We start from the raw sequence: 57671 nt of genomic DNA on the forward strand, positions 1-57671 counted from the left end.
TCGATCCCGTGAACCGGGATCGGGCGCGGAGCCGTGTCCGGGGTGGGTCGGGCCGGTCAGAGGCCGAGGTCGGCCACGACGGCCTTGACGATCTCGCGCGCCTTGATCGTCTGCTTCTGGTTGCTGGTCACGACGACCGCGTCCCCGCCCTTCGACACGGCGTACACCGCGCCGGTGTCGGTGGACAGCGAGCCGCCCTCCCAGCCGGCGGGCTCGGCGGCGGGGTTGGAGTCGGCCACCGGCGCCGCCCGGTCGACCACGGCCTCCGCCGTCGCCGGGTCGCCGTGGAACACCCACACCGACAGCTGGACCTCGGTGGCGTTCGCGTAGAAGAAGCACGCCGGGTCGGGCCGGTCGGCGGAGAGCCTGACCTTGCGCACGAGCTGGCCGTTGGACTCCTGGACGACGGCGGACGCCAGGTAGGGGCACTCGCCGTCGACGGCGGGCTGCGGCACGGGCGGAGGGCCCGCGGGTCCGGTCGTCGTGGCCGCCGCCGCGCTGGACGGCGGCGCCGCGGGCGTGGTGGCCGCGGTCGGTTCCCGGTCGCCGCACGCGGTGAGCAGGCCGAGGACCAGCAGGGAGGGCAGGGCGGTGAGCAGCACTCGGTTCATAGGGCCGCCAGTCAACCAGAACCTTCGACATTGTTTCGACAGGGTGACCACCTAGGCACGTACGGTCATCCCCGTTAGGTTGTCCTTACCCTGCCGGCCGCCCCTGCTGTGAAGGACTGAGTTCGCATGAACGTTCTTGACCGCGGTCGCGACCACGCAATCGCCGTGTTCCGGATCGTCGTCGGCGTGTTGTTCATGTGCCACGGCGCGCAGAAGTTGTTCGGCGTGCTGGGGTCCAAGGGTGCTGTGTCGATCACCGATTGGCCCTCCGGGCCCGCCGGGCTGATCGAGTTCGTCGGTGGCGCGCTGATCGTCATCGGCCTCGGCACCCGCGTCGCCGCGCTGATCTCCTCCGGAGCGATGGCCTACGCGTACTTCGTGGTGCACCAGCCCGCCGGGCTCCTGCCCATCCAGAACAAGGGTGAGCTCGCCGCGGTGTACGCGTGGGTGTTCCTGCTGCTGGCGTTCACCGGTCCCGGCTCGTGGGCCTTGGACAAGGTGATCGCCTCACGTCGCAAGCAGGAGCACCAGCTGGTGAACGCGTAGTCGCGCACGCACTAGCAGAGGCAGCACGAAGGCCCGCACCCAGCGGCAATGGGTGCGGGCCTTCCACCTGTCGGTGTCGTGCGCGGAACCGTGAAACGTCGTGCGCGGAACCGTGAAACGCAAACGGCTCGCACTCGTGGTGACAGGAGTACGAGCCGGTGGAGCGTGGAGACGAGGGGAATCGAACCCCTAACCCCCGCCTTGCAAAGGCGGTGCTCTGCCAATTGAGCTACGTCCCCCTCGCGAGGGGCGGCAGACGGGGACCGCCCTCGCGGTGTCAGGCGGTGGGAGCGGTGGCCTCGCGCCACAGGTCCGCGTCGGCCTTCGCCGAGCGGTTGCGCTTGACGAAGAACAGGACCGCACCGGCGACTGCAACGAGTGCGATGATCTTCTTCACGGCGATTCCCCTCTGCGATGCCGTTGAACTTCCGGTGGGCCTAGGAGGACTCGAACCTCCGACCTCTTCGTTATCAGCGAAGCGCTCTAACCGTCTGAGCTATAGGCCCTTGGGGCAACGACGAGAACCTTACAACACGTCCCGCCGCGGCCCCAAATCGGGTCACTCCCTCTCGGAGAGGGTCACTTCCAGACCACCCGCGAGGTCGGCCGACACGTTGTAGACGAACGAACCGACGGTGGCGAGGGCGGTGAACAGGACGATGTTCACCGCGCCCACGATCGCCGCCACGCCGAACACGCGACCGGCGCTGATCAGCGGGTCACCGCTCGGCTCGTTGCCCTGGAGCAGGTCGTTGGCGGTGTTGTTGATCTTGTCCCACACGCCCATGCCGTTCAGCACGCCGTAGAGCACGCCGACCGCCACCAGCCACACGAAGAACAGCGCCACGCTGAGCACCAGGGCGAGCTTCAGCACCGACCACGGGTCGACCCGCTTGACCTGGAGGCTCGCCCGCCGCGGGCCGCGCCCCGGGCGGCGCGACGACGAGGACGCCCCGCTGGCCGCCGGCCTGCCGTTCTGCGCGCCGAGGTTCACCTGCGTGCGCGCCGAGCCGGACGCGGCCGAGCCGGGCACCACCGGCCGGGCCACCGCGACCGTGTCCGGGTCGTTCGCCGGGTACGCGGGCTGCGCCATCTGGGTGGTCTGCTCGGGCGGGGCGATCAGGTCGGCCGGGCCGACCTGCTGCGCCTCGCCGTACTGCTGGTCGCTCGCCCCCCGCGCCCACGGCGGGGGCGCGGCGGCGTGGTGGTCGTCCCCGACCTTGTCCGACCCCGACGTGTCGGCGCCGGCCTTGTCGGACCCGGTCCTCTCCGGCCCGCCCGCGCCGTCCGCCGCCGGCACGGCGGGGGTCTCGGACTTCTCGGACACCTCCGAGGGGGCGACCACCGGCTTCCCGGCGTCCTCCGCCGGTTTCGGCTCCGCGCCGGGCCGGGTGATCACCGCGGTCTTGTCCTCTGGCTTCTCGGGTGGAGTCACGAGCAGTCCTCAACCTCTCGTTCGCGCGCTAGTTGGCCGGCCCGGCCTGGTCGTCCTCGACCCCGGCACCGGGGTCGTCGGCCGAACCGCCGTCGACCGGGTCGACGATCGAACCGCCGTCGACGATCGGGCGACCGTCGGAAGCGGCGGTCGGCACGGGGTCGGCGACGGGAACCCCGTCACCAGTGGTGACGTCCACGGGCTCGTCGGCGTTGCGCGCCACCGCGATCAGGGTTGTCCCCTCGCCGAGGTTCATCAGCCGAACGCCCTTCGTCTGCCGTCCCGCCTTGCGCACCTCCTTGGCGCTGGTCCTGATGACGCCGCCCGAGGAGGTGATCGCGTAGAGCTCGTCGTCGACGTCGACGATGAGCGCGCCGACAAGCCTCCCACGCCTGCGGTCGTGCTGGATCGTCAACACACCCTTGCCCCCTCGCCCCTGCACCGGGTAGTCCTCGATCGGAGTGCGCTTGGCGTACCCGCCGTCGGTGGCCACCAAAACAAACAGACCCTCTTGGACGACACCCACCGAGAGCAGCTCGTCACCGGTGTTGAAGCGCATCCCCAGCACGCCCGAGGTGGCGCGGCCCATCGGGCGCAGCGCCTCGTCGCTGGCGTGGAACCGGATGGACTGGCCGTCGGCCGAGATCAGCTGGAGGTCGTCCTCCGCCGAGCACAGCACCGCGCCGACCAGCTCGTCGTCGTCGCGCAGGTTGATGCCGATCAGGCCGCCGGAGCGGTTGGAGTCGAAGTCGGACAGCTTCGACTTCTTGACCAGGCCCTTCTTGGTCGCGAGCACCAGGTACGGCGCGACCTCGTAGTTCTTGATCTGGATGACCTGGGCGATCTCCTCCTCCGGCTGGAACGCCAGGAGGTTGGCCACGTGCTGGCCGCGGGCGTTGCGGTTCGCCTCGGGCAGCTCGTACGCCTTGGCCCGGTACACGCGGCCCTTGTTGGTGAAGAACAGGATCCAGTCATGCGTGGAGCACACGAAGAAGTGCTGCACGATGTCGTCCTGCTTGAGCTGGGCGCCCTGGACGCCCTTGCCGCCGCGCTTCTGCGAGCGGTACAGGTCGGTCTTCGTGCGCTTCGCGTAACCCGTGCGGGTGATCGTGACGACGACGTCCTCGACCGCGATGAGGTCTTCCATCGACACGTCGCCGTCGAACGGCACGATCTTGGTGCGCCGGTCGTCGCCGTGCTTCTCGACGATCGCCAGCAGCTCCTCGCGCACGATCGCGCGCTGCCGCTGCGGGGTCGCCAGGATGTCCTGGAGGTCGGCGATCTCCACCTCGATCTCGGCCAGCTGGTCGATGATCTTCTGCCGCTCCAGGGCCGCCAGGCGGCGGAGCTGCATCTCCAGGATCGCGTTGGCCTGGAGCTCGTCGACGTCGAGCAGCTCCATCAGGCCGGTGCGCGCCAGGTCGGGCGTCTGCGACCGCCGGATCAGGGCGATCACCGCGTCGAGCTGGTCGAGCGCCTTGACCAGGCCGCGCAGCAGGTGGGCCCGCTCCTCGGCCTTGCGCAGCCGGAACCGCGTGCGCCGGACGATGACCTCGACCTGGTGCTTCACGTAGTGCCGGATCATCTGGTCCAGGCGCAGCGTGCGCGGGATGCCGTCGACCAGCGACAGCATGTTCACGCCGAAGGAGTACTGGAGCTGGGTGTGCTTGTAGAGGTTGTTCAGCACGACCTTGGCCACCGCGTCGCGCTTGAGCGTGATCACGATGCGCATGCCGATGCGGCGGTTCGACTCGTCGGCGATGTTCGCGATGCCGGTGAGCTTCTGGTCGCGGACCAGGGTGGCGATGTTCTCCACCAGGTTGTCCGGGTTGACCTGGTACGGCAGCTCGGTGACGACCAGGATCGTGCGGCCCTTGGCGTCCTCGTCGATCTCGACGACCGCGCGCATCTTCACCGAGCCGCGGCCGGTGCGGTAGGCGTCCTGGATGCCGGAGTTGCCGAGGATCAGGCCGTGGGTCGGGAAGTCCGGCCCCTTGATCCGCTCGATCATCGCCTCCAACGTCTCCTCGTCGGAGGCGTCGGGGTTGTCCAGCGCCCACACCACGCCGTCCGCGACCTCGCGGAGGTTGTGCGGCGGGATGTTGGTGGCCATGCCGACCGCGATGCCGGCGCTGCCGTTGATCAGCAGGTTGGGCACGCGCGACGGGAGGACCGTCGGCTCCTGGATGCGACCGTCGTAGTTGTCGCGGAAGTCGACGGTGTCTTCCTCGATGTCGGCCAGCATCTGCATGGCCAACGGGGTGAGCCGGCACTCGGTGTAGCGCATGGCGGCGGCCGGGTCGTTGCCCTGGGAGCCGAAGTTGCCCTGGCCGTCGATCAGCGGGTACCGCAGGGCCCACGGCTGGGCGAGGCGGACCAGCGCGTCGTAGATCGCCGAGTCGCCGTGCGGGTGGTAGTTGCCCATCACGTCGCCCACGACGCGGGCGCACTTGTTGTAGCTGCGGTCCGGGCGGAAGCCGGAGTCGAACATCGAGTACAGGACGCGCACGTGCACGGGCTTGAGGCCGTCGCGCACGTCGGGCAGCGCTCGTCCCACGATCACGCTCATCGCGTAGTCGATGTACGAGTTCTGCATCTCCTGCTGGATGTCGCGCAGCTCCGTGCGGTCCCCCCCGGTCGCCGGGGGCAGCGTCGTCTCGCTCACAGTTCTTCTTCCTTAAGGGCAAGCCAGCGGGTCGGGGCGGGGACGGTCAGACGTCGAGGAACCGCACACCCTTGGCGTTGCGGGTGATGAACGAGCGGCGGGCTTCCACGTCCTCGCCCATCAGCACGCTGAACAGCTCGTCGGCGGTCGCGGCGTCGTCCATGGTCACCTGGAGCAGCACCCGGTTGGCCGGGTCCATCGTCGTCTCCCACAGCTCGGAGGCGTTCATCTCGCCGAGCCCCTTGTAGCGCTGGATGTTGTCGTCCTTGCCGATCTTCCTGCCCGCGGCGAGGCCGGCCTGGACCAGGCCGTCGCGCTCGCGGTCGGAGTAGGCGTACTCCGGCTCCGCGCGCTGCCACTTGATCTTGTAGAGCGGCGGCTGCGCGAGGTACACGTGGCCGTGCTCGATCAGCGGGCGCATGAACCGGAACAGCAGGGTCAGCAGCAGGGTGCGGATGTGCTGGCCGTCGACGTCGGCGTCGGCCATCAGCACGATCTTGTGGTACCGCAGCTTGGAGAGGTCGAAGTCCTCGTGGATGCCGGTGCCGAACGCGGTGATCAGCGACTGGACCTCGTTGTTCTTCAGCACGCGGTCGATGCGCGCCTTCTCCACGTTGATGATCTTGCCGCGGATCGGCAGGATCGCCTGGAACATGGAGTCGCGGCCCTCCTTGGCCGAGCCGCCCGCGGAGTCGCCCTCCACGACGTAGATCTCGCACTCCTCCGGGTTGGTGGAGCGGCAGTCCTTGAGCTTGCCGGGCAGGCCGCCGATGTCCAGCGCGCCCTTGCGGCGCACCAGCTCGCGGGCCTTGCGGGCGGCGATGCGGGCCTGCGCCGACGAGACCGACTTGGTGACGATCGTCCGCGCCTCGTTCGGGTGGCGCTCGAACCAGTCGGCCAGGTGCTCGTTCGTCGACTTCTGCACGAACGACTTGGCCTCGCTGTTGCCCAGCTTGGTCTTCGTCTGGCCCTCGAACTGCGGCTCCTTGAGCTTGACCGAGATGATCGCGGCCAGGCCCTCGCGGATGTCGTCGCCGGTGAGGTTCGAGTCCTTCTCCTTGAGCAGCTTCTTGTCGCGCGCGTACTCGTTGACCACGCGGGTCAGCGCGGCGCGGAAGCCCTCCTCGTGCGTGCCGCCCTCGTGCGTGTTGATCGTGTTCGCGAAGGTGTAGACCGACGGCGTGTAGCCGGTGTTCCACTGCATCGCGACCTCGACCTCGAGGTCCTCGCCCTTCGCCTCGAACGAGACGACCTTCTGGTGCACGGCCTCGCGCGTGTGGTTGATGTGGCGGACGAAGTCCTCCAGACCACCCGGGTAGTGGAAGACGCGCTCCTTCACCGCGGCCACGTGGCCCTCGGCGTCGGCCTCGGCGTCGGCGTCCTGCACGCGCTCGTCGCGCAGGATGATCGTGAGGCCCTTGTTCAGGAAGGCCATCTCCTGGAGGCGGCGCGAGATCGTCTCGATGTTGTACTCGGTGGTCTCGAAGATCTCCGGGTCCGCCCAGAACGTGATCGTGGTGCCGGTGTCGTCGGTCGGCTCACCCTTGCGCAGCTCGTGGGCCGGCTTGGTGTTCTCGTAGCGCTGGTTCCACGTGAAACCCTGGCGCTTGACCTCGACGTCGACGGCGGTGGACAGCGCGTTCACCACCGAGATGCCGACGCCGTGCAGGCCGCCGGACACCGCGTAGGAGTCGCTGTCGAACTTGCCGCCCGCGTGCAGCTTGGTGAGGACGACCTCCAGCGTCGGCTTCTTCTCCACCGGGTGCATGTCGACCGGGATGCCGCGGCCGTCGTCGATGACCCGGACGCCGCCGTTGGCCAGCAGGGTCACGTCGACCACGGTCGCGTACCCGGCCATGGCCTCGTCGACGGAGTTGTCCACGACCTCCTGGATCAGGTGGTGGAGACCGCGCTCGCCGGTCGACCCGATGTACATGCCGGGCCGCTTGCGAACCGCCTCCAGACCTTCCAGGACGGTGATCGAGGACGCGCTGTACTCATTCTTGGCTGCCACGGGCCTGGTGTCTCCTCGGACTTCACGCGACTGGGACCGTCGCCGGGCGACGCTGGGTTGCGCTACCCCTCGATTCTACCGGCGAGGACCGACAGAAACCCACTTAGGACACCCCTGGTTTCCTCACAGGCGGCCCGAAGTGAAGGTGGATGGGTACGGACGGCGGTTGCCGGGCTGAAAATCGGCTGGTGAGCGCTCACCGCCCCACAGGATCGCCGCTGCGGCCCTGGCGGCATCACCCGTAGGTGTCACGCGGCCCGCGGCCTGGGACGTGCCTGGGGCCGAAGCGCCAGTTCGGCGCCGCCGGGCCCTGCACCCTCAGGCTCGTCACCACGCCGTTGCCCACGCCCGCCGCGATGCGCTTGATGAGCTCGCGCTGGAGCAGCCGCAGCTGCGTCGCCCACGCCGTCGAGTCGGCCTGCACGGTCAGCTCGCCGTTCTCGAACGAAACCGGCCGCGCGTGCTCGGCGACGTCCTCCCCCACCAGCTTCGGCCAGCGCGCGAACACCTGCCCGCCCGCCAGCCGCTCCACCCAGCCCCGGTCGGCGGCGATCCGCGCGGCCAGCCTGCCGAGGGGCTGCGGGTCGCGGTCGTCCGGGCCCGGCCCCGACCAGCGGCGCCGGCGCCGGCGGCCCGCGGCGGCGCCCGTGCCGGTGCCCTTGCGGACGCCGCGCACACCGCGCTCCTTGGCCGACGCGCGGGCGGCCTCCAGGGCGGCCCGCGCGAGGTCCGACCCCCGAAGTCCACCCCCTTGAGCGACTTCAGCTGTGGACATGTCCGGTTTCGTGGCCGAGTTATCCACACCATCCACAGGGTTGTCCCCAGATGTGGAGCGCGTCACACCCGATCGGTCCAGTTCACCGGACACGGCTCACCTCCCCGTGGCCGACCTCGAACCGCGCGCCCTCCAGCTCCTCGGGCACGTCCTCCGCGACCGCCGCGGTGATCACCACCTGCTCGGCCGCCGCCGCCACCTTCGCCAGCTGCCGGCGGCGGCCCCGGTCCAGCTCGGCGAACACGTCGTCGAGCACCAGCACCGGCTCGGCGCCCTCCGCGCGCAGCAGCTCGTACCCGCCGAGCCGCAGCGCCAGCGCGAACGACCACGACTCGCCGTGGCTCGCGTAGCCCTTCGCCGGCAGCTCGCCGAGGAACAGCTCCAGGTCGTCGCGGTGCGGGCCGACCAGGCACACGCCCCGGTCGACCTCCTGCGGCCGGACCCGGTTCAGCTCGGCGAGCAGCGCGTCCTCCAGCACCTCGCGGTCGTGCACGCCGGGGAACGCCTCCCCCAGGCTCGAGCGGTACACCACCCGCGCCGGCCGGGACTCCGGCGCGACCTCCGCGTACGCGGCGGCCACGTGCGGCGCGATGTCCGCGACCAGGTCCAGCCGGGCGGCCAGCAGCTCCGCGCCGTGCCGGGCCAGGTGCCCGTCCCACACGTCGAGCGTGCCGAGGTCGGCGTTGCGGCTCGCCCGCACCGTCTTCAGCAGCGCGCCCCGCTGCCTGAGCACGCGGTCGTAGTCGGCGCGCACCCCCGCGTACCGGGGCGCGCGGGTGGTGAGCAGCTCGTCGAGGAACCGCCGCCGCTCACCGGGGTCGCCGCGCACGAGCGCCAGGTCCTCCGGCGCGAACAGCACCGTCCGGAGGATGCCCAGCACGTCGCGCGGGCGCGGCACCGGGCCGCGGTTGACCCGCGCCCGGTTCGCCTTCCCCGGCGTGACCTCCAGCTCGACCAGCAGCTCGCGCCCCTCGTTGACCACCGCCGTCCGGACCACGGCGCGGGACGCGCCGTGCCGGACCAGCGGCGCGTCCGTGGCCACCCGGTGGGAACCCAGGGTGGCCACGTAGCCCAACGCCTCGACCAGGTTCGTCTTGCCCTGGCCGTTGCGCCCGACCAGCACGCTCACGCCCGGCTCGAACGCCAGGTCGGCGTGCTCCCACGACCTGAAGTCGGTGACCTGGAGGTGCCGGACGTACAACGCGTCAGCTCTGCGTGGAGCCGGCACCGGACGAGGGACCCGCGGTCACCACGGCGTGGCCGCCGAACTGGTTGCGCAGGGCCGCGACCGCGCGCATGGCGGGCGAGTCGTCCTGGCGCGACGCGAACCGGGCGAACAGGGCGGCGGAGATCACCGGCGCGGGCACCGCGTGCTTGATCGCCTCCTCCACCGTCCACCGGCCCTCGCCGGAGTCCTCGACGTGACCGCGCAGGTCGTCCAGCTCCGGGTCCGACTCCAGCGCCCGGACCAGCAGGTCGAGCAGCCACGAGCGGACGACCGTGCCGCGCTGCCACGCCTTGATCGTGGCCGGCACGTCCTGCACCAGCTCGGACGCCTCCAGCAGCTCGAAGCCCTCCGCGTACGCCTGCATCAGGCCGTACTCGATGCCGTTGTGCACCATCTTCGCGAAGTGGCCGGCGCCGACCGGGCCCGCGTGCGCGAAGCCCTCCTCGCGCGGCCCCTCCGGGCGCAGCGCGTCGAAGATCGGCATGGCGCGCTCGACGTGCTCGGGCTCGCCGCCGACCATCAGGCCGTAGCCGACCTCCAGGCCCCACACGCCGCCGGACACGCCGGCGTCGACGTACGCGATGCCCTTGGCGGCCAGCGCCTCGGCGTTCTCCGAGTCGTCGGTGAAGCGCGAGTTGCCGCCGTCGATCACCAGGTCACCCGGTTCGAGCAGGTCGCCGAGCTCGGCGATCGTCTGCCGGGTGATCTCACCGGCGGGCACCATCACCCACACCACGCGGGGTGCGTCGAGCCTGCCCACCATGTCGGCGAGCGACTCGGCGTCGGTCACCTCCGGGTTGCGGTCGTAGCCGACCACCTCGTGCCCCGCGCGGCGGATGCGCTCGCGCATGTTGAAGCCCATCTTGCCGAGGCCGACGAGTCCGAGCTGCACGGTCGTTCCTCTTCCCTAGCGTCTGTGGATGGCGTTGTGGATCAGCCGGGCAGGCGCACGGGCATCAGCAGGTACAGGTAGCCCGGCGCCACGTCCCCATCCTCGTTCACCGGCTTCAGGAGCGCGGGCCGACTGGGTGTGGTGAAGGACAAGTGGGCGCGCGGCGTGCGCACCGCCTGGAGGCCCTCCAGCAGGTAGGTCGGGTTGAACGCGATGGTGACCTCGTCGCCGGTGTAGTCGACCGGCAGCTCCTCCTCGGCGCTGCCCTCGTCGTCACCGCCCGCCGACAGGCGCAGGCCCGACTCCACGAACTCCAGCCTGACCTGGGTGCCCCGCTCGGCGACCAGGGACACGCGCTTGATCGCCTGCACCAGCGCGTCGACCTCGATGACCGCGGCGGCCGAGTGCTCGGTGGGCAGCAGCTGGCGGTACTTCGGGAAGTCGGCGTCGAGCAGGCGGGTGGTCGTGCGGCGGCCCGTGCCGGACAGGCCGAGCAGCCCGTCGTTGGCGGCCAGCGACAGCTCGATCCTCGCGCCGGACGCGCCGAGCGTCTTCGCCGAGTCGTTCAGGGTCTTGGCGGGCACCAGGACGGCGACCTCGCCGAGCCCGTCGTTCGGCTCCCACGCGAACTCGCGCATCGCGAGGCGGAAGCGGTCGGTGGCCACGAGGGTCAGCTTGCCCTCCCCGATCTCCAACCGCACGCCGGTCAGCATCGGGAGCGTGTCGTCCTTGCCCGCCGCGACCGCGACCTGGGCGACGGCCTCGCCGAAGACGTCGCCCGGCAGCTCGCCGGCGAGCTGCGGCATGGACGGCAGCTGCGGGTAGTCCTCGACCGGCATGGTCGGCAGGGAGAACCGGGCGCTGCCGCAGGAGATGGTCATGCGCGAACCGTCGACCGCGATCTCGACGGGGTGGTTCGGCAGCGCCTTGGTGATGTCGGCCAGCAGCCGGCCGGAGACCAGCGCCTTGCCGCCGTCCGCGATCGTGGCCGGGACGCCGCACTGGGCGGACACCTCGTAGTCGAAGCCGGAGACGGTGAGCGCCTCGCCCGAGCCGTCCTCCGCACCCGCGTCCAGCAGGACGCCGCCGAGCACCGGGACGGGCGGCCTGGACGGCAGGCTGCGGGCGACCCAGGCGACGGCGTCGGCCAGGCCGTCGCGCTCGACGCGGATCTTCATGAGGCGTCCTTCCTCAAGTCGGCATGACCGGCAACAGCACGTGTTGCGGTGGGGGTTGGGGGGCCGCGTCCCTCGCCGGATCGGTCCGACCCTCGGCGCGGAGGTTCCCCACCGTAGAGCGTCGGGGCGTCCTTCGTCATCTCGGGTCCGCCCCCGGGGCGGAGCCTCCGTCCCCGGGCTCGACCCCCGCCTGTTTTTTCTTTGTTCTTCTCTTCAAGGGAAGACAACAGCAACAGCAGTAAGGGCTGTGGATTGTGTGGACAACACCTGTTTCAGCAGCTCGCCGCCTGCGTGGGGGTGTGGACGGAGACGGGGTGGCACCCGGGGACAACTCGGCGCACCCGGGGAGAACTCCGGCGGTGCTCCGTTCGGTCCACAGGAAGGCCGAGTTGTCCCCGGGTTAATCCCCGGGTGTGGGTCGAGTTGTACCCGGGTGCTGCACAGGGTGATCGTGGTGCGGATCTCCCCCCACGGGGCGTTTTCGCAGGGCTGTGGACAACTCGTCGCCGCAGGTGCACCCGGGTGCGGGCCCGGCGGGCCGGTCGGGCGACCTGGGCGGATCGCCTTGAGGGCCTGGACAGGGGGTATTCCGCGCCCCTGATGGGGTGATGTGCCGCGGAACCGGTTCCACAGGGGTCCGCGCCCCGGGTGCGGGGCGTCCGCGGGCGTTCGGCGGGCGTCGCACCCGGGTGCCGCCGGCGCCCCGCCGCCCGGACCCGGCCGCCCCCGGGTGCGGGTCGGTCGCTCCCCGGGTGCGGCGGCGGCACCCGGGTGCGCGCGGGGCGGCGGGGAGGGCGGACCCCCGCGCCCGCCCGGGGCCCGAGTGGCCAACTCAGGGGTCCCGGGCGTTCGACTCTCGGGTCCCGGGCGTTGGACTCTCGGGGCCTGGAGGTTGGACTCTCGGGGCCTGGAGGTTGGACTCTCGGGGGGCGGGGGCGTGAGCGCATGGCTCGGGGGGCGTGAGCGCATGACTCGGGGGGTGCGGGTGCATGACTCGCGGGAGATGAGGAAACCCCCGTCGCGGTGGGGCGTGCGACGGGGGTTCGGGTGGGGCAAGCGTTTGCGGGGCTACGGGGTGCGGCGGGCGCGCTGCTTGATGCGCGACGTCAGCTCCTGCACCTGCTCGTAGACGCGGCGGCGCTCGGCCATCTCCTTGCGGATCTTCTTGTCCGCGTGCATGACCGTGGTGTGGTCCCGGCCGCCGAACGTCTGGCCGATCTTCGGCAGCGACAGGTCCGTCAGCTCGCGGCACAGGTACATGGAGATCTGCCGCGCCTGGGCCAGGACCTTGGTCTTGCCCGGCCCGCACAGGTCGTCTATGGACACGGAGAAGAACTCCGCGGTGACCGCCATGATCGTGGGCGCGGTGATCTCCGGGGCGTGCGAGTCCGGGATCAGGTCGCGCAGCACTATCTCGGCCAGCTGCACGTCGACCGGCTGCCGGTTGAGCGAGGCGAACGCGGTGACGCGGATGAGCGCGCCCTCCAGCTCGCGGATGTTCCGCTCGATCCGGGCCGCGATGAACTCCAGCACCTCGGCGGGCGCCGCCAACCGGTCCTGGGCCGCCTTCTTGCGGAGGATCGCGATGCGCGTCTCCAGCTCGGGCGGCTGGATGTCCGTGATCAGGCCCCACTCGAACCGGGTGCGCAGGCGGTCCTCCAGGGTCTCCAGCCGCTTGGGCGGCCGGTCGGAGGACACGACGATCTGCTTGTTCGAGTTGTGCAGCGTGTTGAACGTGTGGAAGAACTCCTCCTGCGTGCCTTCCTTGCCCTCCAGGAACTGGATGTCGTCGACGAGGAGCACGTCGATGTCCCGGTAGCGGCGCTGGAAGGCGACCTTGCGGTCGTCGCGCAGGGAGTTGATGAAGTCGTTGGTGAACTCCTCCGTCGACACGTACCGCACGCGCATCCCGGGGAACAGGCGCTGGGCGTAGTGCCCGACGGCGTGCAGCAGGTGCGTCTTGCCCAGACCGGACTCGCCCCAGATGAACAGGGGGTTGTACGCGCGGGCGGGCGCCTCGGCCACCGCGACGGCCGCGGCGTGGGCGAAGCGGTTGGACGCGCCGATGACGAAGGTGTCGAAGTTGTACTTCTCGTTCAGCCGGGTCTGCGAGGACGCCGGGTTCGCGGGCCGCGTGTACGGCACCCCGGTCGGCGCCGGCGCGTGCTGCCCGCCGCCGAACGTCGGCCAGATCTCGTTGACGGTGGCGAGCGCCTCGGCCTGCTCGTCGACCTCGTCCTCGCCGTCGCCGTCGGTCTCCGACTCGGAGCCGGGCGCACCGGGCAGGCCGGTGGTGAGCGGCGCGAGCGCCGCGGGTCCCCCGTTGAGCGGGACCATCGGCGCACCGGGGATCGGCACGTGGCCCAGGCCGGGCACGGCGGTCGGCACCGGGATCGGCGCTGTCACTGGATCGGGTGAATCAACCTTGACGGCCAGCGAGACGGCGCGGCCGAGGCGGCGGGACAGCGCGGCGGTGATGGGCTCGCGCAGCGCGCGCTCGATCGCTTCCTTGGCGAAGTCGCTCGGCGCGGCCAGCAGCGCGGTTCCGTCGAGCAGACCGATGGGACGCGTCACCCGCATCCACGCCCGTTGCTGGGGTGACAGGGTGCTGGCGGCCAACTCCTGCACCACCTGCTCCCACACTCGACCCAGATCGGTCTGGTGGTCGGACACCTCCGCGCTCCCCTCCCCTCGGTGTACTTCTCCGCGGCCAGTCCCCGGGGACTTCCACGACGTGGACACGGAGAATAGAGGCATCCACAGAGTTATCCACAACTGTGCACGAACGCGCGTCGGAGCGCAGTGGCTCCCCCCGTTGCTTTCCGAGCACCTGCGGTCTGCGTGGCGGCGGCGCACCGGCCCGCTCCTACCCGCGAAGGCAGCACGCTAACAAGGTGCGGGCGCTGCCACAAGGCGCGCTGGTGGGCAAGTCCTTTCCGCCCGCACCCGGGGAGCGCACCCGGGTGCCGGCCCCGCCCGCACCCCCGCGGAGAAGGCCCGCCGCACCCCTGCGGAGAGGGCCCGCCGGGACCCCGCCGAACACCCCGCCGGCACCCTGCCGGACACCTCGACGACGACCCCGATTTGAACAGCGCCCCCGGGGCTGCGTACCCTCGTAACCGTCTCCCGCTCGCGCGGAGTGCTCTTCGCGCGCCTACGAATCGGCAGGGGACGACCACAGACCTGCTTGGCAGTTAGCACCGGGAGTCCGACCGTGAGCAAGGGTAAGCGCACCTTCCAGCCCAACAACCGCCGCCGTGCCAAGACGCACGGTTTCCGGCTGCGCATGCGCACCCGCGCGGGTCGCGCCATCCTGGCCGCGCGCCGTGGCAAGGGCCGCAAGCAGCTGTCCGCCTGATCGCCGCAGCGCCGTGCTCCCCGCGGCCAACCGGCTGACCCGCAGCCAGGACTTCGGCCTGGTGGTCCGCCGAGGCCGCCGGGCGGGCCGGCCCCGGCTGGTCGTGCACGTCCTGACGGCGGACCAGGCCGGTGACACCTCGGCGCAGCCCACCTTGGACACCTCCAAGGTGGGCTTCGTCGTGAGCAAAGCAGTGGGCAACTCCGTCGTCCGGCACCGGGTGAGCCGCAAGCTCCGCCACCTGGTCCGCGACCGGCTCGCCTCGCTGCCCGCCGGAACTTCCCTCGTCGTGCGCGCGTTGGCACCGTCAGCCGATGCGAACAGCGCCGAGCTCGGCCACGACCTCGACGCGGCGCTGCGCAAGGTGCTGCGATGACGACCCACCAGGCGGCCTCCCAGGCGAGTCCCCTCGCCAAGGCCCTGCTGTTGCCGGTGCGCTTCTACCGGAAGTTCATCTCACCGGCGCTGCCACCGACCTGCCGCTTCCACCCCAGTTGCAGCACCTACGCGGTGGAGGCGCTGACCGTCCACGGTGCGCTGCGCGGTACCTGGTTGACCCTGCGTCGACTGGGCCGCTGCGGACCCTGGCACCCTGGTGGCCTGGACCCGGTCCCGCCCGCGCGGAACGCGGTCCCCGACCTTCCTGCCGAGGAGTAGCAAGTGCTCAACTTCATCTACTACCCGGTGTCCTTCATCCTGTGGTGTTGGCACTGGGTGTTCGGCCACGTCTTCGGCGAGTCGAGCGGGTTCGCGTGGGCACTGGCCGTGGTGTTCCTCGTCTTCACGCTCCGCGCGATCCTCTTCAAGCCGTTCGTCGGCCAGGTCCGCTCGATGCGCAAGATGCAGGAGTTCGCGCCGGAGCTCCAGAAGATCAAGAAGAAGTACGCGAACGACAAGCAGCGCCAGGCGCAGGAGATGCAGAAGCTCCAGTCCGAGCACGGGGTCAACCCGCTCGGCGGCTGCCTGCCGATGCTGGTGCAGATCCCGGTGTTCATCGGCCTGTTCCACGTGCTGCGCTCGTTCAGGCCCGGCTGGGGCGAGGTGTACTTCTTCGACGCCCAGGGCGTCGAGTCGTTCGTCAACGCCAAGCTGTTCGGCGCGAACCTGTCGACGTTCATCACGATGCCGGCCGACCAGCTGGAGCAGTTCGCCACCTCGCGCAACGCCGTGCTGCTGGTCTCGATCCCGCTGATGATCATCGCGTCGATCGCCACGCACTTCACCGCGCGGCACTCGGTGGCCCGCCAGACGCAGGCGGCGGCGGACAACCCGCAGACCGCGATCATGAACAAGCTGACGCTGTACTTGTTCCCGATCGGCGTGCTCGTCGGTGGCCTCTTCTTCCCGGTCGCGATCCTGCTCTACTGGCTGAGCAACAACGCGTGGACGCTGGGCCAGCAGTACGTCGTGTACCACCGCATCGACCGCGAGGAAGAGGCGAAGAAGGCGGAGGCGATCGAGCAGCGCCAGGCGCTCGCGCCGAAGCCGGGCGTGAAGCCGCGGCCGGGCGCCAAGCCGCAGCCCGGCGCGAAGCCGCAGGCCGGCGCGAAGCCGGCGGGCAAGGGCGTGCAGCCCCCCGCCCCCAAGCGCGTCAGCGCGAAGGCCGCCGGCATCAAGCCCGCGGGCGCCAAGCCGGCCGGCGCGCAGCCCGAGCCGAAGACCCAGGACGCGGCGGACGAGCCCACCACCGGGACCGCCAAGCCGTCCACCGAGATCCCCGGTCTGAGCCCAGACCGTTCCGCGGGCAAGAAGCAGGGTGGCGGCAAGAAGCGCCGCTGATCCTGGAGAGGAGACATCGTGTCGGAGACGTTGCAGGCGGCCGACGTGGACGCGCCGGAGGCCGAAGCGGCCCCGCCGGTGCGGTCGGGCAACTCGGAGGACCTGCTCGTCCAGGAGGGCGACATCGCGGGGGACTACCTGGAGCGGCTGCTCGACCTGCTCGACTACGACGGGGACATCGACCTCGACGTCGAGGCGGGCCGGGCGATCGTGAGCATCGACGGTGGTGACGACCTGGAGAAGCTGGTCGGTCCCCGGGGTACCGTCCTGGAATCGCTCCAGGAGCTGACCCGGCTCGCCGTGCAGCAGGAGACCGGCGTCCGCAGCCGGCTCATGCTGGACATCGCCGGGTGGCGCGCGGGCCGGCGGGCCGAGCTGGCCGAGCTGGGGCGGACGACGGCGGAGAAGGTGCTGTCGAGCGGTGAGAAGGTGCGGCTGCACCCGATGACCCCGTTCGAGCGCAAGGTCGTGCACGACGCCGTCGCCGCCGTGGCGGGCGTGCACAGCGAGAGCGAGGGCGAGGAGCCGCAGCGCCGCGTCGTGGTGCTGCCCAAGCCCTGAGGTTCGCAACACCGAACGGCCCCGGTCCCCTGTGGGACCGGGGCCGTTCGCGTTGACCACGGTCCTCTTCCCCTCGACCTGTTTCACGTGAAACGGTCGCCGCATGTCTGAGATCGTGCGGAACCTCCGCGTCGCCGCCTACGCCGTCATCATCGACGACGGACGACTGCTCCTGTCCCGCTGGCTCGGTCCGGACGGGCCGAGGTGGATCCTCCCCGGCGGCGGGCTCGACCACGGCGAGGACCCGTACGACGCCGTGGTGCGCGAGGTGTTCGAGGAGACCGGCTACCGGGCGGAGGTGGACCGGCTGCTCGGCATCCAGAACGCGCACGGGCCGATGGTGCGCGACGGCGTCGAGGTCGACTACCACCGCATCAGGATCATGTACGAGGCGCGCGTGGTCGGCGGCGAACTCACCTTCGAGGTGGGCGGTTCGACGGACCGGGCGGCGTGGTTCCCGCTCGACGAGGTGACCGGGCTCGACCGCGTCGAGTCGGTCGACTACGCGCTCGAACTCCTCCGCACCGCGCCCCGGGACGGCCGTGTCCCAAGTTTCACGTGAAACGCGGGCGGGGATTTGGCGTGTCGCCGGGGTGATCCGTCATAGTGGGCACCGGCACTTCTCGCGGGGCGCGCCGCCCCCTGACGAGACGCCCAACCCCATCACCCACACCGGTCGCATGTGTGGTTTCACGTGAAACGCCCCGGACGGAGACATGGTTCAAGAGGTGGAAGACCGCGCGAGGCTCGTGTTCGGTGAGCACTACGACAAGGCGGTCGCCTTCACCGCACTCCTCACCGAGCACGGCGTCGAACGCGGTCTCATCGGTCCGCGCGAGGTCGACCGCCTCTGGGAGCGCCACGTCCTCAACTCGGCCGTCGTCGCGGAACTGCTCCCCCAGGGGAGCCGGGTCGTGGACGTGGGCTCGGGCGCGGGACTGCCGGGACTCCCCCTGGCGATCGCGCGCCCGGACCTCGACCTGACGCTCCTGGAGCCGATGGCGCGCCGCGTGGCGTGGCTGACCGAGTGCGTCGACGCGCTCGGCCTGGACGTCACCGTGCTCCGCGGTCGTGCCGAGGAGAAGCCGGTGATCGACGCGCTGGGCGACAGCGACGTCGTGACGGCACGCGCCGTGGCCCCGCTCGACCGCCTCGCGCGGTGGTGCCTGCCGCTGCTCAGGCCGGGCGGGCTCCTGGTCGCCCTCAAGGGCGAGAGCGCCGCCGAAGAAGTGGAACGCGACGCCGAGGCGGTGCGCAGGGCCGGGGGCACCCGGGCCCGCGTCACCTCCTGCGGCGGCGATGTACTCGAAGTGCCGACGACCGTCGTGCTCCTGGAGCGCGACGAGCAGGCGAGCCGCCGTGACGGCGCGCGTCGCAGAAGGAAGGATCGGTGAAGTGAACCCCGACCCGCTGCAACCGGTGTTCCGCGAGGCCGCTGTTTCACGTGGAACAGGTCCCGAACGCGATCCGCGCCCCCGGCACGACTCGCCCCCTCGGCACCGCTCGCGCCCCGAGAACGACCTCCCTCCGAACAACGACCTCCGCCCTGCGCAGCACGGCGCAGGTCTGGCCAACACCGTGGACCCGGCAGGAGACAGCACCGTGTGGACCCCCATCGCGGAAGAAGCGGCACGCGCTACTCGCGTCCTCCACCCCGACACCCTCCAACTCCCCCGCCCGGACCGCCCCCGCGTCATGGTCGTCGCGAACCAGAAGGGCGGCGTCGGCAAGACGACGAGCACGGTGAACCTGGCCGCCGCCCTCGCGATCCACGGGCTCAAGGTCCTCGTCATCGACCTCGACCCCCAGGGCAACGCGAGCACCGCGCTGTCCGTCGAGCACCGCTCCGGCACCCCCTCCGTCTACGAGGTGCTGATCGGTGAGATGTCGGTCGCCGAGGCCGCCCAGGTGAGCACCGCCTCCCCCAACCTCTACTGCGTGCCCGCCACGATCGACCTCGCGGGCGCCGAGATCGAACTGGTCTCGATGGTGGCCCGGGAGTCCCGGCTCAAGGAGGCGCTGAGCCCGGAGGCGCTCGACTCGATCAGGCCGGACTACGTGTTCATCGACTGCCCGCCGTCGCTCGGCCTGCTGACCGTCAACGCGATGGTCGCCGCGCAGGAGGTGCTGATCCCGATCCAGTGCGAGTACTACGCCCTGGAGGGCCTCGGGCAGCTCCTCCGCAACATCGAGCTGGTGCAGGCGCACCTGAACCCGACGCTCAGCGTGTCCACCATCCTGCTCACCATGTACGACGGCCGCACGAAGCTGGCCGACCAGGTGACCAGCGAGGTGCGCGGCCACTTCGGCGACACGGTGCTCAAGACGGTCATCCCCCGCAGCGTGAAGGTCTCCGAGGCGCCGGGGTACGGGCAGACGGTGCTCGCCTACGATCCCGGCTCACGGGGCGCGATGAGCTACCTCGACGCGGCACGCGAGATCGCCGAGTTCGGCGCGAGGATGGGGTCGGTATGACGGAACAGCGCAAGGGCGGCCTCGGTCGCGGGCTCGCGGCCCTGATCCCGAGCGGTCCCCCGCCGGGTGCGCCGGCTCCCACGCCGATCCGCGCCGTCCCCAACGGCAGGGCCTCCTCCCCCGCGCCGGACCTCTCCCCCGCCGGGGACGTGGCGGGCGCGGTGTACCAGGAGCTGCCGGTCACCTCGATCCGCACCAACCCGAAGCAGCCGCGGCAGGTCTTCGACGAGGAGGCGCTCCGCGAGCTGGAGCACTCGATCCGCGAGTTCGGCCTCATGCAGCCGATCGTCGTGCGCGAGATCAGCGCCGGCGCGTACGAGCTCGTCATGGGCGAGCGGCGGTGGCGCGCGACCCAGCTCGCCGGGCTGAAGACGATCCCGGCGATCGTGCGGCACACCGCCGACGACGTGATGCTGCGCGACGCGCTGCTGGAGAACATCCACCGCGTCCAGCTGAACCCGCTGGAGGAGGCGGCGGCCTACCAGCAGCTGCTCCAGGAGTTCGGCGTCACGCACGAGGAGCTGGCCGACCGGATCGGCCGCAGCCGCCCGGTCGTCACCAACACGATCCGGCTGCTGAAGCTCCCCCTCCCCGTGCAGCGGCGGGTCGCGGCGGGCGTCCTGTCCGCCGGGCACGCCCGCGCGCTGCTCGGTCTGGAGGACGCGGGCGTGCAGGAGGACCTGGCGACCCGGATCGTCGCGGAGGGCATGTCGGTCCGCGCGACCGAGGAGGCGGTCACCCTCGCCAAGGGCGCCGAGCCCGCGAAGGCGAAGCAGGCGCGGCGCAAGCCGATGCAGGCGCCGGGCCTCCAGGAGTTGGCCGAGCGGCTGTCGGACAACTTCGACACCCGCGTGAAGGTCGAACTGGGGCAGCGGAAGGGCCGGATCGTCGTCGAGTTCGGCTCGGTCGACGACCTGGAACGCATCATCCAGCTCATGTCGCCGGAAACGACAAATCGGACACGAGTGGGCGACTAGGGATCACCCCAGGCACTTATGTCACGGTGACGATGACGGCCCGCGTCCAGAAGGACACGGGCCGTCACCTCGTAGGTAGGGCTTCTCAGCGGCTCATGGCTCGCTCGACCAGCCCCGCGTAGATCTCGCCGAGCGACTTCCCGGCCGCCTCCACCGCCATCGGCAGCAGCGAGGTCTCGGTCAGCCCCGGCGACACGTTCACTTCGAGGAAGTGGACCGAGCCGTCGGCCGCCACGACCGCGTCGGTCCGCGACACGTCGCGCAGACCCAGCAGCCGGTGCGCCGACACCGCCAGCTCCCCCACCGCCCGCGCCGCCTTCTCGTCCAGCCGCGCCGGCGCGTGGAAGTCGGTCAGCCCCGCCGTGTAGCGGGCGGTGTAGTCGTACACGCCGTTCTCCGGCACGATCTCCACCGGCGGCAGCGCGTACGCACCGTCCGGCCCGTCGACGACCGCCACGGCCACCTCGACGCCCTCCACGTACCGCTCGGCGAGCACGGTGTCCCCGTACGCCAGGCAGGCGACCATCGCGGTGGGCAGGTCGGCCGCGTCCCGGACCACCCGGGCACCCAGCGCCGAACCGCCCTGGTCGGGCTTGAGCATCAGCGGCAGCCCGAGCCGGTCGACCAGCGCGTCCAGCACCGGCTGCGCGCCCAGCTCCCGGAACGTCGCGTGCGGCAGCACGGCCCACTCCGGCGTGGTGAGCCCGGCGCGGGCCAGCTCGCCCTTCGCGGTCGGCTTGTCCCACGCCCGGCGGCACGCGCGCGAGTCCGTGCCGACGAACGGCACGCCGAGCATCTCCAGGAGGGTCTGCACGGACCCGTTCTCGCCCTCGCCGCCGTGCAGCGCCACCACGACGGCGTCCGGCCGGTGCTCCTTCAGCCGGGCGAGGAGCTGGGCGTCGGCGTCCCACTCCTCCACGACCAGGCCCGCCGAGCGCAGGGCGGCCGACAACCTGCGACCGGACCGCAGGGACACCTCCCGCTCGTGCGAAAGGCCACCGGACAGCACTGCGACCCAGCGGTCGGTCAACTCACTACTCCTGCTCAGGCGGTGCCGGACCTCACGGGCCGGCTCGGGTGGTGTCGGCCTCGGAAGGGGCCGGGGCTCAGGCGGTGTCGGGCGACGGGTTCTGCGGTCCCTGCACGGCGCGGCCCGGCCCGGTGGGGCCGAACGTCTCGTGCAGCTCCATCTCGTCCTTGATGACGTTCGCCAGCCGCCGCACGCCCTCGCGGATGCGGTCGGGCGTCGGGTAGCAGTACGAGATGCGCAGCTGGCGGCTGCCCAGGCCGTCGGCGTAGAAACCGGTGCCCGACGCGTACGCGACGCGCTGGGTGATGGCCCGGGGCAGCATCGCCTTGGTGTCGACGCCCTCGGGCACGGTGACCCACACGTAGAACCCGCCGTTGGGCTTGTTCCACGTGGAACCAAGCGGCATGTGCTGCTCCAGCGCCGAGACGGCGGCGTCGCGCCGCTCCCGGTACGCCTCGCGGTAGGTCTTGACCTGGCCCTTCCAGTCGTGCGTCGCCAGGTACCGCGACACGACCATCTGGTTGAGCGTGGGCGGGCACAGCGTGGCCGACTCGGCGGCCAGCACCAGCTTCTCCCGCACCGCGTGCGGCGCGAGCACCCAGCCGACCCGCAGGCCCGCGGCGAACGTCTTGGAGAACGAACCGAGGTACACCACGTTGTCCGGGTCGGTCGACCGCAGCGCCGGGTACGTCGTGCCGTCGAAGCCCAGCAGGCCGTACGGGTTGTCCTCGACCACGAGGATGCCGTGCCGCCGGCAGATCTCCAGCACCTCGGCGCGCCGGGCCACGGCGAGCGTCACGCCGGCGGGGTTGTGGAAGTTGGGGATCGTGTAGAGGAACTTGATCCGGCGGCCCGTGCGCTCGACGGACGCGATGGCCTCGCGCAGGTTCTCCGGCACCAGGCCGTCCGCGTCCATGCCCACGTGCACGACCTGCGCCTGGTAGGCCGAGAAGGACCCCAGGGCGCCGACGTAGGACGGGCCCTCGGCGAGCACCACGTCGCCCGGGTCGCAGAAGATCCGGGTCACCATGTCCAGGCCCATCTGCGAGCCGACGGTGACGACCACGTCGTCCGGGTGGGCGTTGATGCCCTCCAGCGCCATCACGTCGCAGATCTGCTCGCGCAGCTCCGGGATGCCCTGCGCGCTGCCGTACTGGAGCGCGACCAGGCCGTCCTGGGCGATGAGCCGGCCGACCTCGGCCGAGAGCGAGTCGAGCGGCAGTGCCGCGAGGTGCGGCATCCCCCCCGCCAGGGACACCACCTCGGGTCGGCTCGCCACCGCGAAGAGCGCCCGGATCTCGGATGCCGTCATGCCCGCCGTCCGCGCCGCGTACCGGCGCAGGTGGGGGTCGAGGCTTCGCGGGCCCTGCTTGGGGGGCTGTCCGGGTAGGTTCACGGGGAACTCCGTAGGTGGCTGTTACCGGCGGGTTGGTTCCCGCACGAGTGTAACCGCCGTCCCGTTCGGGGCATCCGGCTTCCGGGCCGGGGTCCACTCCGCCTATCCTCGTAGGGGTAACGTCCGGGGGCTTGGAGGTACGGGTGTCGCGTCGCGTGGTAGGCGTCACCTTGGACAACCTGGAGCACCTCTCCAAGCACAGCCGCACCTGCGTGTACTGGGAGCTGGCGCCGCACCTGAAGGAACAGGCCGAGGAGTTCGGCGACACCGAGTTCGAGAAGGAAGCCTGGGTCTCCAGCGTGCTGCTGGAGTGGGGTTCCTGCGGTCGGATCATCTACTGCGACGGCATCCCCGCTGGTTCCGTGTTCTACGCGCCGCCGGCCGCCGTGCCCCGCTCGCTCGCCTTCCCCACCTCCCCCGTCAGCGCCGACGCCGTGCTGATGACCGGCCTGGAGGTGCTGCCGGAGTTCCGCGGCGGCGGCCTCGGCCGGGTGCTGGTGCAGAACGTGGCGAAGGACCTCACCCGGCGCGGCGTGAAGGCCGTCGAGGCGTTCGGCGACAACCAGCCCGACAACGGCGACGACCGGCGCTGCGTGACGCCCGCCGACTTCCTGCTCCAGCTCGGCTTCAAGACCGTGCGCCCCCACCCCCGCTGGCCCCGGCTCCGGCTGGAGCTGCGCAGCGCGTCCTCCTGGCAGGAAGACGTGGAGGCGGCGCTGGAGCGGCTGCTCAGCTCGGTCACGGTGACGAACACGATGGCCGAACCGAGCTTCCGCCCCGCCTGATCCCGGCCCCGCTCCATCCCGGCCCAGCCCGGTCCGGGATGGTCCCCGTCCCACCTGATTCCCGCCCTGACCTGCGGTTCTCCCACCGCACGTTGACATGCAGGTAAATGCCTGCATATTGTTCCGCCCCGTGGACGAGGTGTTCAAGGCGCTGGCGGACCGGACCCGCCGCCACCTGCTCGACCGGTTGCACGCGGAGAACGGGCAGACGCTGGGCGAGCTGTGCGCACGGCTCGGCATGGCCAGGCAGTCGGTCACGCAGCACCTGGCCGTGCTGGAGGCCGCGAACCTCGTCACGACGGTCCGCCGCGGCCGGGAGAAGCTGCACTACCTCAACCCCGTGCCGCTGCACGAGGTGCAGGAGCGGTGGATCGACAAGTTCGAGCGGCCGCGCCTGCGGCTGCTCGCGGACGTGAAACGACGAGCGGAGGAACCGGTGAAGCCGGATTTCGTGTACGTCACCTACATCGAGAGCACCCCGGAACGGGTCTGGGAGGCACTCACGGACGCGGACCTGACCGCGACCTACTGGGGGCACCACAACGTCTCCGACTGGCGGGTGGGGTCCACCTGGGCGCACCGCCGCGCCGACGGCTCGGGCGTGGACGACGTCGTGGGCGTGGTCCTGGAGGCCGACCCGCCGCGCCGCCTGGTCGCGTCGTGGGTGGACCCGGCCGACGAGGAGTCCACCTCGACCGTGACGTTCCTGGTGCAGCCCTACCAGGACATCGTGCGGCTCACCGTGACGCACGCCGGGCTGGACGACACCGGGCGCGCCCAGGTCGCCCAGGGCTGGCCCGCGGTGCTGTCCAACCTGAAGTCCCTGCTGGAGACCGGCCGCGTGCTGTCCGGCATCCCGTGGGAGATGCCCGTCTAGGGCCTGCGGACAGCACGGGCCAAGATCAATAAGATGCGGTCCGTGGACACGGGGACGGAGATCCAGCGGGCCGTGCTCGCCGAGATCGAGGGCAGGCGGGACTTCGGGCGCATCAGGGCCGTGCTGGCGCACTGGCGGGAGCGGGGCATGGGGACCGACCTGCTGGTCGACGAGCTGACCGACCTGATGCTCGACCTGCGCGCCCAGAACCGCGGGGACGACGAGGACGCCGTCGCCGAGGTGCTGGACGCGCTGGTCGGCTGGTGAGGGGCTAGCGGGCCTGGCCGGTGGCGACCTCGTGCCGCATGAGGTCGTCCAGGGTGAACGTGCCGGTGGGCTGGTCGTCCTTGCCGAGCAGGTAGAGGCGCTTCACGGCCACCAGGACGCCCTCGGCGACGACGTCCCGGAACGACGGGTTCGCCAGTCGCTGCCGGTCCCCCGGGTTGGTCAGGTAGCCCACCTCGACGCGCACGGCCGTGCAGCGGGTCATCCGCAGCATGTCCCACGTCTTGGGGTGGGTGCCGCAGTCCTTCAGGCCCGTGCGGGCGACGATCTCGCGCTGGATGTAGCCCGCCAGCGCCTCGCCGACCGTGGACGACGTGCCGTTGCCCGTGCCGAAGTGGAAGCTGGCCACGCCCGAGGCCAGCGGGGAGCGGTTGGCGTCGCTGTGCAGCGACAGGATCAGGTCCGCGCCCGCCTCGTTGGCGAACCGGGCCCGCTCGCCCTCGTCCGGGTTGTTGTTCGGGCCCCGGGTGAGCAGGGCCTCCATGCCGGTGGCCGCCATCTTGCCCTCCAGCAGGCGGGCCAGGTCCAGCATCACGTCGGCCTCGGACACGCCGTCGACGACCACGCCCCGGTCGTCGCCGCCGTGCCCGGGGTCGATGATGATCCGCTTGCCGGACAGCCGCGGACCGGCCCGGCGCACGCGCTCCTGCTCGCGCAGGAACACCGGTCGCCCGCCCCGGACCTTCGGCTGGAGCTGGCGCAGCGCGCGCACCGTGTCGGGACCGCACATGCCGTCGACGATCAGGCCGTAGTCGCGCTGGAAGCTGCGCAGCGCCTGCTCGGTCTGCTGACCGAACTCGCCGTTGGCGCGGCCCGCGTCGTAGCCCAGCTCCAGCAGCCGCTCCTGGAGGGCGGACACGTCGTCGCCGGTCACCGGCTGCGCCATCAGGAACGCCAGCGGCCGGTCACCGAGGCGGTAGGTCGCGTCGCGCAGCGCGCGGTAGGTGGCGGGGCCGACCAGGCCGTCGGTGATGAGACCCCGCTGCTGCTGGAACGCTCGCACGGCGTGCTCGACCGGTAGGTCGAAGACCTGCGACGGCTGCGGGTCGGACAGCAGACCGAGTTTCGTCAGGGTCGCCCTGACCTCGGCGACGTCCGGACCGAAGTCCCCGCGGCGGAGTAGCAGCATGCACCCCTCGCTCACTTAGGCGCCGACACGCGTCGACGTTGAACTTGACGCCCCATTGTGCCTTGCTCACGCGGATGCCACTCGCAGGGCTACTGGCAGTGCGCGCGACTCCCCGTACGAGTGAGCCGTCCGTCTTCCGGGAAGACGGACGGCTCACCCTTACGGGTTGCACGTCAGAGCACGTCGGCGAGGTCGTTCAGCAGCGCGGCCTTCGGCTTGGCGCCCACGATCTGCTTCACCGGGCGACCGCCCTGGAACAGGATCATGGTCGGCACCGACATGATCTGGTAGTCGCGGGCGATCGACGGGTTGGCGTCGATGTCGAGCTTCGCGACGGTGATCTTCTCGGCGTGCTCGGCGGCGATCTCCTCCAGGACGGGGGCGACCATCTTGCACGGGCCGCACCAGGTCGCCCAGAAGTCGACCAGGACGGGCTTCTCGCTGGTCAGAACGTCGTCGGCGAACGTCTGGGCGGACGTGACCACGGTGGAGCCTGCCATTGCGTATCTCCTCTTGGGGGGTGGGGTCAGCTGGTGGTGACGGGCTCGCCGTAGCCGCCGCCCACGTGCTCGGCGGACACCTCGGCCTGGGCGACGCCGTGCTCGGCGAGCCAGCGCTCCGCGTCGATCGCGGCGGAGCAGCCCGACCCGGCGGCGGTGATGGCCTGGCGGTACGTGCGGTCGACGAGGTCACCCGCGGCGAACACGCCGTCGACGCCGGTGTGGCTGCTGCGGCCCTTGGTCAGCACGTAGCCCTCGCCGTCCAGCTCGACCTGGCCCTTGACCAGGGAGCTGCGCGGGTCGTGGCCGATCGCGACGAAGAAGCCGGTGAACGGGTGGGTGGTCTCCTCGCCGGTCCGCGTGTCGCGGGTCTTCACGCCCGACACCGAGCCCTCGCCCAGCACCTCGACGACCTCGGCGTTGAGCAGCCACTTGATCTTCTCGTTGGCGCGCGCCCGCTCCAGCATGATCTTCGAGGCGCGGAACTCCTCGCGGCGGTGGACGATCGTCACCGACCGGGCGAACTTGGTGAGGAAGGTGGCCTCCTCCATCGCCGAGTCGCCGCCGCCGATGACCGCGATGTCCTGGTCGCGGAAGAAGAAGCCGTCGCAGGTGGCGCAGGCCGACACGCCGCGGCCGAGCAGCTCCTGCTCACCGGGGACGTGCAGGTAGCGGGCCGCCGCGCCCATGGCGAGCACGACCGCGCGCGCCGCGTACCGCGTGCCGTTGGCGGTGACGTACTTCACCGGCCCGTCGAGCTCCAGCTCCTCGACGTCCTCGGCCCGCAGCTCGGCGCCGAAGCGCTTGGCCTGCTCGCGCATCTGCTCCATGAGGTCGGGGCCCATGATGCCGTCGCGGAAGCCGGGGTAGTTCTCGACCTCGGTGGTGGTCATCAGCGCGCCGCCGTACTGCGAACCCTCGAACACGAGCGGTTCGAGCTGCGCGCGCGCCGCGTAGACGCCCGCGGTGTACCCGGCGGGCCCCGATCCCACGACGATCAGGTTCCGAACGTCCGACACCACACGACCTCCGTTAGTCGTCCCGCCGGGGTTCCCGGCGGGCTCTTCGTCCAACGGATCGTAGGGCCAGGTAATTCCTGCCCGCCGGGGTGAGGTGGGCTACGGCTCGATCGTGCTGTTCGCCAGGACGCCGTCCGGGTTGTCCGGTCCGCACGTGCCGGGGTCGACCACGACGATCCGGTACGCGCCCGGCTTGCCGCCCGGCAGGATCGCCATCACGGCCGGTCGTTCGTCCAGCGTGATGGGGCTGACCCCGATCGGCTTGCCCGCCGTGATGTTCGCGCCCCGGAGGCAGCCGCTCAGCTTGTCCTGGTTCTCCAGCGGGCCGTAGTTCTGCGCCTTGAGCACGTCGCCGAAGACCGGGCCGAACTCCTGGCCCTTGACCGCGAGCGGTGCCGAGACCTGCGAGTTCGGCGTGTCGCCCGGCTGCGCCTGGTTGCCGCCGCCGTCGTCGGCGGAGTTGTCCCGGGGGACGGTCAGCACGGCGATGCCGACGGCCGCCGCGGCGGCCACGACGACGCCCGCGCCCCAGCCGAGGCGCTTGGCGCGCTTGGCCCTGGCGGCGGCGAGGTCGACCACGGGGGCGACGGGAGCGCTCTCGCGAGCGGTCGGGCGTGCCTCGGCGGCCAGGGCCGCGTCGATCCGGTCGGCCACCGCGCGCGGCATCGGGATGGGCGGCAGGTCGCGCAGGTCGGCCAGGGTGGCGTCCAGGGCGGCCAGGACCTCGCGCGCCTCGGGGTCGTTCTCGACCAGTGGCCGCAGCTCGGCCTCGGTCCGCGGGTCCAACGCGCCCGCGTGCAGGTCAGCCAGCAGGTCGACGGACCACGGCGGCCCGGAACGCCGCACATTGCCGCTCATCGTTCCTCCAACTGACGTCCCTGTTGCACCTGCACATCGCTCCCTGGGACGTTCGCATCTGCACCCCGGTTCCGGAGGTGACCCAGAACTTTGGCGAGCTTCGCGCGTCCGCGCGCGCACCGCGACTTCACGGTTCCCTCCGCGATGCCGAGCATCTGCGCGGTCTCCGCCACCGAGTAGCCCTCGACGTCGACCAGGAGGATCGGCGCGCGCTGCTCCTCGGGCAGCTCGTTCAGGGCCTCCTGCACGACCAGGCGGGTCTCCCGCTCGGCCATGGCGTCCCGCGGCGAGACCGGCTCGCCGGGGCCGGCCTCCGGCAGCGGCACGGTCGGCCTGGTCTGTCTCCGGCGCATCCGGTCCAGGCAGGCGTTCACGACTATTCGGTGCAGCCACGTCGTGACCTGCGACTCGGCCCGGAAGCTCGCCGCCGCGCGGAACGCGGAGATGAACGCCTCCTGGAGCGCGTCGGCCGCTTCCTCCGGGTCCCGGAGCGTGCGCAACGCCACCGCCCACATCCGGTCCCGGTGCCTGCGCACCAGCTCGGAGAAGGCATGCGGGTCACCCGCGGCGTGCGCCGCGATGAGGTCTGCGTCCGAGCTGGCTGCGGCGGTCACGCGCGGAGCTTATCGGTCCTGCCCGGTGCCGGTCCGATCACCCGTTCCGGGCACCGCGACGTCACCGGGGGTGTCGGCGGTCACCGCGAACGGGTCACCGCGGACGGGCGCGGACGGGTCACTGGGCGCGGGTGTAGACGAGCTCCGCGACCTCCGACCGGTTGTTCTTGCCGCTGCCCGCCAGCTTCGTCACCCACACCAGCAGGTGCTGGGTCGGCTCGTGGTCGTTGAGCTGGATCTGCGTCTGCCCCGCCGACAGCGTCGCGGTCGCGATGACCTTGGTCTCCTCCAGCGGCACGCCGTCGGCGCCCGCCACCCGGATCTCCACGACCGTGCCCTCGCTGGGCGAGGTGACCGTGACCGAGGCCAGCTTCACCGGTTCGGCGAACCCGGCCATCAGGCCGATGCCCGGCTTGAGCGCCGGGAACGGCTGGAAGTAGTTCTCCGTCTGCCACACCGTGGTCGGGTTGTTGTCCACGGCCCGGTTCGCCCGGTTGGCGTTGTCGGGCTGGTTCGTCACGTCGTAGACGCCGACCGACGCGGGCTGCACCGGACCGGCCGGCTGCGGCGCCGGCGGGGCGGGCTGGCCGCTCGCGCCCGGCGTGTTGGACTGGCCGATGACCACGGTCGGGCCGCCGGTGCCGGACGGCTCGTCGCTGAAGAAGCTCACGATCTGCACGCCCAGCCACGCGATCACCGCGAGCGTCGCCACGGCCAGCAGGGCCACGCTGATCATCAGCTTGCGGTTGTGCTCCTTGCCGCGCGCCGGCCGCTGCGTGGTCCACACCGCGCCGTCGTCCGCGGCGTCGTTCACCGGCTGGATCAGCGCGGTCTCCGCCTCGGAGCGCGAGATCTGGTCGAGCACCTGGAGGATCGCCGCGCTGGTCCGGATGCCGCCGACGCTGGTGTCCTCCAGGCTGCGCACGGCCACCGACGACAGCTCGTGCGGCACGTACGGGTGCAGCGCGCTCGGGGCGACCACGGCGCCGTCCGGCCCGGTGGGGGCCACGGGCACGTTCTCCGGGCCGCCCGGCAGCGCCCACCGGCCGGTGAGCAGCAGGTAGAGGACCGCGCCGAGGCCCTTGACGTCGTCGCGGGCGATGGCGTCCGGCCGGGGGCCGGGGAACGCGAGCCGCAACCGGCCGTCGGGGGTGACCCGGATGCGCTGCGGGTGGTCCGCGCCCAGCACCAGGCCGGCGTGGTGCGCGCCCTCGATCGCCGCGCCCAGCGGCTCCAGCAGCCGGGTCGCCGCGCCCGCGGCCAGCGGGCCCGCGGCGACCAGCTCCATCAGGTCGGTGCCCCGGGTCCACTCGGCCACGACCATGCCGAGGATGCCCTCGTCGAGCTTGATCCCCGCCCCGGGGGTCAACACGTCGATGACCCGGGCGACGCCGGGGTGGGTGAAGCTGGACGCGTGCATGGCGCGTTCCGCGGTCCGCTTCGCGCGGGCCGCCGCGGTGTGGTCCGCCGGGTTGCCCACCAGGATGGTCAGCGCCACGTCCCGGTTGAGCTGCCCGTCCCGGGCGCGCCACAGCTGCGCGTCGCACCGCCGGTCGGCGCCGGCCTGGGCCAGCAACCGGTAGCGGCCGTCGCCGATCACCCCGCCGGGCACCAGCGAGGTGTTCTGGATCGGGCCGCTGCTCACGGGGCCGAGGGTACGTGAACGGGGGGTGCCAGAGGGCTCATCGGCGACCCACCAAACGACTGATCTTGTCGATCGCCGGCTTCACCTCGGGCACCCGGAACAGGGCGAGCAGCAGGAAGCTGAGCGGGAGCCCGACGACGGTCTGGATCACGACCTCCACCCAGGCGTTCGCCACGCGGGAGTCGAATCCCAACATGCGGACGGCCAGCCAGGCGAGCCCGGTGGCCGCGCCGAACGCGATCGCGGACGCCACGACGGTCAGGCATATCGTCCACGCAGTGTAGCCGGTGCGCAGCCGGCCGAGGCGCACCCGCAGCCACACCTGCCCCACCAGCGCCCCGACCACGAAGCTCAGCGACATCGCGATCGACACGCCGACCGCGAGCTTGTCCGGCGGCGAGATCGCCAGGAACGCGTACAGCAGCCCGATCCGGACCACGACGATGACCGCCTGGATCAGCGTCGGCGTCCGGGCGTCCTTCATCGCGTAGAACACGCGCAGCTGGAGCAGCGTGATCGCGTACGGCACCAGGCCGAACGCCGACAGCGCCAGCGCCGTGCCGATCGCCTCGCCGCCCTCGTAGCCGGACGCGCCGTGCGCGAACACCGCGAGGCCGATCGACACGCCCGCCACGGTCAGCAGCGCGCTGAACGGCATGAGCAGGATCGACGACATGCGGTTGCCGAACGACAGGTCGCCGACCAGCGCGCCGGTGTCGTCCGCCGCCGCCGCGCGGCTCATCTTCGGCATCAGCGCGGTCAGCAGCGACACGCCCAGCACGCCGTACGGCACCTGCGCGATCAGCCACTGCATGTTGTAGGCGGTGATCGCGCCCGGGTCGTGCGTGGCGACGCGGGTCAGCACCACCATGCTGGCGAAGCCCAGGCCCACGTACAGCAGCACCCAGAACGCGAGGCCGCCGAACTCGGCGAGCCTGCGGTCCCAGCCCCACCGCCAGCGGAACCGGAACCCGGTGCGCTTCATCGCGGGCAGCAGCACGGCCGCCTGGAGCGCCACGCCGAGCATCGTGCCCAGGCCCAGGACCAGCAGCTTCGGCTCGCCCATCCGCACCGGGTCCAGCGAGACCTCGCCCGGCATCAGCCAGTACACGCCGAGCGTCGCGATCACCACGACGTTGTTCAGCACCGGCGCCCAGGTGGGCAGCCCGAACACGTTGCGGGTGTTCAGGATGGCGCCGAGCAGCGCGGACAGGCCGTAGAACACGATGCCCGGCAGCACCAGGTACGCGAACGCGGTGACCAGCTCCGGGTTGGCGTCGGTGTCCGAGCTGACGAACAGGGCGGTCAGCAGCGGCGCGCAGGCGATGGCCACGACCGTGCCCACGCCGAGCAGCACGGCCGCCATCGTGACCATCCACTGCGCGTACGACTCGCCGCGGTCCTCGTCCTCGGTCTCCGCCCTGACCAGCAGCGGGATCGCGACGCTGGTCAGCACGCCGCCGAGGAGCAGCTCGTTGATCATCGTCGGCAGCGTGGTGGCGACCTGGTAGGAGTCGTTCAGCACGTCGACGCCGACGATCGTGATCAGCAGCAGCTTCGAGAGCAGGCCCGACGCGCGGCTGACGACCGTGGCGATCGCCATCGACCCGCCCGCCCGCGCCAGCGAGGGCGCCGGCTGCGCGCCGCCCACCGCCGCGATCACCGCCGTCTCCTGGGCCGCCGTCTCCCGGGCCGCCGCTCCCGGCCCCCCTGCGTTGTGGACCACCGTCGTCCCGCCCGTGGTTGTTCGCCTCAACTCGTGCTCGACCTCTCCGGGGTTACCCCGCCGGCGTCGTCCGGGACACTCGCGGCGGCCTCGCGCGTGGCGCGCACCCGCCGGTAGATCCGCCGGGCGGACAGCAGCACCAGCGCCGCGCCCGCCAGCGCGGTGATGACCACCGTGATGGTCCCGTACGCGGACGACGACACCTCCAGCCGGGCCCGTTCGCCCAGCTCGACGCCGTCCGGCGTGGTGATCCTGATGTGCACCGGGAACCGGCCGGACCGCAGCACCTCGACCGGCACCTGCACCAGCAGGTCGCCGCGCGCGGGCAGCTCCTGGGCCGGCAGCGCCTTGGCCTGGAGGCTGGGCGTGTCCTCGATGACGACCCGCACCGTGATCCGCACGTCGAGCCGGTTCTTGATCGACACCAGCAGCGGGCTCTCGGCCGACCCGAGCAGGATCGGGCTGTTCGGCTCGGTCACCGTCACCTGGCCCAGCAGGGCGTCGACCTGCTCGCGGCCGAGGGCGAGCGCCGTCCGCGCGCCGCTCTCGTTGCCCCGCCACGCCCCCGACACCGCGTGCAGCAGGCCCAGCCGCAGCGGGTCCACCAGGTCGGCGGGGTCGGTCGACGCGGCGTCCGGCTGGCGCATCGCCGCGGCCAGCCGCCCCAGGTCCCGCCACGACTCGCCGACCGCCGCGGTGACCGCCGGCGGCACCTCGCTCGCGCCCGCCTCGACCGGGTAGCTCAGCGCCGCCGTCTGCTCCGGCGGGGTCGCCAGCAGCGAGCCGAGGCCCACCGCCGTCGCGTACCCGCTGCCGATCAGCGACTTCGTCGTCTCCAGCAGCGTGTTGACCTCGCCCGTCGGCGCGTTCCACCGGCGCGGCGGCGCGATGACCACGTTCTGGCCGGTGTCCTGGAACGCGGCGCGGAACGCCAGCGCGGCCAGCGCGTTCTGCACCGACACGGGCTTCGCCTCGGCCGGCGTGCTCACCCCCGCGGTGGGCCTGGCCGCCGCCGCGCCCCGGAGCGCGTCGGACACCATGCCGTCCACCCGCACGGCGGTCACCGGCTCGCCCCCGGCCTGCTCGAACCGCACCGGCCCGGCGCCCGGCGTGCCCGCCACCGCGGCCTGGTCCAGCACCAGCGACGTGGTCCCCGCGGCCCGCAGGTCGTCGAAGGTCTGCTGGTCCAGCACCCCGTCCTCGGGCCACACCAGGCCCGGCGTCGGCTGCACGTCCAGCACCTCGCGGACCACCTCCGCGCCGCCCAGCGCCAGCCCGCCCAGCTCGGTCAGCCGGGCGCGGGACAGCGCCACCAGGTCGGCGTCGGAGTCGGGCAGCGCGACCACGCACCGCCCGCCCGCCAGCAGGCGCAGCTGGGCCAGCCACAGCTCGGCCTCGCCCTCGCCCTTGCCGGCCCCCTGGCCGCGCACCTCGTAGCCCTGCGCCATCGCGGACACCGTGCGCAGCAGGTCCGGGTCCACCGCCAGGCACACGCCCGGCCCCAGCGGCCCCTCCAGCGCCGACCCGTACGCCTTGAGCAGGCCCCACAGCCGCCCGCCCATGGCCAGCGACCCGGCCAGCTCGTCGTCCGTGAGCACCGCCGGGGCCTGCGTGACCAGGCGCGGCCGGTCGGCCAGCGGCCACAGCAGCGTGATCTTCGCCGGGTTCGCGGGCGTGCCGCGCCCCTCGCCGCCGGGCACCGCCACCACCGGCAGCAGCGTGCTCAGCGCGGCCAGCCGGGCGCGCCCGCCGAAGTCGGGGACGCCGTTGATGTTCGCCAGGACCGGGTAGACGCCGGGTTCGTCGATGTCCAGCGACGTCGCCCCGTTGCCGCGCAGCGGGACGGTCAGCTCGAACGGCTTCGACTCGTTCTGCTCCAGCCGGTCCGCGATCCGCGTGAAGCCCGGCTGCACCACCTCGGCGTCGGTGGGCTCGCGCAACGCCTTGCGGACGTCTTCCTCGCTGGTCAGCGGGTCGCCGCGCTCCAGGCGCAGCTCGATGTCGTCGATCCGCCGGTCGCCGACGTTCACGACCTTGCCGGAGATCCGCACCGAGTCGGTCGACCCGGTGACGACGCGCGGGGACATGTCCTCCACGTCGAGGCGCAGCAGCACCTGGGCCTGCTGGCCGGGTTGGCTCGACAGCGCCCTGGTCGCCCACACCTGGGTCGCCGGCGCCGGGCGCACGGGCAGCCTGCCGCCGTCGGGGGCCGCGTGCGCGGCTGCTCCCGAGGTCACGACCAGGAAGCCCGCCGCCGCAAGCGCGGACAGCAGCCGTTTCACGCCGACTCCGCTCCGTCCGTCCGGTACCCGTTCGCGCGGTACCCGCTCGTCTCGTACTCGGAGAGCAGTTCGGCGGCGCGGCGCACCAGTCGGCGCTCGTCCGCGTAGGCGAGCCGCTCGTCCAGTTCGCCGAGGGGGACCCACGCCACCTCGGTGACCTCCACGTCTTCGTCCGAAAGCTCGCCGCCCAACGCCTCCAGGAGGAAGTGGTGGACGGTCTTGTGCACCCGCCGGTCCTCGGCCACGAACCAGTAGTCGATCGAGCCGAGCGGCCGGAGCACCCTGCTATGAATACCGGTCTCCTCCGCGACCTCGCGCACCGCGGTCTGCTCCGCGGTCTCACCGGCCTCGATGTGACCCTTCGGCAGGGACCACAGCAGCCGCCCCCGCCGGTCCAACCGCCCGATCACCGCGGCGGCGCGCTGCTCGAAGTCGAGCACCAGCCCGCCCGCCGACGTCTCGTCGACGGTTTTCAGCCGGCGACCGCGGCGCCGGTTCCGGCGCCTCGGCTTGGGACCGCCGGAGCGACCGGACGACTGGGGCATGCCCCTGATGGTAGTGGCGACCAGCCATTACGGGACGTGACCGTCCTGTAGCGACACGTGATCATCTTCACGGAGGGCGACCGGGGGGCGCTCGCACGCAGGCGTCCCCCCGCCCGGGGGTCCCCCTGATTTCCAGCCAACCAGGGAGTCGGGCGGCGCGGGGCGCGGGGCGGGCCGCCTGTGGACAACTCGTTCTGGACCGCGTCGCGCGACCAGTACCCTGGCTCCCCGTGTCCGGACCCAACGCCCCCGCCGTGCAGGACAATGCCGTGGTGGACCTGCTGAGCGGTGCCAGCTTCCCCGTGGCCGACGAGCTGGCCGCCCGCTTCCACGCGGCCGGCCACCGGCTCTACCTGGTCGGCGGCAGCGTGCGGGACGCCCTGCTCGACAGGCTCTCCGGGGACCTCGACTTCACCACCGACGCCCGGCCGCCGCAGGTCCTGGACCTGCTCAAGGGGTGGGCCGACGCGATCTGGGACACCGGCATCGCGTTCGGCACGCTGGGCGCGACCAAGCACGGGCGGACGGTGGAGATCACCACGTTCCGCGCGGAGGCCTACGACGGCGTGTCGCGCAACCCCGAGGTGACCTTCGGCGACTCCCTCGAAGGCGACCTGGTCCGCCGCGACTTCACCGCCAACGCGATGGCGTACGACCTGGTGAACCGCGAGCTGATCGACCCCACCGGCGGTCGCCGGGCGCTGCGCGACCGGGTGCTGGACACGCCCGCCACGCCGCAGGAGTCGTTCTCCGACGACCCGCTGCGGATGCTGCGCGCCGCCCGGTTCGCCTCGCAGCTCGGCTTCGCCGTCGCGCCCCGCGTCCGCGAGGCGATGACCGCCATGGCCGGCGAGCTGGCCCGCATCACGGCCGAGCGCGTGCAGGTGGAGCTGTCGAAGCTGCTGACCGGCGCGCACCCGCGCGTGGGCGTGGAGCTGGTGGTCGACACGAAGCTCGCCGACGTGGTGCTGCCCGAGCTGCCCGCGATGAAGCTGGAGATCGACGAGCACCACCAGCACAAGGACGTCTACACGCACTCGCTGACCGTCCTCGACCAGGCCGTCGACCTGGAGGACGGCCCGGAGCCGGACCTCGTGCTGCGGCTCGCCGCGCTGCTGCACGACATCGGCAAGCCGGGCACCCGCCGGTTCGAGGAGGGCGGCGGGGTGTCGTTCCACCACCACGAGGTGGTCGGCGCCAAGATGGTCCGCAAGCGTTTGCGCGCCCTGAAGTACCCGAAGGACGTCACCGAGGACGTCGCCCAGCTCGTGTACCTCCACCTGCGCTTCCACGGCTACGGCGGCGGCGAGTGGACCGACTCGGCGGTGCGCCGGTACGTGACGGACGCGGACCACCTCCTGTCGCGCCTGCACAAGCTCGTGCGCGCCGACTGCACCACCCGCAACAAGCGCAAGGCCAACGCGCTCCAGCGCACCTACGACGACCTGGAGCGCCGCATCGAGCGGATCGCCGCCGAGGAGGACCTGAAGCGGGTCCGGCCCGACCTCGACGGCAACGAGATCATGCGGCTGCTCGGCCTGCCGCCGGGCCCGCTGGTCGGCCGGGCCTGGAAGTTCCTCAAGGAGCTGCGCCTCGACCGCGGCCCCCTGGACCACGACGAGGCGGTCGCCGAGCTGCTCGCGTGGGCGCGTGCGGAGGGTGTGCGACCCCCCGGCGACTGAGGAATCTGCCACACCAAGTGACCAATTCCGGTCAAACGGGTTGGCCAGTGACAGCCCGTTGCGGGACCATGACTGTGTGCGCAGGACGCGCACTGGGGGTGGTTCGCATGAACGCTTGGGGGTTGTCCGAGGGGGGCACCCGGGCGCACGGCCTGGAATCGCTGACCGACCGACAACGGGCGGTGCTCCGCTGCCTGGCCAGGGGGTTGGCCGATCACGAGATCGCGAGGGTGCTGGCCATCAGCCAGCGCCAGGTGGGGGTGGTGGTGTCGGAGATCCTGGGAGCGCTGAACCTGCGGGACCGGATGGCGGCGGTGGTGTACGCCCACGAGACGGGCGTCATCAGGCTGCCGCTGCCGCGGTGACCTACCGGCGCCGCCCCGCGGCGGCACTCCTGGTCATCAGCAGGTAGCCGAGCAGTCCGAGCAGGTACGCCACCGTCGCGGCGACCACCAGGCCGGGTGACCGGCCGTCCAGGGGCACCACGGCCGCCGCGGCGGTGACGGCCGCCACCTGCGTGGCGTTGAACAGCGTGTCGTACAGGGCGAACACCCGGCCGCGCACCTCGTCGCCGATGTCGCCCTGCACGGCCGCGTCCACGCACAGCTTCACGACCTGCCCGGCGAACGTGAGCAGGAACGACGCGGCGAGGATCGTCGGCAGCAGCATCGGCAGGCCCAGCCCGAGCTGGGTGGCCGCGGCCAGCACGAGGGCGCCGCACACCGCGCCGCGCCGGCCGAGCACGTCCACGACCCGGTCGGTCACCAGGCCCGCGAGCAGGATGCCCGCGCCCCCGGCGACGGCCACCTCGCCGAGCCCCGCCAGGCCCGCCTTCAGCGGCCCGAAGTCCTCCAGCGAGTGGCGCATCAGCAGCAGCGTGAGCAGCAGCGACGCGCCGAACGCGGCCCGGTGCGCGAGCAGCGCCAGCAGCGCCGCCGCCACGGTGGGGGTGCGCCACGCGGCGCGCGCGCCGTCCAGCAGGCCCCGGGCGACGGCGGTGGCCGTGCGGCTCGGCTCGTCCACCTCGTCCGGCCCGAGCGCGCCGCGCGCGAACCGGGACGCCAGGAACGCGGCGGTCAGCGACCCGACGACGGCGACCGCCGTGGTGGACCCCGACCCGCCGTCACCGGCGCCGAACAGCTCCCGCAGCCCGACCGCGCAGCCCGCGCCGAGCACGGCCGTGAGCGAGCCCGCCGTGGTGGCGAACGCGTTGGCCTCGACCAGGTGGTCCCCCGGGACGACGTGCGGCAGCGACGCGGACAGCCCCGAGCCGACGAACCGGCTCACGCCCGTCACGACGAGGGCCGCGGCGTACAGCGGCACACCGGCCAGCCCCAGCCCGACCGCGCCGGCGGTGAGCAGGACGAACAGGCCGCGCGTGAGGTTCGCCACGACGAGCACGCGGCGGCGGTCCCACCGGTCGAGCAGGGCGCCCGCGAACGGCCCGACCACGGAGTACGGCAGGAGGAGCACGGCGAACCCGGCGGCCACCGCGAGCGGGTCGGCGTGGCGCTCCGGGTTGAACAGCACCGCGCCCGCCAGACCGGCCTGGAACAGGCCGTCGCCCCACTGGGCCGCCAGCCGGGAGGCCAGCAGCCTGCGGAAGTCCGCAGCGGCGAGGAGCTTCCGGGCACCGAGGTGGTGCTGTGCCGTGGTGGTCCCGGCGGTGGTCACGGGGACGAGCCTATGCCTCCCGCGGGGAGGACGACGAAGTGCGGACCCCCGACCGGGGCGGGTGGGTACCGGGAAGGCCGGACCCCTGGGGGCCCGGCCTTCCCGGGTGCCAGGCGCCCGGTCGCCTCACGGCGGCTTGCGCAGCGCGGCTCCAGCCGAACGGTATTCCGCGAAGGCGGTTTCTAGTGAGCCCGGGGGACACGAAGACGCCTGACGGTCCGTACAACGGCGGCGGTGCCCCGGATGTTCCCCTCCCGGTGTGATCCACGTCTTCTGGGATCATGCGGGGTGTGCGCCCTGATGCCGATGTCGAACCGGGTTCGCTGCTGGTCGCGGCACCGACCCTGGTCGACCCCAACTTCCGCCGGACCGTGGTCTACGTCATCGACCACCGCGGCGAGGGCTCCCTCGGGGTGGTCCTGAACAGGCCGAGCGAGGTGGCGGTGCACGACGTGCTGCCCGCGTGGGGTCCGCACGTGACCCGCCCGCAGGCGGTCTACATCGGCGGCCCGGTGGAGCAGAAGACCGCCCTGTGCCTGGCCACGATGCGCACCGGGGAGGACCTGACGTCACTCGAAGGTGTGGTCGGCGTGCACGGTCCGGTGGCGCTGGTCGACCTGGACGCCGACCCGGGCGCCCTGGTGCCGAGGGTGCGCGGGATGCGCGTGTTCGCCGGCTACTCGGGGTGGGGCGAGGGCCAGCTGGCGGGCGAGGTGGGGCGCGGCGACTGGATCGTGGTCAAGGGGCTGCCCGACGACGTGCTCACGCCGCCGGGCGTCGACCTGTGGGGGCGGGTGCTGCGCCGCCAGGGCGTGCCGACGGCGCTGCTGGCCACGTTCCCGTCGGACATCCGCCGCAACTGAGGGCCGCGCCGGTCGGGCGCGGGTGAGGCCGGTCGGTCGGGCGCGGGTGAGGCCGGTCGGTCGGGCGCGGGTGGGGACGCCGGTCAGGCGCGGGTGAGGACGCCGCAGCCGCCGCCGGCGCAGGCGCACCCGCCGCAGCCCGCCGGGGCCGGCTCGGGCATGGCCTCGGCCGCCCGGTGCCCCAGCACGCCGCCCGCGCCCGCCACCACGAGGCTGCCGACGAGCCCGAGGAGGCCGATGACCAGCGAGGCGGCCGGGTTGACCGCGCTCGCCGCGCCCGCGACCAGCGCGATCGCGCCCGCCGCCAGGTTGGGCACGCCCGCGATGCGGTTGGCCAGGGCGAACGCCTCGTCGTCGCGGAGCGTGGCCTTGGTGCGCACGCCGAAGAACCGGTTGCGGTGCAGCGCGCCGCGCACGCCCAGGAAGCCGACCGCTCCGAGGGCGACGCCGATCAGACCCAGTACCACAGGCAGCACGATGTTCACCCCGACGAGGGTAGGCGCGTCCTTCGACCCCGGTCGAACCAGCCCCGGGTGACGTCCGCTGCACCCGCGGGCGTCCCGCCGGTTCACCGCGCTTGCGCTGCGCTGATACCGTTGACGGCATGAGCACGGCCCGCCTGCTCCTTAGCTAGCCGCGCAGACCTCGTCAGGCCAGGTCGGCGCGGCAACCCCTCATGCCCCTCGGGCTGGGGGGTTTCGTCATGTCAGGGGCAGGTACCGATGGAGAGGGACATCCCGATGAGCACCGACGCGGCGGACGAGAAGCCCGCCTTCCGCTACACCGCCGAGCTGGCGGGCGAGATCGAGAAGCGGTGGCAGCAGCACTGGGAGGAGCGCGGCACCTTCCACGCGCCGAACCCGGTCGGCCCGCTCAAGGGCGACGTGCCCGCGGACAAGCTGTTCGTGCAGGACATGTTCCCGTACCCGTCGGGCTCCGGCCTGCACGTGGGGCACCCGCTGGGCTTCATCGGCACGGACGTCTACGCCCGGTACCACCGGATGAACGGCCGCAACGTCCTGCACACGATGGGCTTCGACGCGTTCGGCCTGCCCGCCGAGCAGTACGCCGTGCAGACCGGCCAGCACCCGCGCAAGACCACCGAGGACAACATCCAGACCTACCTGCGGCAGATCCGCAGGCTGGGCCTGGGCCACGACGAGCGCCGCCGGATCTCCACGATCGACCCGGGCTACTACAAGTGGACCCAGTGGATCTTCCTGCAGGTCTTCAACTCCTGGTACGACACGCGGGTCGCCAAGGCGCGCCCGATCGCCGACCTGGTCGCCGAGTTCGAGTCGGGCGAGCGCGCCACCCCCGACGAGCCGTGGGCGGCGATGACCGGCGCCGAGCGGGAGAAGCTGCTGGGGCAGTACCGCCTGGCCTACCTGTCCGAGGCGCCGGTGAACTGGTGCCCCGGCCTGGGCACCGTGCTGGCCAACGAGGAGGTCACCTCGGACGGCCGCAGCGAGCGCGGCAACTTCCCGGTGTTCCGCCGCTCCCTGCGCCAGTGGATGATGCGGATCACGGCCTACTCCGACCGCCTGGTCGACGACCTGGACCGGCTGGACTGGCCGGAGAAGGTCAAGTCGATGCAGCGCAACTGGATCGGCCGCTCGAACGGCGCGCGGGTCCGGTTCGCGGTGGGCGACACCGCCGACATCGAGGTGTTCACCACCCGCCCGGACACGCTGTTCGGCGCCACCTACGTGGTGCTGGCGCCCGAGCACCCGCTGGTCGACGTGATCACCGCGCCCGAGCGGGCGGACGACATCGCCGCCTACCGGCGCGAGGTGGCGCGCAAGTCCGACCTGGACCGGCAGGAGAACAAGGACAAGACCGGCGTCTTCACCGGCGCCCACGCGACCAACCCGGTCAACGGCGCGCAGGTCCCGGTCTACGTCGCCGACTACGTGCTGATGGGCTACGGCACCGGCGCGATCATGGCCGTGCCCGGCCAGGACCAGCGCGACTGGGACTTCGCGACGAAGTTCGACCTGCCGATCATCCGCACCGTGCAGCCGGCCGAGGGCTTCGACGGCGAGGCGTACACGGGCACCGGGCCGGCGATCAACTCCAGCCACGAGAGCAGCCTGAGCCTGGACGGGCTGGACGTCGCCGAGGCGAAGAAGAAGGTCATCGCCTGGCTGGAGGACAACGGCCGCGGCGAGGGCACCGTGCAGTTCAAGCTGCGCGACTGGCTGTTCTCCCGGCAGCGGTACTGGGGCGAGCCGTTCCCGATCGTCTACGACGAGGACGGCACGCCCGTCGCGGTGCCCGAGTCGATGCTGCCGATCGAGCTGCCCGAGGTGGACGACTACTCGCCGCGCACCTTCGACGCCGACGACGCGAACTCCGAGCCGTCGCCGCCGCTGTCGCGCGCCGAGGACTGGGTGACCGTCGAGCTGGACCTGGGCGACGGCCCGAAGAGGTACCGGCGCGAGACCAACACCATGCCCAACTGGGCCGGTTCGTGCTGGTACCAGCTGCGGTACGTGGACCCGACCGAGACCGAGCGGTTCGTCGACCCCGAGAACGAGCGCTACTGGCTGGGCCCGCGCACGGCCGAGCACGGCGCGACCGACCCGGGCGGCGTCGACCTGTACATCGGCGGCGTCGAGCACGCCGTGCTGCACCTGCTGTACTCGCGGTTCTGGCAGAAGGTGCTGTTCGACCTGGGCCACGTGACGGGCGACGAGCCGTACCGGCGGCTGTTCAACCAGGGCTACGTCGAGGCGTACGCCTACACCGACGCGCGGGGCACGTACGTGCCCGCCGAGCAGGTGGAGGAGCGCGACGGCAAGTACTTCTTCGAGGGCGAGGAGGTGCGGCGCGAGTACGGCAAGATGGGCAAGAGCCTGAAGAACGTCGTCACGCCCGACGAGATGTGCGCGAAGTACGGCGCGGACACGTTCCGGCTGTACGAGATGTCGATGGGCCCGATGGACGTGTCGCGGCCGTGGGCGACGAAGGACGTCGTCGGCGCGCAGCGGTTCCTGCAGCGGCTGTGGCGCAACCTGGTCGACGAGACCACCGGCGAGCTGCGGGTGACCTCGGAGGAGCCGGGCGAGGAGGCCCTGCGGCTGCTGCACAAGACCATCGCGGGCGTGCACGACGACTACGCGAACCTGCGCTACAACACGGCGGGCGCGAAGCTGATCGAGCTGAACAACCACGTCACCAAGCACTTCCCGGGCGGCGCCCCGCGCGCCCTGGCCGAGCCCCTGGTGCTGATGCTGGCCCCGCTGAGCCCGCACGTCGCCGAGGAGCTGTGGGCGAAGCTGGGCAACACCGCGTCGCTGGCGCACGGCCCGTTCCCGAAGGCCGACGAGAAGTACCTGGTGGAGGACACCGTCGAGTACCCGATCCAGGTCAACGGCAAGGTGCGGGCGCGCGTCGTCGTCGCCGCGTCGGCGTCCCAGGACGAGGTGAAGGCGGCGGCCCTGGCCGAGGAGAAGGTGGCCGAACTGGTGGGCGGCAAGGAGCCGCGCAAGGTCATCGTCGTCCCGGGCCGGCTGGTCAACGTGGTGCTGTAGTCGCCCTCACGGGGGCGGGAGGTGGGCGGCGACCTCGGCGAGCGCGTCGAGCAGAGCGGGGTCGACCGCCCCTCCCGCGGGTTCGGACTCGGCCACGGCGACGGTGTCGCCGCGGCGCTCCGACCAGTAGTGGGCGGCGGTGAAGCGGATGTCGGCCAGGCCCAGCAGGGTGCTGCCCAGCGGGCGGACGTCGCCGGTGCCGTGGACGTCGACGAGCCGTTCGAAGCGGGTCGTCGCGGTGCGGTCGGCGAACGCCACCCAGGCCACCGACACGACGACCACGCCGCCGGTGTCCAGGTCGGCGGCGAAGATCGCCCGGTCGAGCGCGCGGCACGGGGTGGTGGCGAAGAACTGCCGGACCTGCCCGAACGAGTGGGTCAGGCACTCGGCGGCGGGCTGCCGCACCGGGTCGCGCCGCAGTCGCGCGCCCAGGCGGTTCAGCGCGCCGTCCAGGTCGCCGTCGCGGGCCGACTTCCTGCTCTCGGCCTTGCGGGCGTTCAGGCCGGGCGACGAGGTGCCCGCCTGCGGCCCCGCGGACAGCGTGGCCCCGCCGCCGACGCCCGCCGCGGCGATGCCGACCACGGCCGCCGCGAGCACCGCGCCGCCACCGCTCTTCTTCTTCCCCTTGTCCGATCCGCCGCCCTTGCCGCCGATCCGCCGATCCGCCACGTCGTCCCCCTCGTCCGGCGATGAGGGGGACATGCAACCGCGTCCGGCGCGCACCGCGACGGCACTGCGGCGGGTACCGCCCGAACGGCGCAGCCGCGTCCCGCAATAATGCGCTGAACTGGGCTTTTACCGGCGCGGGAGCCGCTGTTACGGGCGTGGGAGCTGGGCGGCGACCTCGGCGAGCGCGTCGAGCAGCTCGGGGTCGGGGGTGCCGCCCGCGGGTTCGGACTCGGCGATCGTGATGGTCGTGTCCCTGGTCTCCGACCAGTAGTGCGCGGCGGTGAACGGGATGTCGGCCATGCCGAGGACGGTCGGGCTGAGCGGTCGCACGTCGCCCGAGCCGTGCACGTCGACGACGTCCTCGAACTGCCGGGCCTGCCTGCGGCCGGGGAAGGTCACCCAGGCGACCGAGACGACGGCCGCGCCGCCGGTGTTGTCCACGACGGCGAGCAGCAGCCGGTCCAGCGCGGTGCACGGGGTGCTCGCGAAGAACTGCTGGACCTGGCCGAACGAGTTGGCGCCGCAGTCCAGCTCCTGCTTGACGGCCTGCTTGGTGATCCGCACGCCGAGGTTGGCGACCGCGCCCTCGGTGTCGCCGCCGCGCGCGCTGCGCTTGGCGTCCCACTTGCGCACGCCGATGCTCTCGACGGGCGCCGCGCCGCCGCCACCGCTCGCGCCGGAGTTCAGCGCCGCGCCGCCCGCGCCGCCCGCTCCCGCGAGCACGACGAGCACCGCGGCCACGAGCGCCACGCCGCCGCCACCCGAATCCTTCTTCGCCACCGCCCCCGCCTCAGTCGACCCCCGTGCGGTCCCCGCACCATGCAACCCCGACGAGTGCGGTCCGGATGCGCCCGAACCGCGAAAAGCCCTCGAACGGCCCAGCGGGTCTCACCGGAAGTCGCAGCTCACGGTTGCGGAGCGAAACCCGTCTCGGCCAGCATCCGGCGCAGCATCGAGTCGAACAGCGGTTCCGGGTTGGACACCGCGAACGGGAACCGGCCGAACACCTCCAGCGCCACGTGCCCGTAGATGCGGACCCAGCACTGGGTGATGTGGTGCACCGCGCCGAGCGTCAGCACGGTCTCGTCCACCGCCGGCCCTCCCCCGTCCCCGGGGCCCGCAGCCCCGGAGTCGGCGGCACCGGGGTCGGCGGCCCGGGAGTTCACCGCGGTCAGCAGCACCTGCCGGAACGCGGCGAGGTCGGCGTGCAGCTCGGCGGGCACGTCCTCGTCGGTGCCCTCGGGCATCGGGTGCGCGACGATCAGCCGCCCGGCGACCCGGAGGAACACCCGGCCGAACTGGTCGCCGACCACGCCCGCGCCCGCGTCCGGGCCGCACCGCGCCAGGTGGTCCTCGGTGGAGGCGAAGACGAGGGTGAACTCCTGCGGGTGCGCCAGGGCCCACCGCCGGAACCCCCGGCACACCGCGAAGACCTGCGCCGCGACGTCGTGCTCGTCGACGCCGGCCAGGCCGCGGTCCAGCTCGGCGGCGAGGTCGGTGCAGATGTCCTCGGCGAGCCTGCGGAGCAGGTCCTCGCGCGAGTCGTAGTAGCGGTAGAGGGCCGGCGCGGTGATGCCGACCTCCCGCGCGATGGCGCGCAGCGTGACGGCGTCGCGTCCCTGTTCCACGAGCAGGGCCCGCGCCTGGCGTCGGATCTCGCGCTCGGTGTCGGCACGCATCCGTTCCCGTCGCGTGGCCTCGGTCATATGTCACCCAATCAGGTTGTAGCGGTGCTCGTCCGGGTATAACTTCCGAACTGGTTTGGTGAACGGTGTTTACCGAGATGCCGCCATCCGCGCAACGGTAGCCCATCAACCTGGGAGGACACGTGTTCGCGAAGTGGGGGGCGTTGGCCCACCGACGCCGCTGGGTGGTGCTGATCGCGACCGTCGTCCTGGCGGTGGCGGGCGGCGTCTGGGGCCTCGGCGTGTTCGACAAGCTGAGCCAGGGCGGCTACGAGGCGCCCGACAGCGAGGCCGCCCGCGCCACCGAGGTCGCCCAGGAGGCGTTCGGCCGCCAGGGCGGTGACGTCCTCGCCGTCTACGGCACGACCGACCCGGCGAAGCTCCAGCAGGTCTCCGAGCAGCTCGCCGACCTGCCGCGCGACGCCGTGCAGACCGTCCTGCCGCCGGTGCCGTCGCCGTCGGGCGACAAGTCGCTCGTCGTGATCACGCTCGCCTCCGGCGACTCGAACACGCAGATCAAGCAGTACGAGCAGATCGCCGACCGGCTGGCGGTCGGCGGCCTGGACCCGCTCGTCGGCGGCTTCGTGCCGACGCAGAAGGCCATCAGCGACATGTCCGCCTCCGACCTCACCAAGGCCGAGGCCGTGTCGCTGCCGATCGTGCTGCTCCTGCTGGTCGTCATCTTCGGCGGCCTGGTCGCCGCGTCGCTGCCGGTGCTCGTCGGCGGCCTCTCGATCCTGGGCTCCCTCGGCGTGCTGCACGCCGTCTCCTACGGCGCGGACGTGAACTCGTTCGCGGTCAACGTGGCCAGCCTGCTCGGCCTCGGCATGGCGATCGACTACGGCCTGTTCATGGTCGGCCGGTTCCGCGAGGAGCTGGCCGCGGGCCGCGAGGTGCCCGACGCCGTCCGCCGCACCGTCATGTCCGCCGGCCGCACCGTGGTGTTCTCGGCGACCCTGCTGGTCATCGCGCTGGCCGGCCTCCTGCTGTTCCCGCAGGGCTTCCTGAAGTCCCTCAGCTACGGCGGCATGGCGGCGGTCGCCATCGCCGCGCTGGTGTCGCTGACCCTGCTGCCCGCGCTGCTGGGCGTCCTCGGCCACCGCGTCGACAAGCTCGCCGTGCCGTGGCGCAAGGACAAGGCCCCGTCCGAGGCGGGCTGGCGCCGGCTCGCCGGCCGGGTCATGAAGCGCCCGGTGCTGGTCGCGCTGCCCATCGTGCTGCTGCTGCTCGGGCTCGGCGCGCCGTTCCTCGGCGTGAAGTTCGGCGAGGTCACCGAGAAGGTGCTGCCCGAGGGCAACGAGGTGCGGGTCGCCGCCGAGACCATCAATGACGACTTCGCCGAGCTGTCCAACTCCGGCTTCAGGATCGTCATCACCGGTGACCCCCGGCCCGCCGAGGTGCAGGAGTTCCTCGGCCGGGTCGGCGCGGTGCCCGGCGTCGGCGAGGCGCGGGTCGCCGCGGAACCGGTCGGGGGCGTGTGGTCGGCCACCGCGGGCCTCGACCAGGACGCGCTGGGCGACGCGTCCAAGCAGGCGCTGCGGGACGTGCGCGCCCTCGACGGCCCCGGCGACGAGGTGCTCGTCGGCGGCAGCACGGCCGTGGTGTCCGACAGCCTCGACGCCATCGCCGAGAAGCTGCCGTGGATGGTCCTCCTCCTGGCCGGCGCCACGTTCGTGCTGATGTTCCTCGCGTTCGGCTCGGTGCTGCTGCCGATCAAGGCCGTGGTGATGAGCGCGCTCAGCCTGTCCGCCACGTTCGGCGTGCTCGTGTGGGTGTTCCAGGAGGGCCACGGCGCGTCGCTGCTCAACGTCACGCCCGCGCCGCTGGAGTCCGGCATCGTCGTGCTGATGGCGGCCGTGGTGTTCGGCCTGTCCACCGACTACGAGGTGTTCCTGCTGTCCCGCATGGTCGAGGCGCGCGGACGTGGCGCGTCGACCGAGGAGGCGGTGACGGCGGGCCTGGCCAAGACCGGCCGGGTGATCACCGCGGCGGCGCTGCTGCTGATCGTGGTGACCGGCGCGTTCGCGTTCTCCCAGATCACGATGATGCGGTTCGTCGGCGTCGGCATGATCCTCGCGCTGGCCCTCGACGCCACCGTGGTGCGGATGCTGCTCGTGCCCGCCGTGATGAGGCTGCTCGGCGACGCCGCGTGGTGGGCGCCCGGCCCGCTGCGGCGCGTCCAGCGGCGCGTGGCGCTGCACGACGAGGTCCCGGTGGAGGACGAGAAGGTGCCGCAACCCGCCTAGCCCCGGTCCGGCCGCTCGAAGGCGATGGCCGCGACCTCGGAGTCGCGGCCGTCGTCGTCCAGCCCGCCGAGCGGGTAGGTCGCCAGCACCCGGCCGTCCGCGCCGTCCAGCACGGTGGCGGTGTCGCCGGTGGCCAGGAACACGCGCGCGTCGCCGGGCGCGACGGCCAGCGTCCCGGCGGTGAACGGCAGCGTCCGGGTGGCGCGCGTGCCCGCGTCCACCACCGCCACGCCCCGGTCGAGCGCCACGTAGACCCGCCGCCCGTCCGGGGTGACCGCGACGCTGCCCGCGCCCTCGCCGACCGGCGTGGTCCAGCGGACGCGGTGGTCGACCGGGTCCAGCTCGGACACCGTGCCGGTGCGCTCCCCCACGTCCAGCGAGCTGACGTAGACCGCGGAGCCGTCCGGGCTGACCGTCACGTGCTGCGGCAGGCCGCCCACGGGGATCGTCGCCACCGTGCTCGCGGCCCCCGTGTCGAGCACCACCACGGTGCCGTCCTGGGCGTTGGCCACGTAGAGCCGCGCGCCGTCGGGGCTGATCGCGATGCCCTGCGGCCGGCCGCCCACGGGGATCGCGGCGACCAGCCGGAACCTCTCGGTGTCGATCACCGCGACCGAGTCGCCGCCGGTCACGTAGAGCCGCCCGCCGCCCGGGTGGGCCACCGCCTCGGCGAGCTGCGCGCCCGCGTCGATGCGGCCGGTCACCCTGCCGCCGGCCGGGTCCACGGCGGTCACGACGCCCGCCCACCCGTTGACCACGTACGCGCGCCGCCCGTCCGGGTCGACCGCGGCGCCCGTCGCCCACGACCCGGTCCGCGCGCGGGCCACCACCGCGCCGTCCCCGGTGTCGAGGACCTGGAGCGCGCCCCCGTGCGCCACGAAGTACGCCCTGGGCGCGGGTGCGTCCGCCGTCGTGGCGACCGGGGAGACGGGGCGGCCGGTGGCGGAGAGCGCGGCGGCGAGGAGCAGGGCGGTGGTCCCCGCGGCGGCGGCGGTGCGTCGTCCCCACATGCTGCGAGGGGAACACCCGGACTCGGTCGAGATCCACCTCGGTGCTACGGACGGGTGGCATTCTTGCCGGACCGGGTGATCGTCGGTGTGCGAACCGGGGGCGCCCGGCGCCGGTCGCTCGGGGGGCGAAACGACCGACGCCGGGCTCCAGCCGGTGCTCTCGCACCGGTGGCCCAACCCCGACGACGTAGAACTACCACCAGGTTGACGCAGCGCGGGGCGTTTTGGCTCCCGAGAGCTACGAATCAGCCGAAATTCGTCGCGTTGCCACCAGCTTGGCGTAACGCGTGCCCGCCGTCAGGAGGACGAGGCCCGCCCCGATGAACGCCAGCACCCGCGCGATGCCGTCCAGCGCGGCCAGGTCGAACAGCAGCAGCTTCGCCACCGCGGCCCCGACCAGCACCAACCCGGCCACCCGCAGCGCCCGGCGGTCGATGCCCCGGACCAGCAGGACCAGGGCGGCGACCGTCCACGACACGGTCACGATCGAGTGGCCGAACACGAACCCGGTGACGTCCTGTGACACCAGCAGCGCGCCGCACAGCACCGCGCCCGCCGCCGCGTACAGCAGCACCACGCCGGCGACGACCCACGGGAGCGGCTGCCTGCCGAGCGCGCCGAGGGTCGACGCGACCCACGGCAGCACGACCGCCACCGCGCCGAGCACCAGCGCGGTCAGCGCGCCGGACACCAGGAACCCGACCGTCACCGCCCGGCGGGGCGCGTCGAGCAGCAGGTCCGGCGGCACGGCGTGCGCCAGCGCGAGCAGGGTCCCGACGGCGGCGAACGCCGCGGACCCGACCAGCGGGCCGCGCGAGGCGACGAGCCTGGCCAGGACCGCCAGCACCAGCGCCTCGGCCAGCACGGCGGCGGCGCGCGTGCTGCCGTCCAGCGCCACGGCCGTCGCCTGGAACGCGGCGAACACGCCGACCGCGCCGACACCCGCCGCGAAGGCGCGCGGCAGGTGCCCCCGGCCGCCCGCCCACAGGCCGAGCATCACCAGCGCCACCGCGCCCGCGACCGCCGCGCCGAGGTACCGGTCGAGGACCGCCGTCGTGACCAGTGCCGGGACCGGCGAGCCGACCGCCAGGCCGAGCGCGGTCACGTCGCCGGGCCGGACCCGCGCGGTCAGCACCGCGCCCGCCACCCCGACCACGGCGGTCAGCAGGGCGATCGCCGCCAGCACCCGCTGGTCACCCACCCGGCCCACGGCCAGGAGCGTCGCGAGCAGCGGCGGCACACCGGCGGTGACCGCGAGCCACGGCCAGTCGCGCCGCAGGTGCACGGGCGTCGCGGCGGCCTTCAGCACCAGCAGGAACCCGACGAGCAGCGGCGTGAAGCCCGCCGTGAGGACCGGCGCGCACGCGGCGCACGCCGCCACCACGCCGATCGCCAGGACCGACGAGTCCCACCTCAGCGCCAGCAGGAGCCCGCCGCCCGCGATGACCAGCCCGGCCACCAGCCCGCCGCCCTCCGGCAGGTAGGCGTAGATCGAGGTGGCCGCGACGACGTCCAGGTAGAGCACCGCGATACCGGTGGCGGCCAGGGCGAACGCGCCGGTCCGTCCCGCCGGCGTGCGGTGCAGCCACAGGCCGGCGCCGACCAGCGCCGCGCCGAGCGCTGCCCCGCCGAGGACGCGGGGCAGCGGTCCCAGGTAGCCGCGCTGGACGGCGAGCACCAGCAGCATCACGACGCCGAGCAGCGTGACCGCGCCGCCGACCCAGGCGAGCAGCCTGCTGCCCGCGCCGTCCTGGCCGAGCCGGTCGAACAGCGAGCGGCGCGGGGGTGGCGGGGTCCACTGCGGCGGGTTCCACCGGGGCGGCGGCGGACCCCAGCCCTGGCTTTGGCCTTGGCCCGGGTGGGGCATGGGCGCGGGGTGGGGCATCGGCGGCACGGCCCGCACCTGCGGCGGGACCGGCGGCCCGCTCCACCACGGTCCGCCGGCCTGCGGCGCGTTGGTCCGTGGCGCGTTGGCCTGCGGCGCGTTGGTCTGCGGTGGGCCGGCCTGCGGGGAGGGGGCGGCGGCTGCGGCGGGCTTCTCCGGCGCGTCGGGCTCGCCGGGCGCTTCCGACGCCGCAGCCGCCTCGACGGCCGACTTAGCGGCCGACTCCGCGGTCGTCTCGACGGCAGCCTCTGCGGCCGCCGGGGCTGCCGTCGTCCGGGCTGCCGTCCGCGCGGGCGGCACTGGCGACGCGGACGGTGCGGACGCTGCGGGCGACGCGGCCGGTGCGGGCGGCGCGAGGGTGGCCACCGCCCGGCCGTCACCCACCCGGTGCAGCTCCTCGCCCACCGCTTCGAGGCGGCGACCGAGGTGCGCGAGTTCGTCCGCCAGCCGCATCAGGGGTTCCTGCCCAGTCCCGGTCATGTGACCAGACTCGCCCGGACCGGGCGCACCCGACATCCGTACCTCTACTCAAGTGCTCGAACCCGCGTACCGAAGTGGTCACGCCGCCGGGTCCCGGGGGTGAGAGGGTGCTCGGCGTGACTGTCCTCGTGCTCGGTTCGGCGAACGCCGACCTCGTGGTCCAGGTCCCGCGCCGCCCGGCCGCCGGTGAAACGGTCCTGGGCGGCGACACCGCCGTGCTGCCCGGCGGCAAGGGCGCGAACACCGCCGTCGCCGCCGCCCGCCTCGGCGCGGACGTGTCGTTCGCCGGGGCCGTCGGCGCGGACCAGTACGGGGAGCTGCTGCGCGGGTCGCTCGCCTCCTCGGGGGTGCGAACCGGGCACCTCCGCACGTCCGCACGTCCCACCGGCATCGCGTACATCACCGTGACGCCGGACGGCGAGAACTCGATCGTCGTCGCGCCGGGGGCCAACTCGGACGTGTCCGACACCGACGTCGACGCCCTGACCTGGGACGGCGTCACGGTCCTCGCCTGCTCGCTGGAGGTGCCGGTGCCCGTGGTGGCGCACGCGGTGCGGGCAGCGGCCTCACGCGGGGCGAGGCCGCTGCTCAACCTCTCCCCCGTGGTGCCCGTCCCGCCGGACGTCCTGGCCCTGCTCGACCCGCTGGTCGTCAACGAGCACGAGGCCGCCTCCCTGGCCCCGACCCACGAGGCCCTGCTCGACCTGGGCCCCAGGTCCGCCGTCGTCACCCTCGGCGCGCGCGGCGCGGCGGTCGTGACGCGGGACGGCGTGGTCGAGGTCCCCGCCCCACCCGTGACGCCGGTCGACACGACGGGCGCGGGCGACGCGTTCGCGGGCGCGCTGGCCGCCGACCTGGCCGCCGGCGCGCCGCTGGTGGAGGCCGCCGCGTTCGCCGCGCGGGTGGCCGCGCTCTCGGTCACGTCGGCGGGCGCGCAACCGTCGTACCCGACCCGCGAGGCCGTCGAGCGGCTGGGCTGACGACCGCCATGCGCTGGTAGAGCGCTTCCACGGCTGGTCCGCTTTGCTGAACAGCCCAAAGCCGTAAAGTGGTTTGTGTCACGTCACGGCAATCCGTGCGTCACCCTCAGTCGCGAGCTTTGCTTCGCTAAGCAATGACGACCGCAGTTCGGCGGGTGGTGGTGGGTCCGGGCTACCAACTCCGCACCCACCACCACTTCTACCTGCGGCGACCCCGGACTCGGCAAAGAGGCGTATGGAGTCGCCGAGCGAAGCCTCCCCCATATGGGCGTCCTGGTTTACGTATTTTGATGACATTGGCAGCGGTTGCCATGAATTCCTGTCCCCCACGCACATCTTTCGCTCTGATGCAAGTCGAAGCTGACGACATCCGAACGGGCTACGTTCTGTAACGATGTTTGCCTGCCCGACGACTCTTATGCGCTTCCCGTGGCGTCACTGTCGGTTCACCTCTTCCTTGCGCGGGCTTCACGCGAATAGGCTCAACAGGTTCGCTCGTGTTGGCGCCAACTACCAGGCGCGATCGACCAGCGGACGGAGACCCCGGACTCGGCAAAGAGGGACGGAGGGGCACTCGTACCCATCAGTGACACAGCGTTGATCGTTTATGCGGTGGTGATCATCGCATATCTGGTGTTCACCACTTCAGTGGTGTGGATACTGGCCCGCAGGGTCCCGAGCGCGATGACTCGGACCTTGATCGCCGTGGGCGTGCTCGTCAGCGGTTTGCCGACCATTCTCGCGGTCCTGGCAAAGGTGCTCGCATGATGCCCACGGCGCAGGCCCCCGCCAATGCGGGAGAGCGGTGGCGTCGCGGCAGCATGGCCGACCGGCTGCCCGAACAGGTGCGCACCCAGTTGTTCGCGCTCGGGCGGGTGCTCTCCTACCCGGCGGGGGCCATCCTCTCCGAGCAGGGCAGTCGCCGGCCACCCGTGTTCCTGCTCCTGGGAGGGGTGGTGAAAGGGTGCCGCACCGCGCAACCGGACAGTCCGCCCATGTTGTTGAACCTTTTCCTGTCGGGTGATGCCCCCGGCACCGCGGACGCGGTGCTGAACGCTCCGGGGCACGTCACCTACATCGCCACCAAGGCGACAACCGCCCTGGCGATACCGCGACAGGCGTTCAAGAGCTTCTTCGAGGAGCGTTCCGCCGCGGCGAACGTCCTGGCCGCGGTCCTGGCGCGCGAGCTGCAGCTGCGCGACCGCTCGCTCGCGTACGCGCCGATGCCGGTCGAGGACCGGCTGATCGCGTTCCTGGAGCGGTACAGCAGGCTGTACGGCACCCGTTCCGCGTCCGACGAGGTCCACCTCGACCTCGGGCTCGCCCAGGCGGACCTCGCCGCCGCGATCGGCGCCTCGGCGCCTTCCGTGGCCAAGGTCCTCAACCGGCTCCGCGACGAGGGGAAGGTCGCCATCGGCTACCGCTCGCTCTTCATCAAGAAGCCCTTGGCGGTTCGAACGCCGCGTCCCCGCGGCGCGAGCTGATCCGCTGCCGGGCCCGTCGCAGGTCACCGACCGACGACGGGCCCGGCGCGGGCGGGCGGTGGAAAACCCGGTGACGACCGCCGGGTCCCCCGCGACCCTGGTGCCGTGGACGGGATCGGTGGGAACAGGCCGGCGTGGGGGGACCTGCCCGCGGCGGTGCGGGCGGCGGTCGAGGACGGGATCGGGGCGCGCGTCGTGCGGGCGGTCGGCCAGGTGGGCGGGTTCTCGCCCGGGGTGGCGGCGCGGTTGGAGCTGACCGACGGGCGGCGGGTGTTCGCGAAGGCGGTGGGGGCCGCGCCCAACCCGGTCAGCCCCACCCTGCACCGCCGGGAGGCGCTGGTCGCGCCGCTGGTACCGGGGCCGGAGCTGCTGTGGTCGTACGACGACGGCGACTGGGTGGCGCTGGTCTTCGAGGACGTGCCCGGCCGCACGCCCGCGGTGCCGTGGCGGGCCGACGAGTGGGACCGGGTGCACGCGGCCGTGGTGGGGCTGTCGCGGGTCGCCGCGCCGGACGGGTTCCCGGCGGTCGGGGCGACGTCCTCGGTGCTCTCCGGGTGGCGGCGGTTGGCGGGCTCGCCGCTGCCGGGCGTGGACGAGTGGGCGGCCGGGCGGCTCGACCTGCTCGCCTCGTGGGAGTCGGGCTGGGCCGAGGCCGCCGAGGGCGACTCCCTGGTGCACGGCGACCTGCGGGCCGACAACGCGCTGCTCACCGGCGACGGCGTGGTGTTCGTCGACTGGCCGCACGCCGCGCGCGGCGCGCCCTGGGTCGACCTCGTGCTGCTGCTGCCGAGCGTCGCCCTCCAGGGCGGGCCCGAGCCGTGGGACGCGTGGGCGTCGTCGCCGCTGTCCCGCGACGCCGACCCGGACGCGGTGACGGCGGTGGTCACGGCCGTCGCCGGGTTCTTCGCGCACAGCGCCCTCCTCCCGCCGCTGCCCGGCCTGCCGGCGCTGCGGGCGTTCCAGGCGGCGCAGGCCGGTCCGGCGGTGCGGTGGTCGCGGCAGCGGCTGGAGCGGTCCCCGATACGGTTCGCCGGGTGAACCCCACCCCGACCTCCGCCTACCTGGCCTCGACGCGCTCCTCGTACGACGTGGTGGCCGAGGACTACCACGAGCTGGTCGGCGGCGCGCTGGCCACCATGCCGTTCGACCGGGCGGTGCTGGGCGCGTTCGCCGAGGTCGTGCCGCCCGGCGAGGTGGCCGACCTGGGGTGCGGGCCGGGGCACGTCACCGCGCACCTGACCGGGCTGGGCCTGTCGGCGTTCGGGGTCGACCTGTCGCCCGGCATGGTCGAGGTGGCCCGGCGGGAGCACCCCGACCTGCGGTTCGGCGTGGGCACGATGACCGCGCTCGACCTGCCCGACGACGGCCTGGCCGGGGTCGTGTCCTGGTACTCGATCGTGCACACGCCGCCGGAGGTGCTGCCGGTGGTGTTCGCCGAGTTCGCCCGCGTGCTCGCGCCCGGCGGCCACCTGCTGGTGGCGTTCAAGGCGGGCGACCGGCTCCGCCACCTGACCAGCGGCTACGGCCACGACGGCCTGGACCTCCGGGTCTACTGGCAGCGGCCGGACGACGTCGTCGCGCTGGCGGCGGGCGTCGGCCTGCACGAGCACGCCCGGCTGGTGCGCGAACCCGCCCCCTCGGAGGGCGGGCCGCAGGCGTACCTGTTCTTCCGCAAGGCCGTTCTCCCGCGAACCCGCCCGTAGCTGTCAACACCGGGTAAACGGCGGCGGTTCGGGTAGCGGCCGGCCGTCGCGTCGCGTTGGCTCGTCCTTACGTCCCGTCAACCCGAAGGGTATGGTCTAGACCATGTCGAGCGCGCGCCTGCACGGTGTCGGGGTCAGTTCCGGACGGGCCTCCGGCCCCGTGGTGCGGGTGGCCGAGCCGCTCGGCGAACCGCCCGCCGGACCCGCGCCCACCGACCCGGCGGCCGAGGCCGCCCGCATCCGGCCCGCCGCCGACCGCGTGGTCGCCCGGCTGGAGGAGAGGGCCGCCACCGCGACCGGCGACGCGAAGGCCGTGCTGGAGACCACCGCCGCGATGGCCGCCGACCCCGCCCTGCTCGCCCAGGCCGAGAAGGTCGTGACCGGCGAGGACGTGCCCGCCGCCCGCGCCGTGCACCAGGCCGCCGCCGGGTTCATCGCCGCCCTCGAAGCCGCCGGCGGGTACATGGCCGAACGCGCCCGCGACGTGCGCGACGTCCGCGACCGCCTGGTCGCCGAACTGCTCGGCGTGCCCGCGCCCGGCGTGCCCGACCTTGCCTCGCCGTCCGTCCTGGTGGCCCGCGACCTCGCCCCCGCCGACACCGCCGGCCTCGACCCGTCGAAGGTGCTCGCCCTGGTCACCGAGGAGGGCGGCCCCACCTCGCACACCGCCATCCTGGCCCGCTCGCTCGGCATCCCGGCCGTCGTCGCGTGCCGCGGCGTGCTCGACCTGGAGGCCGGCTCGCTGCTCGTGGACGGCGACACGGGCGTCGTGCAGCTGTCCGACGGCACGGTCCGCGCCGCCCACGTCCAGGGCCGGGCCGAGTGGAACGGCGTCGGCGTCCTGCGCGACGGCCACCGGGTCAAGGTCCTCGGCAACGTCGGCTCGCCCGCCGACGCGGTCGCCGCCGCCGAGGCCGGCGCGGAGGGCGTCGGCCTGTTCCGCACCGAGTTCTGCTTCCTGTCGGCCGGCACCGAGCCGTCCGTCGAGGAGCAGCGCGAGGCGTACGCGGCGGTGCTCGCGCCGTTCGACGGCAAGCCCGTCGTCGTGCGGACCCTGGACGCGGGCGCGGACAAGCCCCTCGCGTTCCTCGCCCCCGACCCCGAGCCCAACCCGGCGCTGGGCGTGCGCGGCCTGCGCGTCGCGCTCGACCGCCCGGACGTGCTCGCGCGCCAGCTCGACGCCATCGCCCTGGCCGCCGCCGACACCGGCGCCGACGTGTCCGTGATGGCCCCGATGGTCGCGACCGCCGCCGAGGCGGCGTGGTTCGTCGAACGCGCCCGCGCCGCCGGCATCCGGCGTGCGGGCGTGATGATCGAGGTCCCGGCCGCCGCGCTGGTCGCCCGGGAGATCCTGGCCGTGGTCGACTTCGTCTCGATCGGCACCAACGACCTCGCCCAGTACGTGTTCGCGGCCGACCGCCAGGTCGGCGCGGTGGCGGCGCTGAACGACCCGTGGCAGCCCGCGCTGCTGCGCCTGGTCAAGCTCGTCGGCGACGCGGGCACCGCGCTCGGCAAGCCGGTGGGCGTCTGCGGCGAGGCGGCGGCGGACCCGCTGCTGGCGTGCGTCCTGACGGGCCTGGGCGTGACCAGCCTGTCGATGAACCACACCGCGCTCGCCGGGGTGGGCGCGAAGCTGGCGACCACCAGCTTCGACCTGTGCCAGCTCGCGGCCCGCGGCGCCCTGGCCGCGGCGGACCCGGCCTCAGCGAAGCTCGCCGCCCGCGCGCCCCACTAGGAAACGGGTCCAGGCGCCGGTGCCGAACACCAGCACGCCGCCCCCCGGGTTCTTCGAGTCGCGCACGCCGGTCGAGGTGCCGGTGTGCGCGACTTCGACGCAGTTGCCCCCATTGGGACCGCTGTAGCTGCTCTTGCGCCAGGTCATCGCGCTTCCTCCGCTCGACGGGCGATCAGGGCGGCACTGTCCTCCGCCGAGAGCGCACGGGTGGCCAAACCGGCGAAATCGTCCTGGAAGACCGCCAACTCCGCGGCCCTCTCCAGGAACCACCCTCCCAGCTGATTCTCCAGGTAGACGGCTCCGGGGTCATCCGGCTGCGGAAAACCGAGCCAGTGGTACGAGCCCAGGTGCCCCCGGTGCGCGCCGGCGTCGAAGGGCATCACCTGGATGGTGATGTTGGGCAGCTCGCCGAGCGCGACCAAGTGGTCCAACTGCCCGGCCATGACCTGGTCGTCGCCCATGCGCCGGAGCAGGACCGCCTCGTCGATGATCGCGTGGACGACCAGCGGGTCCTCCCGGTGCAGCGCCTCCTGGCGGCGGATGCGGGCGTCGACCGCGTCGGGGTCTTCGAGCAGCCGCCGGGCGTAGGGCCGGGTCTGGAACAGGCCGTAGATGAAGCCCGTCTCCCAGGAGCGGATCTCGCTCGCCCCCGCCTCCAGCCCCACGTACAGCGAGAACCAGCCCGGGATGGACCGGTCGCCGTCCCACCAGCCCTTCTCCCGCGAGATGTCGCACACCCGCAGGTACCAGTCGACCCGTTCGGCCGGCACCCCGAGGAACGGGAGCAGCACCTCCAGGTCCGGCCCGCCGACCGGTGTGCGCATGCTCTCCAGGTGCGTGATCTTGGTCGGGTT

53 protein-coding genes, 2 tRNA genes and 1 pseudogene (1 of these 56 running past the window's edge) are annotated in these 57671 nt (G+C 72.7%); 24 read left to right on the forward strand and 32 right to left on the reverse strand.

The features are described 5' to 3' along the window. Positions 1–56 precede the first annotated feature (56 nt). Positions 57–611, reverse strand: a complete 555-nt coding sequence (locus ACR807_RS10595) for a DUF2020 domain-containing protein (protein ID WP_438921069.1) — start codon at positions 609–611, stop codon at positions 57–59. A 126-nt stretch (positions 612–737) separates the two neighbouring features. Here ACR807_RS10595 and ACR807_RS10600 point away from each other — a divergent pair, with 126 nt between their 5' ends. Then, complete coding sequence (locus tag ACR807_RS10600) at positions 738–1157, forward strand: DoxX family protein (RefSeq protein ID WP_438921070.1); 420 nt, start codon at positions 738–740, stop codon at positions 1155–1157. 166 nt (positions 1158–1323) lie between these two features. Here the strand turns inward: ACR807_RS10600 and ACR807_RS10605 are convergent. From ACR807_RS10605 to dnaA, 11 genes and pseudogenes are all read right to left on the reverse strand, one after another. After that, a tRNA-Ala gene (locus ACR807_RS10605) sits at positions 1324–1396 on the reverse strand. 44 nt (positions 1397–1440) lie between these two features. Next, positions 1441–1554, reverse strand: a pseudogene (locus ACR807_RS10610) (DLW-39 family protein); the annotation flags it as partial. A 35-nt stretch (positions 1555–1589) separates the two neighbouring features. After that, a tRNA-Ile gene (locus ACR807_RS10615) sits at positions 1590–1663 on the reverse strand. A gap of 53 nt (positions 1664–1716) precedes the next feature. Next, entirely contained in the window at positions 1717–2592 is an 876-nt protein-coding gene (locus ACR807_RS10620) for a DUF3566 domain-containing protein (RefSeq protein WP_438921071.1), read from the reverse strand. Positions 2593–2620: 28 nt separating this feature from the next. Continuing rightward, complete coding sequence (gyrA, locus tag ACR807_RS10625; protein ID WP_438921072.1) at positions 2621–5257, reverse strand: DNA gyrase subunit A; 2637 nt, start codon at positions 5255–5257, stop codon at positions 2621–2623. A gap of 46 nt (positions 5258–5303) precedes the next feature. Further along, positions 5304–7271, reverse strand: a complete 1968-nt coding sequence (gyrB, locus tag ACR807_RS10630; RefSeq protein ID WP_438921073.1) for a DNA topoisomerase (ATP-hydrolyzing) subunit B — start codon at positions 7269–7271, stop codon at positions 5304–5306. 235 nt (positions 7272–7506) lie between these two features. Continuing rightward, the gene (locus tag ACR807_RS10635) at positions 7507–8046 is read right to left on the reverse strand and encodes a DciA family protein (protein ID WP_438921074.1); all 540 of its coding nucleotides are present in this window, start codon (positions 8044–8046) and stop codon (positions 7507–7509) included. Positions 8047–8128: 82 nt separating this feature from the next. Beyond that, a complete protein-coding gene (gene recF, locus ACR807_RS10640; protein WP_438921075.1) occupies positions 8129–9247 on the reverse strand; it encodes a DNA replication/repair protein RecF in 1119 nt (372 codons plus the stop codon). Positions 9248–9251: 4 nt separating this feature from the next. Next, positions 9252–10166, reverse strand: a complete 915-nt coding sequence (gene gnd / locus ACR807_RS10645; protein ID WP_438921076.1) for a phosphogluconate dehydrogenase (NAD(+)-dependent, decarboxylating) — start codon at positions 10164–10166, stop codon at positions 9252–9254. A 41-nt stretch (positions 10167–10207) separates the two neighbouring features. Further along, positions 10208–11344 (reverse strand): DNA polymerase III subunit beta, encoded by a 1137-nt coding sequence (dnaN, locus tag ACR807_RS10650; protein WP_438921077.1) that lies wholly within the window; start codon positions 11342–11344, stop codon positions 10208–10210. A 1068-nt stretch (positions 11345–12412) separates the two neighbouring features. After that, a complete protein-coding gene (dnaA, locus tag ACR807_RS10655; protein WP_438921078.1) occupies positions 12413–14017 on the reverse strand; it encodes a chromosomal replication initiator protein DnaA in 1605 nt (534 codons plus the stop codon). Positions 14018–14558: 541 nt separating this feature from the next. Here dnaA and rpmH point away from each other — a divergent pair. The 9 genes from rpmH to ACR807_RS10700 all read left to right on the forward strand — a co-directional run bounded on the left by rpmH (position 14559) and on the right by ACR807_RS10700 (position 20494). After that, positions 14559–14702 (forward strand): 50S ribosomal protein L34, encoded by a 144-nt coding sequence (gene rpmH, locus ACR807_RS10660; RefSeq protein WP_073897783.1) that lies wholly within the window; start codon positions 14559–14561, stop codon positions 14700–14702. 13 nt (positions 14703–14715) lie between these two features. After that, positions 14716–15078, forward strand: coding sequence for a ribonuclease P protein component (gene rnpA, locus ACR807_RS10665; protein ID WP_438921079.1), 363 nt, complete (start codon positions 14716–14718; stop codon positions 15076–15078). Further along, positions 15075–15359: a membrane protein insertion efficiency factor YidD gene (gene yidD, locus ACR807_RS10670; RefSeq protein ID WP_438921080.1), complete on the forward strand. Its 285-nt coding sequence runs from the start codon at positions 15075–15077 to the stop codon at positions 15357–15359. The genes rnpA and yidD overlap by 4 nt, the downstream gene beginning before the upstream one ends. Before the next feature lie 3 nt (positions 15360–15362). After that, the gene (gene yidC / locus ACR807_RS10675; protein ID WP_438921081.1) at positions 15363–16481 is read left to right on the forward strand and encodes a membrane protein insertase YidC; all 1119 of its coding nucleotides are present in this window, start codon (positions 15363–15365) and stop codon (positions 16479–16481) included. Positions 16482–16499: 18 nt separating this feature from the next. Further along, complete coding sequence (locus tag ACR807_RS10680) at positions 16500–17042, forward strand: Jag family protein (RefSeq protein WP_438921082.1); 543 nt, start codon at positions 16500–16502, stop codon at positions 17040–17042. A gap of 103 nt (positions 17043–17145) precedes the next feature. Then, positions 17146–17604, forward strand: coding sequence for an NUDIX hydrolase (locus tag ACR807_RS10685; protein ID WP_438921083.1), 459 nt, complete (start codon positions 17146–17148; stop codon positions 17602–17604). 154 nt (positions 17605–17758) lie between these two features. Beyond that, positions 17759–18436, forward strand: coding sequence for a 16S rRNA (guanine(527)-N(7))-methyltransferase RsmG (rsmG, locus tag ACR807_RS10690; protein WP_438921084.1), 678 nt, complete (start codon positions 17759–17761; stop codon positions 18434–18436). A gap of 172 nt (positions 18437–18608) precedes the next feature. Beyond that, positions 18609–19517 carry a ParA family protein gene (locus tag ACR807_RS10695; RefSeq protein WP_438921131.1) on the forward strand — a complete coding sequence of 303 codons (909 nt, stop codon included), beginning with the start codon at positions 18609–18611 and terminating at the stop codon, positions 19515–19517. Then, entirely contained in the window at positions 19514–20494 is a 981-nt protein-coding gene (locus ACR807_RS10700) for a ParB/RepB/Spo0J family partition protein (RefSeq protein ID WP_438921085.1), read from the forward strand. The genes ACR807_RS10695 and ACR807_RS10700 overlap by 4 nt, the downstream gene beginning before the upstream one ends. Positions 20495–20579: 85 nt before the next feature. Here the strand turns inward: ACR807_RS10700 and ACR807_RS10705 are convergent, their stop codons facing one another. Together ACR807_RS10705 and ACR807_RS10710 are read right to left on the reverse strand one after the other, a co-directional pair. Further along, the gene (locus ACR807_RS10705; RefSeq protein ID WP_438921086.1) at positions 20580–21524 is read right to left on the reverse strand and encodes a D-alanine--D-alanine ligase family protein; all 945 of its coding nucleotides are present in this window, start codon (positions 21522–21524) and stop codon (positions 20580–20582) included. Positions 21525–21600: 76 nt separating this feature from the next. Beyond that, a complete protein-coding gene (locus ACR807_RS10710) occupies positions 21601–22920 on the reverse strand; it encodes an aminotransferase-like domain-containing protein (protein WP_438921087.1) in 1320 nt (439 codons plus the stop codon). A 143-nt stretch (positions 22921–23063) separates the two neighbouring features. Between ACR807_RS10710 and ACR807_RS10715 the strand changes: the two genes are divergently transcribed. The 3 genes from ACR807_RS10715 (at position 23064) to ACR807_RS10725 (ending at position 24849) form a co-directional block, all read left to right on the forward strand. Beyond that, positions 23064–23705, forward strand: coding sequence for a GNAT family N-acetyltransferase (locus ACR807_RS10715; protein WP_438921088.1), 642 nt, complete (start codon positions 23064–23066; stop codon positions 23703–23705). 130 nt (positions 23706–23835) lie between these two features. After that, complete coding sequence (locus ACR807_RS10720) at positions 23836–24582, forward strand: ArsR/SmtB family transcription factor (RefSeq protein ID WP_438921089.1); 747 nt, start codon at positions 23836–23838, stop codon at positions 24580–24582. Positions 24583–24624: 42 nt separating this feature from the next. Continuing rightward, complete coding sequence (locus tag ACR807_RS10725) at positions 24625–24849, forward strand: hypothetical protein (RefSeq protein WP_438921090.1); 225 nt, start codon at positions 24625–24627, stop codon at positions 24847–24849. Between the two features lie 4 nt (positions 24850–24853). Here ACR807_RS10725 and ACR807_RS10730 read toward each other — a convergent pair whose 3' ends face one another. The 9 genes from ACR807_RS10730 to ACR807_RS10770 all read right to left on the reverse strand — a co-directional run bounded on the left by ACR807_RS10730 (position 24854) and on the right by ACR807_RS10770 (position 35185). Beyond that, positions 24854–25996, reverse strand: coding sequence for an N-acetylmuramoyl-L-alanine amidase (locus tag ACR807_RS10730; protein ID WP_438921091.1), 1143 nt, complete (start codon positions 25994–25996; stop codon positions 24854–24856). A gap of 173 nt (positions 25997–26169) precedes the next feature. Further along, a complete protein-coding gene (gene trxA, locus ACR807_RS10735; protein WP_306744122.1) occupies positions 26170–26496 on the reverse strand; it encodes a thioredoxin in 327 nt (108 codons plus the stop codon). Between the two features lie 26 nt (positions 26497–26522). Then, on the reverse strand, positions 26523–27518 hold the full coding sequence (gene trxB, locus ACR807_RS10740) for a thioredoxin-disulfide reductase (RefSeq protein WP_438921092.1): 996 nt from the start codon (positions 27516–27518) through the stop codon (positions 26523–26525). A 96-nt stretch (positions 27519–27614) separates the two neighbouring features. Further along, entirely contained in the window at positions 27615–28373 is a 759-nt protein-coding gene (locus tag ACR807_RS10745; protein WP_438921093.1) for an anti-sigma factor family protein, read from the reverse strand. Next, the gene (gene sigM, locus ACR807_RS10750) at positions 28370–28987 is read right to left on the reverse strand and encodes an RNA polymerase sigma factor SigM (protein ID WP_438921094.1); all 618 of its coding nucleotides are present in this window, start codon (positions 28985–28987) and stop codon (positions 28370–28372) included. Before sigM ends, ACR807_RS10745 begins: the two co-directional genes overlap by 4 nt. Before the next feature lie 118 nt (positions 28988–29105). Then, the gene (locus ACR807_RS10755) at positions 29106–30632 is read right to left on the reverse strand and encodes a protein kinase family protein (protein WP_438921095.1); all 1527 of its coding nucleotides are present in this window, start codon (positions 30630–30632) and stop codon (positions 29106–29108) included. 37 nt (positions 30633–30669) lie between these two features. Next, on the reverse strand, positions 30670–32295 hold the full coding sequence (gene murJ / locus ACR807_RS10760) for a murein biosynthesis integral membrane protein MurJ (protein ID WP_438921096.1): 1626 nt from the start codon (positions 32293–32295) through the stop codon (positions 30670–30672). An 89-nt stretch (positions 32296–32384) separates the two neighbouring features. Further along, entirely contained in the window at positions 32385–34640 is a 2256-nt protein-coding gene (locus ACR807_RS10765) for a DUF6049 family protein (RefSeq protein WP_438921097.1), read from the reverse strand. Then, positions 34637–35185, reverse strand: a complete 549-nt coding sequence (locus ACR807_RS10770) for an NUDIX hydrolase (protein WP_438921098.1) — start codon at positions 35183–35185, stop codon at positions 34637–34639. Before ACR807_RS10770 ends, ACR807_RS10765 begins: the two co-directional genes overlap by 4 nt. Before the next feature lie 230 nt (positions 35186–35415). Between ACR807_RS10770 and ACR807_RS10775 the strand changes: the two genes are divergently transcribed. Both ACR807_RS10775 and ACR807_RS10780 read left to right on the forward strand, forming a co-directional pair. After that, positions 35416–36867, forward strand: coding sequence for a CCA tRNA nucleotidyltransferase (locus ACR807_RS10775; RefSeq protein ID WP_438921099.1), 1452 nt, complete (start codon positions 35416–35418; stop codon positions 36865–36867). Positions 36868–36974: 107 nt separating this feature from the next. Continuing rightward, positions 36975–37232 carry a response regulator transcription factor gene (locus ACR807_RS10780; protein WP_438921100.1) on the forward strand — a complete coding sequence of 86 codons (258 nt, stop codon included), beginning with the start codon at positions 36975–36977 and terminating at the stop codon, positions 37230–37232. Position 37233: 1 nt separating this feature from the next. Here ACR807_RS10780 and ACR807_RS10785 read toward each other — a convergent pair whose 3' ends face one another. Next, positions 37234–38541 carry an MFS transporter gene (locus tag ACR807_RS10785; RefSeq protein WP_438921101.1) on the reverse strand — a complete coding sequence of 436 codons (1308 nt, stop codon included), beginning with the start codon at positions 38539–38541 and terminating at the stop codon, positions 37234–37236. A gap of 281 nt (positions 38542–38822) precedes the next feature. On the opposite strand from ACR807_RS10785, the gene ACR807_RS10790 reads away from it, so the two are divergent. Then, positions 38823–39404, forward strand: a complete 582-nt coding sequence (locus ACR807_RS10790) for a YqgE/AlgH family protein (protein ID WP_438921102.1) — start codon at positions 38823–38825, stop codon at positions 39402–39404. Positions 39405–39487: 83 nt separating this feature from the next. On the opposite strand, the gene ACR807_RS10795 is transcribed toward ACR807_RS10790, so the two are convergent. After that, positions 39488–39889: an SdpI family protein gene (locus ACR807_RS10795; RefSeq protein ID WP_438921103.1), complete on the reverse strand. Its 402-nt coding sequence runs from the start codon at positions 39887–39889 to the stop codon at positions 39488–39490. 255 nt (positions 39890–40144) lie between these two features. Here ACR807_RS10795 and leuS point away from each other — a divergent pair, with 255 nt between their 5' ends. Beyond that, positions 40145–42940 carry a leucine--tRNA ligase gene (leuS, locus tag ACR807_RS10800; RefSeq protein ID WP_438921132.1) on the forward strand — a complete coding sequence of 932 codons (2796 nt, stop codon included), beginning with the start codon at positions 40145–40147 and terminating at the stop codon, positions 42938–42940. 6 nt (positions 42941–42946) lie between these two features. Here leuS and ACR807_RS10805 read toward each other — a convergent pair whose 3' ends face one another. The 3 genes from ACR807_RS10805 to ACR807_RS10815 form a co-directional block, all read right to left on the reverse strand. Further along, entirely contained in the window at positions 42947–43642 is a 696-nt protein-coding gene (locus ACR807_RS10805; RefSeq protein ID WP_438921104.1) for a hypothetical protein, read from the reverse strand. A gap of 114 nt (positions 43643–43756) precedes the next feature. Beyond that, positions 43757–44389, reverse strand: a complete 633-nt coding sequence (locus ACR807_RS10810) for a hypothetical protein (RefSeq protein ID WP_438921105.1) — start codon at positions 44387–44389, stop codon at positions 43757–43759. Between the two features lie 125 nt (positions 44390–44514). Continuing rightward, on the reverse strand, positions 44515–45288 hold the full coding sequence (locus ACR807_RS10815; protein WP_438921106.1) for a TetR/AcrR family transcriptional regulator: 774 nt from the start codon (positions 45286–45288) through the stop codon (positions 44515–44517). Between the two features lie 149 nt (positions 45289–45437). Here ACR807_RS10815 and ACR807_RS10820 point away from each other — a divergent pair, with 149 nt between their 5' ends. Further along, the gene (locus tag ACR807_RS10820) at positions 45438–47540 is read left to right on the forward strand and encodes an MMPL family transporter (RefSeq protein ID WP_438921107.1); all 2103 of its coding nucleotides are present in this window, start codon (positions 45438–45440) and stop codon (positions 47538–47540) included. On the opposite strand, the gene ACR807_RS10825 is transcribed toward ACR807_RS10820, so the two are convergent. Beyond that, entirely contained in the window at positions 47537–48550 is a 1014-nt protein-coding gene (locus tag ACR807_RS10825; protein WP_438921108.1) for an outer membrane protein assembly factor BamB family protein, read from the reverse strand. The genes ACR807_RS10820 and ACR807_RS10825 overlap by 4 nt on opposite strands. 238 nt (positions 48551–48788) lie before the next feature. Next, on the reverse strand, positions 48789–50915 hold the full coding sequence (locus ACR807_RS10830; RefSeq protein ID WP_438921109.1) for a DUF2339 domain-containing protein: 2127 nt from the start codon (positions 50913–50915) through the stop codon (positions 48789–48791). A gap of 116 nt (positions 50916–51031) precedes the next feature. Between ACR807_RS10830 and ACR807_RS10835 the strand changes: the two genes are divergently transcribed. The 6 genes from ACR807_RS10835 to ptsP all read left to right on the forward strand — a co-directional run bounded on the left by ACR807_RS10835 (position 51032) and on the right by ptsP (position 56817). Further along, entirely contained in the window at positions 51032–51895 is an 864-nt protein-coding gene (locus ACR807_RS10835) for a ribokinase (protein ID WP_438921110.1), read from the forward strand. Positions 51896–52507: 612 nt separating this feature from the next. Next, the gene (locus tag ACR807_RS10840; protein ID WP_438921111.1) at positions 52508–52663 is read left to right on the forward strand and encodes a hypothetical protein; all 156 of its coding nucleotides are present in this window, start codon (positions 52508–52510) and stop codon (positions 52661–52663) included. Continuing rightward, complete coding sequence (locus ACR807_RS10845; RefSeq protein WP_438921112.1) at positions 52660–53379, forward strand: Crp/Fnr family transcriptional regulator; 720 nt, start codon at positions 52660–52662, stop codon at positions 53377–53379. Before ACR807_RS10840 ends, ACR807_RS10845 begins: the two co-directional genes overlap by 4 nt. Before the next feature lie 105 nt (positions 53380–53484). After that, positions 53485–54417, forward strand: coding sequence for a phosphotransferase family protein (locus ACR807_RS10850; protein WP_438921113.1), 933 nt, complete (start codon positions 53485–53487; stop codon positions 54415–54417). Beyond that, entirely contained in the window at positions 54414–55082 is a 669-nt protein-coding gene (locus ACR807_RS10855) for a class I SAM-dependent methyltransferase (RefSeq protein WP_438921114.1), read from the forward strand. The genes ACR807_RS10850 and ACR807_RS10855 overlap by 4 nt, the downstream gene beginning before the upstream one ends. Positions 55083–55185: 103 nt before the next feature. Beyond that, the gene (ptsP, locus tag ACR807_RS10860; RefSeq protein WP_438921115.1) at positions 55186–56817 is read left to right on the forward strand and encodes a phosphoenolpyruvate--protein phosphotransferase; all 1632 of its coding nucleotides are present in this window, start codon (positions 55186–55188) and stop codon (positions 56815–56817) included. Here ptsP and ACR807_RS10865 read toward each other — a convergent pair. Both ACR807_RS10865 and ACR807_RS10870 read right to left on the reverse strand, forming a co-directional pair. After that, positions 56785–56964 (reverse strand): DUF397 domain-containing protein, encoded by a 180-nt coding sequence (locus ACR807_RS10865; protein ID WP_438921116.1) that lies wholly within the window; start codon positions 56962–56964, stop codon positions 56785–56787. The two genes, ptsP and ACR807_RS10865, sit on opposite strands and share 33 nt — an antisense overlap. Beyond that, positions 56961–57671, reverse strand: partial view of a helix-turn-helix domain-containing protein gene (locus tag ACR807_RS10870; RefSeq protein WP_438921117.1) — the 3' portion only. 105 nt of this gene lie beyond the right edge of the window; the window shows 711 of its 816 coding nt (coding positions 106–816); its start codon lies beyond the right edge, outside the window — the gene reads right to left on this strand; its stop codon occupies positions 56961–56963. The genes ACR807_RS10865 and ACR807_RS10870 overlap by 4 nt, the downstream gene beginning before the upstream one ends.

The sequence above is a fragment of the Saccharothrix sabaoui genome (genome assembly GCF_051756985.1).
Classification (GTDB): domain Bacteria; phylum Actinomycetota; class Actinomycetes; order Mycobacteriales; family Pseudonocardiaceae; genus Actinosynnema.

What these genes read in the sequence shown, in the direction of transcription:
- ACR807_RS10595 (WP_438921069.1), bottom strand. Translation starts at nt 611, where the DNA reads ATGAACCGAGTGCTGCTCACCGCCCTGCCCTCCCTGCTGGTCCTCGGC.
- ACR807_RS10600 (WP_438921070.1), top strand. Translation starts at nt 738, where the DNA reads ATGAACGTTCTTGACCGCGGTCGCGACCACGCAATCGCCGTGTTCCGG.
- ACR807_RS10635 (WP_438921074.1), bottom strand. Translation starts at nt 8,046, where the DNA reads ATGTCCACAGCTGAAGTCGCTCAAGGGGGTGGACTTCGGGGGTCGGAC.
- dnaN (WP_438921077.1), bottom strand. Translation starts at nt 11,344, where the DNA reads ATGAAGATCCGCGTCGAGCGCGACGGCCTGGCCGACGCCGTCGCCTGG.
- yidD (WP_438921080.1), top strand. Translation starts at nt 15,075, where the DNA reads ATGACGACCCACCAGGCGGCCTCCCAGGCGAGTCCCCTCGCCAAGGCC.
- ACR807_RS10685 (WP_438921083.1), top strand. Translation starts at nt 17,146, where the DNA reads ATGTCTGAGATCGTGCGGAACCTCCGCGTCGCCGCCTACGCCGTCATC.
- rsmG (WP_438921084.1), top strand. Translation starts at nt 17,759, where the DNA reads ATGGTTCAAGAGGTGGAAGACCGCGCGAGGCTCGTGTTCGGTGAGCAC.
- ACR807_RS10700 (WP_438921085.1), top strand. Translation starts at nt 19,514, where the DNA reads ATGACGGAACAGCGCAAGGGCGGCCTCGGTCGCGGGCTCGCGGCCCTG.
- ACR807_RS10730 (WP_438921091.1), bottom strand. Translation starts at nt 25,996, where the DNA reads ATGCTGCTACTCCGCCGCGGGGACTTCGGTCCGGACGTCGCCGAGGTC.
- trxA (WP_306744122.1), bottom strand. Translation starts at nt 26,496, where the DNA reads ATGGCAGGCTCCACCGTGGTCACGTCCGCCCAGACGTTCGCCGACGAC.
- ACR807_RS10745 (WP_438921093.1), bottom strand. Translation starts at nt 28,373, where the DNA reads ATGAGCGGCAATGTGCGGCGTTCCGGGCCGCCGTGGTCCGTCGACCTG.
- ACR807_RS10770 (WP_438921098.1), bottom strand. Translation starts at nt 35,185, where the DNA reads ATGCCCCAGTCGTCCGGTCGCTCCGGCGGTCCCAAGCCGAGGCGCCGG.
- ACR807_RS10780 (WP_438921100.1), top strand. Translation starts at nt 36,975, where the DNA reads ATGAACGCTTGGGGGTTGTCCGAGGGGGGCACCCGGGCGCACGGCCTG.
- ACR807_RS10790 (WP_438921102.1), top strand. Translation starts at nt 38,823, where the DNA reads ATGCGGGGTGTGCGCCCTGATGCCGATGTCGAACCGGGTTCGCTGCTG.
- leuS (WP_438921132.1), top strand. Translation starts at nt 40,145, where the DNA reads ATGAGCACCGACGCGGCGGACGAGAAGCCCGCCTTCCGCTACACCGCC.
- ACR807_RS10805 (WP_438921104.1), bottom strand. Translation starts at nt 43,642, where the DNA reads ATGTCCCCCTCATCGCCGGACGAGGGGGACGACGTGGCGGATCGGCGG.
- ACR807_RS10815 (WP_438921106.1), bottom strand. Translation starts at nt 45,288, where the DNA reads ATGCGTGCCGACACCGAGCGCGAGATCCGACGCCAGGCGCGGGCCCTG.
- ACR807_RS10825 (WP_438921108.1), bottom strand. Translation starts at nt 48,550, where the DNA reads ATGTGGGGACGACGCACCGCCGCCGCCGCGGGGACCACCGCCCTGCTC.
- ACR807_RS10830 (WP_438921109.1), bottom strand. Translation starts at nt 50,915, where the DNA reads ATGACCGGGACTGGGCAGGAACCCCTGATGCGGCTGGCGGACGAACTC.
- ACR807_RS10845 (WP_438921112.1), top strand. Translation starts at nt 52,660, where the DNA reads ATGATGCCCACGGCGCAGGCCCCCGCCAATGCGGGAGAGCGGTGGCGT.
- ptsP (WP_438921115.1), top strand. Translation starts at nt 55,186, where the DNA reads ATGTCGAGCGCGCGCCTGCACGGTGTCGGGGTCAGTTCCGGACGGGCC.
- ACR807_RS10865 (WP_438921116.1), bottom strand. Translation starts at nt 56,964, where the DNA reads ATGACCTGGCGCAAGAGCAGCTACAGCGGTCCCAATGGGGGCAACTGC.